The 56317-nt window shown below is 66.5% G+C and carries 59 protein-coding genes (1 of these 59 cut by a window edge); 33 read left to right on the top strand and 26 right to left on the bottom strand.

All coding sequences use genetic code 11. From position 1 onward, the window contains the following. Positions 1-355, bottom strand: partial view of a DinB family protein gene (locus tag ACIA76_RS40725; RefSeq protein WP_397160431.1) — the 5' portion only. Its footprint begins 167 nt before the window's first position; only the first 355 of its 522 coding nucleotides appear in the window; its start codon is at positions 353-355; the stop codon falls past the left edge of the window. Between the two features lie 354 nt (positions 356-709). On the opposite strand from ACIA76_RS40725, the gene ACIA76_RS40720 reads away from it, so the two are divergent. Next, positions 710-1408 carry a hypothetical protein gene (locus tag ACIA76_RS40720; RefSeq protein WP_397160429.1) on the top strand — a complete coding sequence of 233 codons (699 nt, stop codon included), beginning with the start codon at positions 710-712 and terminating at the stop codon, positions 1406-1408. Positions 1409-2071: 663 nt separating this feature from the next. Continuing rightward, positions 2072-2266, top strand: a complete 195-nt coding sequence (locus ACIA76_RS40715) for a LysM peptidoglycan-binding domain-containing protein (RefSeq protein WP_397160446.1) — start codon at positions 2072-2074, stop codon at positions 2264-2266. A 524-nt stretch (positions 2267-2790) separates the two neighbouring features. On the opposite strand, the gene ACIA76_RS40710 is transcribed toward ACIA76_RS40715, so the two are convergent. Beyond that, positions 2791-3174: a nuclear transport factor 2 family protein gene (locus ACIA76_RS40710; protein WP_397160427.1), complete on the bottom strand. Its 384-nt coding sequence runs from the start codon at positions 3172-3174 to the stop codon at positions 2791-2793. A gap of 125 nt (positions 3175-3299) precedes the next feature. Here ACIA76_RS40710 and ACIA76_RS40705 point away from each other — a divergent pair, with 125 nt between their 5' ends. After that, the gene (locus ACIA76_RS40705; RefSeq protein ID WP_397160425.1) at positions 3300-3917 is read left to right on the top strand and encodes a CGNR zinc finger domain-containing protein; all 618 of its coding nucleotides are present in this window, start codon (positions 3300-3302) and stop codon (positions 3915-3917) included. Between the two features lie 71 nt (positions 3918-3988). Here the strand turns inward: ACIA76_RS40705 and ACIA76_RS40700 are convergent, their stop codons facing one another. Continuing rightward, on the bottom strand, positions 3989-4468 hold the full coding sequence (locus ACIA76_RS40700) for an adenylyltransferase/cytidyltransferase family protein (RefSeq protein ID WP_397160423.1): 480 nt from the start codon (positions 4466-4468) through the stop codon (positions 3989-3991). A 230-nt stretch (positions 4469-4698) separates the two neighbouring features. Here ACIA76_RS40700 and ACIA76_RS40695 point away from each other — a divergent pair, with 230 nt between their 5' ends. After that, positions 4699-5304, top strand: a complete 606-nt coding sequence (locus ACIA76_RS40695; protein WP_397160421.1) for a TetR/AcrR family transcriptional regulator — start codon at positions 4699-4701, stop codon at positions 5302-5304. A 57-nt stretch (positions 5305-5361) separates the two neighbouring features. On the opposite strand, the gene ACIA76_RS40690 is transcribed toward ACIA76_RS40695, so the two are convergent. Continuing rightward, a complete protein-coding gene (locus tag ACIA76_RS40690) occupies positions 5362-5763 on the bottom strand; it encodes a hypothetical protein (RefSeq protein WP_397160419.1) in 402 nt (133 codons plus the stop codon). 116 nt (positions 5764-5879) lie between these two features. Beyond that, on the bottom strand, positions 5880-6494 hold the full coding sequence (locus ACIA76_RS40685) for a TetR/AcrR family transcriptional regulator (RefSeq protein ID WP_397160417.1): 615 nt from the start codon (positions 6492-6494) through the stop codon (positions 5880-5882). A gap of 87 nt (positions 6495-6581) precedes the next feature. Here ACIA76_RS40685 and ACIA76_RS40680 point away from each other — a divergent pair, with 87 nt between their 5' ends. Then, positions 6582-7517, top strand: a complete 936-nt coding sequence (locus ACIA76_RS40680; RefSeq protein ID WP_397160415.1) for a DUF1295 domain-containing protein — start codon at positions 6582-6584, stop codon at positions 7515-7517. A gap of 49 nt (positions 7518-7566) precedes the next feature. Further along, positions 7567-8382, top strand: coding sequence for a G1 family glutamic endopeptidase (locus tag ACIA76_RS40675; protein ID WP_397160413.1), 816 nt, complete (start codon positions 7567-7569; stop codon positions 8380-8382). Positions 8383-8479: 97 nt separating this feature from the next. On the opposite strand, the gene ACIA76_RS40670 is transcribed toward ACIA76_RS40675, so the two are convergent. From ACIA76_RS40670 to ACIA76_RS40660, 3 genes are all read right to left on the bottom strand, one after another. Continuing rightward, complete coding sequence (locus ACIA76_RS40670) at positions 8480-8632, bottom strand: hypothetical protein (protein ID WP_397160411.1); 153 nt, start codon at positions 8630-8632, stop codon at positions 8480-8482. Positions 8633-9068: 436 nt separating this feature from the next. Then, positions 9069-9665, bottom strand: a complete 597-nt coding sequence (locus tag ACIA76_RS40665; protein WP_397160409.1) for a sigma-70 family RNA polymerase sigma factor — start codon at positions 9663-9665, stop codon at positions 9069-9071. Positions 9666-9787: 122 nt separating this feature from the next. Further along, the gene (locus ACIA76_RS40660) at positions 9788-10486 is read right to left on the bottom strand and encodes a GAF and ANTAR domain-containing protein (protein ID WP_397160407.1); all 699 of its coding nucleotides are present in this window, start codon (positions 10484-10486) and stop codon (positions 9788-9790) included. Between the two features lie 233 nt (positions 10487-10719). On the opposite strand from ACIA76_RS40660, the gene ACIA76_RS40655 reads away from it, so the two are divergent. Further along, positions 10720-11451: an ANTAR domain-containing protein gene (locus ACIA76_RS40655; RefSeq protein WP_397160403.1), complete on the top strand. Its 732-nt coding sequence runs from the start codon at positions 10720-10722 to the stop codon at positions 11449-11451. Position 11452: 1 nt separating this feature from the next. On the opposite strand, the gene ACIA76_RS40650 is transcribed toward ACIA76_RS40655, so the two are convergent. Both ACIA76_RS40650 and ACIA76_RS40645 read right to left on the bottom strand, forming a co-directional pair. Continuing rightward, positions 11453-12163, bottom strand: a complete 711-nt coding sequence (locus ACIA76_RS40650) for an ANTAR domain-containing protein (protein WP_397160401.1) — start codon at positions 12161-12163, stop codon at positions 11453-11455. 143 nt (positions 12164-12306) lie between these two features. Continuing rightward, positions 12307-12735 (bottom strand): CBS domain-containing protein, encoded by a 429-nt coding sequence (locus tag ACIA76_RS40645; RefSeq protein ID WP_397160399.1) that lies wholly within the window; start codon positions 12733-12735, stop codon positions 12307-12309. Positions 12736-12912: 177 nt separating this feature from the next. Here ACIA76_RS40645 and ACIA76_RS40640 point away from each other — a divergent pair, with 177 nt between their 5' ends. The 5 genes from ACIA76_RS40640 to ACIA76_RS40620 all read left to right on the top strand — a co-directional run bounded on the left by ACIA76_RS40640 (position 12913) and on the right by ACIA76_RS40620 (position 15661). Then, entirely contained in the window at positions 12913-13323 is a 411-nt protein-coding gene (locus tag ACIA76_RS40640) for a hypothetical protein (protein WP_397160397.1), read from the top strand. 196 nt (positions 13324-13519) lie between these two features. Continuing rightward, entirely contained in the window at positions 13520-14518 is a 999-nt protein-coding gene (locus ACIA76_RS40635; protein WP_397160395.1) for a hypothetical protein, read from the top strand. Positions 14519-14790: 272 nt separating this feature from the next. Next, positions 14791-14997 carry a hypothetical protein gene (locus tag ACIA76_RS40630; RefSeq protein WP_397160393.1) on the top strand — a complete coding sequence of 69 codons (207 nt, stop codon included), beginning with the start codon at positions 14791-14793 and terminating at the stop codon, positions 14995-14997. Continuing rightward, entirely contained in the window at positions 14990-15310 is a 321-nt protein-coding gene (locus ACIA76_RS40625; RefSeq protein ID WP_397160391.1) for a hypothetical protein, read from the top strand. The genes ACIA76_RS40630 and ACIA76_RS40625 overlap by 8 nt, the downstream gene beginning before the upstream one ends. Positions 15311-15514: 204 nt before the next feature. Next, complete coding sequence (locus ACIA76_RS40620; RefSeq protein WP_397160389.1) at positions 15515-15661, top strand: hypothetical protein; 147 nt, start codon at positions 15515-15517, stop codon at positions 15659-15661. Between the two features lie 493 nt (positions 15662-16154). Here the strand turns inward: ACIA76_RS40620 and ACIA76_RS40615 are convergent, their stop codons facing one another. The 3 genes from ACIA76_RS40615 to ACIA76_RS40605 all read right to left on the bottom strand — a co-directional run bounded on the left by ACIA76_RS40615 (position 16155) and on the right by ACIA76_RS40605 (position 18085). After that, positions 16155-16670, bottom strand: a complete 516-nt coding sequence (locus ACIA76_RS40615) for a nuclear transport factor 2 family protein (protein ID WP_397160387.1) — start codon at positions 16668-16670, stop codon at positions 16155-16157. Between the two features lie 95 nt (positions 16671-16765). Beyond that, a complete protein-coding gene (locus tag ACIA76_RS40610; protein ID WP_397160385.1) occupies positions 16766-17377 on the bottom strand; it encodes a TetR/AcrR family transcriptional regulator in 612 nt (203 codons plus the stop codon). A gap of 261 nt (positions 17378-17638) precedes the next feature. After that, complete coding sequence (locus tag ACIA76_RS40605) at positions 17639-18085, bottom strand: hypothetical protein (RefSeq protein WP_397160383.1); 447 nt, start codon at positions 18083-18085, stop codon at positions 17639-17641. A gap of 293 nt (positions 18086-18378) precedes the next feature. Here ACIA76_RS40605 and ACIA76_RS40600 point away from each other — a divergent pair, with 293 nt between their 5' ends. Then, positions 18379-19353 (top strand): FtsK/SpoIIIE domain-containing protein, encoded by a 975-nt coding sequence (locus tag ACIA76_RS40600; protein ID WP_397160381.1) that lies wholly within the window; start codon positions 18379-18381, stop codon positions 19351-19353. 16 nt (positions 19354-19369) lie between these two features. Here ACIA76_RS40600 and ACIA76_RS40595 read toward each other — a convergent pair whose 3' ends face one another. The 5 genes from ACIA76_RS40595 to ACIA76_RS40575 all read right to left on the bottom strand — a co-directional run bounded on the left by ACIA76_RS40595 (position 19370) and on the right by ACIA76_RS40575 (position 21949). Then, positions 19370-19669, bottom strand: a complete 300-nt coding sequence (locus tag ACIA76_RS40595; protein WP_397160379.1) for a hypothetical protein — start codon at positions 19667-19669, stop codon at positions 19370-19372. Between the two features lie 36 nt (positions 19670-19705). Continuing rightward, positions 19706-20437 carry a tyrosine-protein phosphatase gene (locus ACIA76_RS40590; protein ID WP_397160377.1) on the bottom strand — a complete coding sequence of 244 codons (732 nt, stop codon included), beginning with the start codon at positions 20435-20437 and terminating at the stop codon, positions 19706-19708. Between the two features lie 93 nt (positions 20438-20530). Further along, complete coding sequence (locus ACIA76_RS40585; protein WP_397160375.1) at positions 20531-21091, bottom strand: hypothetical protein; 561 nt, start codon at positions 21089-21091, stop codon at positions 20531-20533. 33 nt (positions 21092-21124) lie between these two features. Continuing rightward, entirely contained in the window at positions 21125-21568 is a 444-nt protein-coding gene (locus ACIA76_RS40580) for an ASCH domain-containing protein (RefSeq protein WP_397160373.1), read from the bottom strand. A gap of 9 nt (positions 21569-21577) precedes the next feature. Next, a complete protein-coding gene (locus tag ACIA76_RS40575) occupies positions 21578-21949 on the bottom strand; it encodes a hypothetical protein (protein WP_397160371.1) in 372 nt (123 codons plus the stop codon). Between the two features lie 191 nt (positions 21950-22140). On the opposite strand from ACIA76_RS40575, the gene ACIA76_RS40570 reads away from it, so the two are divergent. After that, positions 22141-27603: a carboxyl transferase domain-containing protein gene (locus ACIA76_RS40570; RefSeq protein WP_397160369.1), complete on the top strand. Its 5463-nt coding sequence runs from the start codon at positions 22141-22143 to the stop codon at positions 27601-27603. A gap of 70 nt (positions 27604-27673) precedes the next feature. Here ACIA76_RS40570 and ACIA76_RS40565 read toward each other — a convergent pair whose 3' ends face one another. Beyond that, on the bottom strand, positions 27674-28051 hold the full coding sequence (locus ACIA76_RS40565) for a hypothetical protein (RefSeq protein WP_397160368.1): 378 nt from the start codon (positions 28049-28051) through the stop codon (positions 27674-27676). Positions 28052-28087: 36 nt separating this feature from the next. Here ACIA76_RS40565 and ACIA76_RS40560 point away from each other — a divergent pair, with 36 nt between their 5' ends. From ACIA76_RS40560 to nuoN, 14 genes are all read left to right on the top strand, one after another. Beyond that, positions 28088-28324: a hypothetical protein gene (locus ACIA76_RS40560; protein WP_397160366.1), complete on the top strand. Its 237-nt coding sequence runs from the start codon at positions 28088-28090 to the stop codon at positions 28322-28324. 242 nt (positions 28325-28566) lie between these two features. After that, on the top strand, positions 28567-28947 hold the full coding sequence (locus ACIA76_RS40555; protein WP_397160364.1) for an NADH-quinone oxidoreductase subunit A: 381 nt from the start codon (positions 28567-28569) through the stop codon (positions 28945-28947). Between the two features lie 25 nt (positions 28948-28972). After that, a complete protein-coding gene (locus tag ACIA76_RS40550; protein ID WP_397160362.1) occupies positions 28973-29527 on the top strand; it encodes a NuoB/complex I 20 kDa subunit family protein in 555 nt (184 codons plus the stop codon). Next, complete coding sequence (locus ACIA76_RS40545) at positions 29524-30234, top strand: NADH-quinone oxidoreductase subunit C (RefSeq protein ID WP_397160360.1); 711 nt, start codon at positions 29524-29526, stop codon at positions 30232-30234. The genes ACIA76_RS40550 and ACIA76_RS40545 overlap by 4 nt, the downstream gene beginning before the upstream one ends. A 137-nt stretch (positions 30235-30371) precedes the next feature. Next, positions 30372-31658, top strand: coding sequence for an NADH dehydrogenase (quinone) subunit D (gene nuoD, locus ACIA76_RS40540; RefSeq protein WP_397160358.1), 1287 nt, complete (start codon positions 30372-30374; stop codon positions 31656-31658). Beyond that, complete coding sequence (gene nuoE, locus ACIA76_RS40535) at positions 31655-32383, top strand: NADH-quinone oxidoreductase subunit NuoE (RefSeq protein ID WP_397160356.1); 729 nt, start codon at positions 31655-31657, stop codon at positions 32381-32383. The genes nuoD and nuoE overlap by 4 nt, the downstream gene beginning before the upstream one ends. After that, positions 32380-33699, top strand: coding sequence for an NADH-quinone oxidoreductase subunit NuoF (nuoF, locus tag ACIA76_RS40530; protein WP_397160354.1), 1320 nt, complete (start codon positions 32380-32382; stop codon positions 33697-33699). Before nuoE ends, nuoF begins: the two co-directional genes overlap by 4 nt. After that, a complete protein-coding gene (locus tag ACIA76_RS40525; RefSeq protein ID WP_397160352.1) occupies positions 33696-36128 on the top strand; it encodes an NADH-quinone oxidoreductase subunit G in 2433 nt (810 codons plus the stop codon). Before nuoF ends, ACIA76_RS40525 begins: the two co-directional genes overlap by 4 nt. After that, positions 36121-37908, top strand: a complete 1788-nt coding sequence (nuoH, locus tag ACIA76_RS40520) for an NADH-quinone oxidoreductase subunit NuoH (RefSeq protein WP_397160351.1) — start codon at positions 36121-36123, stop codon at positions 37906-37908. Before ACIA76_RS40525 ends, nuoH begins: the two co-directional genes overlap by 8 nt. Then, complete coding sequence (locus ACIA76_RS40515) at positions 37905-38717, top strand: NADH-quinone oxidoreductase subunit J (RefSeq protein WP_397160349.1); 813 nt, start codon at positions 37905-37907, stop codon at positions 38715-38717. The genes nuoH and ACIA76_RS40515 overlap by 4 nt, the downstream gene beginning before the upstream one ends. Positions 38718-38732: 15 nt before the next feature. Continuing rightward, the gene (nuoK, locus tag ACIA76_RS40510) at positions 38733-39032 is read left to right on the top strand and encodes an NADH-quinone oxidoreductase subunit NuoK (RefSeq protein ID WP_397160347.1); all 300 of its coding nucleotides are present in this window, start codon (positions 38733-38735) and stop codon (positions 39030-39032) included. 16 nt (positions 39033-39048) lie between these two features. Then, positions 39049-40926 (top strand): NADH-quinone oxidoreductase subunit L, encoded by a 1878-nt coding sequence (gene nuoL / locus ACIA76_RS40505; protein WP_397160444.1) that lies wholly within the window; start codon positions 39049-39051, stop codon positions 40924-40926. Next, positions 40923-42533 (top strand): NADH-quinone oxidoreductase subunit M, encoded by a 1611-nt coding sequence (locus ACIA76_RS40500; protein WP_397160345.1) that lies wholly within the window; start codon positions 40923-40925, stop codon positions 42531-42533. The genes nuoL and ACIA76_RS40500 overlap by 4 nt, the downstream gene beginning before the upstream one ends. Continuing rightward, on the top strand, positions 42533-44152 hold the full coding sequence (gene nuoN, locus ACIA76_RS40495; RefSeq protein ID WP_397160442.1) for an NADH-quinone oxidoreductase subunit NuoN: 1620 nt from the start codon (positions 42533-42535) through the stop codon (positions 44150-44152). The genes ACIA76_RS40500 and nuoN overlap by 1 nt, the downstream gene beginning before the upstream one ends. A gap of 54 nt (positions 44153-44206) precedes the next feature. On the opposite strand, the gene ACIA76_RS40490 is transcribed toward nuoN, so the two are convergent. The 3 genes from ACIA76_RS40490 to ACIA76_RS40480 all read right to left on the bottom strand — a co-directional run bounded on the left by ACIA76_RS40490 (position 44207) and on the right by ACIA76_RS40480 (position 46662). Continuing rightward, positions 44207-45025 carry an alpha/beta fold hydrolase gene (locus tag ACIA76_RS40490; protein ID WP_397160344.1) on the bottom strand — a complete coding sequence of 273 codons (819 nt, stop codon included), beginning with the start codon at positions 45023-45025 and terminating at the stop codon, positions 44207-44209. A gap of 74 nt (positions 45026-45099) precedes the next feature. Continuing rightward, positions 45100-46224: an epoxide hydrolase family protein gene (locus tag ACIA76_RS40485; RefSeq protein WP_397160342.1), complete on the bottom strand. Its 1125-nt coding sequence runs from the start codon at positions 46222-46224 to the stop codon at positions 45100-45102. A gap of 75 nt (positions 46225-46299) precedes the next feature. Beyond that, positions 46300-46662 (bottom strand): ArsR/SmtB family transcription factor, encoded by a 363-nt coding sequence (locus tag ACIA76_RS40480; protein ID WP_397160340.1) that lies wholly within the window; start codon positions 46660-46662, stop codon positions 46300-46302. Between the two features lie 96 nt (positions 46663-46758). Between ACIA76_RS40480 and ACIA76_RS40475 the strand changes: the two genes are divergently transcribed. From ACIA76_RS40475 to ACIA76_RS40465, 3 genes are all read left to right on the top strand, one after another. Next, on the top strand, positions 46759-47481 hold the full coding sequence (locus tag ACIA76_RS40475) for a hypothetical protein (protein ID WP_397160338.1): 723 nt from the start codon (positions 46759-46761) through the stop codon (positions 47479-47481). 360 nt (positions 47482-47841) lie between these two features. After that, complete coding sequence (locus ACIA76_RS40470; RefSeq protein ID WP_397160337.1) at positions 47842-49059, top strand: tyrosine-type recombinase/integrase; 1218 nt, start codon at positions 47842-47844, stop codon at positions 49057-49059. Continuing rightward, a complete protein-coding gene (locus tag ACIA76_RS40465) occupies positions 49056-49682 on the top strand; it encodes a hypothetical protein (protein WP_397160335.1) in 627 nt (208 codons plus the stop codon). The genes ACIA76_RS40470 and ACIA76_RS40465 overlap by 4 nt, the downstream gene beginning before the upstream one ends. Here the strand turns inward: ACIA76_RS40465 and ACIA76_RS40460 are convergent. From ACIA76_RS40460 to ACIA76_RS40450, 3 genes are all read right to left on the bottom strand, one after another. After that, positions 49620-50291: a hypothetical protein gene (locus ACIA76_RS40460; protein ID WP_397160333.1), complete on the bottom strand. Its 672-nt coding sequence runs from the start codon at positions 50289-50291 to the stop codon at positions 49620-49622. The two genes, ACIA76_RS40465 and ACIA76_RS40460, sit on opposite strands and share 63 nt — an antisense overlap. A 610-nt stretch (positions 50292-50901) precedes the next feature. Further along, the gene (locus tag ACIA76_RS40455) at positions 50902-52473 is read right to left on the bottom strand and encodes a hypothetical protein (protein ID WP_397160440.1); all 1572 of its coding nucleotides are present in this window, start codon (positions 52471-52473) and stop codon (positions 50902-50904) included. 624 nt (positions 52474-53097) lie between these two features. Further along, positions 53098-53349: a transposase gene (locus ACIA76_RS40450; protein ID WP_397160331.1), complete on the bottom strand. Its 252-nt coding sequence runs from the start codon at positions 53347-53349 to the stop codon at positions 53098-53100. A 118-nt stretch (positions 53350-53467) separates the two neighbouring features. On the opposite strand from ACIA76_RS40450, the gene ACIA76_RS40445 reads away from it, so the two are divergent. Next, positions 53468-54769, top strand: a complete 1302-nt coding sequence (locus tag ACIA76_RS40445) for an IS256 family transposase (RefSeq protein WP_397160438.1) — start codon at positions 53468-53470, stop codon at positions 54767-54769. 96 nt (positions 54770-54865) lie between these two features. On the opposite strand, the gene ACIA76_RS40440 is transcribed toward ACIA76_RS40445, so the two are convergent. Next, on the bottom strand, positions 54866-55765 hold the full coding sequence (locus tag ACIA76_RS40440; protein WP_397160329.1) for an ABC transporter ATP-binding protein: 900 nt from the start codon (positions 55763-55765) through the stop codon (positions 54866-54868). 181 nt (positions 55766-55946) lie between these two features. Here ACIA76_RS40440 and ACIA76_RS40435 point away from each other — a divergent pair. Continuing rightward, positions 55947-56317: hypothetical protein (locus ACIA76_RS40435; RefSeq protein ID WP_397160327.1), on the top strand; the 371-nt coding region annotated here is incomplete at its 3' end.

The raw sequence follows: 56317 nt of genomic DNA, 5'->3' as shown, positions 1-56317 counted from the left end.
TGCACGCTTGGATCTCACGGCGGAAGGCGGCGAAATCAGCTGCGGCGTTCGCGTCGGCCACGTCGTCGAAGTCGCTGTTCACGTTGTCGTCACTGCCGTAGACATACCCGAGGTGTTCGCCGCGGGCCCCGACGCGGAACCAGCTGCGCTCGGTCTCGGTCAGGTGCCGGACCAGACCGAGCAGCGACAGCGTCGACGGTGCGATCGACCGCTGCTTCAGCTGTTCGGCGTCGAGCCCGGCACATTTCCAGAGCAGTGTGTCGCGATGGCGATCGAGCCACGCCTGCAACATCGACCGCTCGTCGGCCACGAGCGGTGCCTGCGTCCGGACGATGTCGGGAGCGATCCAGGGCATGGGCCCGACCATAATCGGTGTTTGCTGGTTGTCGATTCGCTGGATCGGCGTGTTGCACATCGTTGGGTACCCGCCGCCCGCGCAGCGGCAGAGGCGGATGTCCGAAATGCCCTACCACGCTGCTGTCAGGTGGGTACGCATTGTCGAACGTCACGAACACTCCCGCCTGGCCGGACGGCGCGTGGACTCGCAGGGCTGAATCGTATTCGCAACGGCGGCAACGGTATTCAGGATACGATTGGTAGGCGGGTGGTGGGCATCCGTACGTCCTCCGCTCCCGACCGAGCATGCTCGGCACGTGGTCCCGGGTGGTCGGTGGCGAGGTAGGCACGAAGCGAAAGGGATGGTTCTCGCATGTTCGAAGATCAGCAACGCTTCATCCTCCGGAAGATCTCCAGGATCAACTACACCCACACGACCATGATCGACGGATACGAAGACGCCGAACCCGTCTACAAGCGGTTCCGCGACCTTCTCGGCCCTCTGTCCGACCATCTGAAGGAATTGCTGACCTACGAGTACGGGGGACGGACCTACAAGCAGGTCATGGGCACCCTGGACTTGGTCGGCGAGCGAGTGGGCAGCGACCGATTTCATCAGGACGACATCTATGCCGGGCTCGGGCTGGTCGCGAAACAGACGGCCGAGCGGGGGCCGTCGTCCGGGGCGACCGTCACCGGCGCGAGCTTCTCGGCCGCTTTTCTGGGCATCTCCCAGTACAAGCAGCAGATGAACATCGCCCTCGATGCGCAGCTACGAGTGCTCAAGGGTCTGAAGGATCGGGCAGCGCACACCGATAAGTCGAGGATGCAGGTGAACAACCTGCGCTTCGACCTGGAGACACTGCGGCAGTCCAAAGCTGCCCAATCCGCGGAATCGGTTGCGGCGGACAAGAAGCTGGAACAAGAGTTCACCGACGCCTCGACAGCAGCCTTGACCGAGATGACCGCCTTCATCGGGGACGATGGCGTGGAGGGCGTACTGCAGAAGATCGCCGAGGCACACCGCGAGTTCTCCGAGAAGTCCGCCCAGGCCCTGAAGTCCGTGGGGTGAACCCGAGCGGTGTTGCGGGCGATGGGTTTCCGCGCCAGCAGCACTCGCGCATCGGTAGAAGCAGATATTCCAGATGCGTTGGCGGCCAACCGGCCAGTGGTCGGCCGCCACGTGCTCAGATCGCGCCAGGCCATCGCGCCAGAGCCGGAACATCGTTCGGACGGTGTCGAACTCGGCGGGGTCAGGTTCGCACTCGAGTGCCGCCAAGTCCGATCCGATATCTGTCCACAACTGCGGGGTGAATATCTCGGCAAGAAGTTCAGCGCCTCGGCCCTGGGCCGGGCCATGGGGGACCGACAACCACTGTTTAGCCTCGCCACGATACAGAGGACCGTAATCTATAGCGGCAGAATATGTTTGGGCCGGTAACCTACATGAAGGAGTTGACGGTGGGTCTTCTTGCGTTCCTCGGGCAAGCCGGCGAGAAGTTGCTCGGCAAGAGCGACGAACAGGCCGCATCCGATCCGGCACGGGCCGATCAGACAGCCGCGGACGCGATCCGGAACTACATCGGCGCACAAGGCATCGACACCTCCTCGCTGACGGTTGCATTCGACGGCGTCTCGCGCACAGTCACCCTGTCGGGCAGCCTCTCCGACCCCGACACAGTAGCCAAGGCCATCGTGGCCGCGGGCAACGTCCAAGGCGTGGCAGCGGTCAACACTGACGGATTGCCGGAGGCCCCCGGATATCAGTTACCACGACGTCGTTTCCGGCGACAACCTGTCCAAGATCGCCCAAAAGTACTACGGCAACGCTTCGTTGTACGCCCTTGTATTCCAGGCGAATCGGCCCATGCTGTCGTCCCCGGACAAGATCTACCCGGGCCAGAAACTGGTGATTCCACCGCAGCGGTGAGTAAGCCCGGTGCCCCCGGACGGTGTGAGCGGTGCCGTCCGGAGGGCCACCCCGGGCGGTCCGCTGTCGGTGCCAGTCGATCCTGTCGATATCGACGGGCGTGGCCGCAGGCGTGCGTAGCGTTGTATTCGCTGTTGTGACAAGGCGATTGCATCATCAAAGGGGATAGTCATGACAGACGAATCGGCTTTGACATCGCAACAAGCACCGCTGGGCGGCGCGCTGCTGAATCGGCCGTTCCTGATCCCTTCCGAGGGTGTGGCACCTCGCTCGCCGAGCAATCACCGATCGTCGTAGAACACGACATCCTCGGGCAATGAGGCCAGGAATACCCGGACGACGCCCGGGTCTGGGTAGTCAGCTACGCCCTGTTGCTCGCCGCACGCGCGGAACGGGTGGTGCGGAGCGGATCAGATGGTTGGTCATCGGCATGAGCACGCGTTGGGAAGTGCTCTCGGCCAACCGGTTTGGATGGATGAACAATGCAGATGAACAATGCAAAGGGTCCGATCCAGCCTGTTCGCTCAGAACATTGTGTTGTCGTTCGTCGTGGCCTCGGGCACCGGCTGCACTACGTCCCAGTGCTCGACGAGTTTCCCGTCGCGGACCCGGACGATGTCCACCACGGCGGCGCCTCGGTCTTCGGACGAGGTCGTTATCAGGCTGTGCACGACGACCAGGTCGCCCTCGGCGATCAGGCGTTTGATGTCGTAGCGCAGTTCCGGCACCTGGGTGGTGAGCCCGGACACGAATTCGACGAACGCTGCGGGGCCGTCGGGAATCTGCGGGTTGTGCTGGACGTAGCCGGGCCCGAGGTACCGGTCGGCGGCCTCGGCGGGCTGTTTGTCGTTGAAGGCGAGGACGAAGAAGTCGTGCACGGTCTTCTTGTTCTGTTCGAGGTCGGTCATGGTGGTCCTTTCCGGGGTGTGGGTGCTTGGCGGTCTGGCCCGTAACGATCTAATCGACTTTACCTGTTATACGATGGCTGCGTTAGGTTCGCCACACGGTGGGCCCGATCGAGCAGGATGGAACAGTGACCGTGAGTACCGCGCATCAACCCGAGACCGAGGAGGATCGGCCTGCCTGGGCTCGACGACCAGCGCCGGGACGGCTCGCGCTGGTACAGCAGTTCCTCAACACCCACGCCTACCCGGGCCACGACGACGACTTCGCCTGCGCCGCAACGGCTCAGACGTGGTTGCGGCAGCACATACCCGCAGCACAGATCGCACCCGACGCCGATCCCGCCGACTATCGGCGCCTGCGTGACCGTCTGCGCGACTACGTGCGAGGCCCGTCCACACTCGCCGATTCCACGCGGTTGACGCGGACACTGGGACACCCCCCGCTGACGGTGGACATGTCCGCGACCGGAGACATCACACTGGTGTCGGCCGGTTCGGCCACCGAATGGCTGTCCGGCGAGATCGCGGCTGCCCTCGTCCTGGCTGTCGCCGACGGCTCGTGGCGGCGATTCAAAACCTGCGCCAACGACGAATGCCAAGCCATCTTCTGGGATCAGACCAAGAACGGGTCGGGCCGGTTCTGCACACCGGAGATCTGCGGGAATCGGTTCCGCCAGCGCCACTTCCGGGCCACCCACCCTCAGGCGAAGACGGCCGGTGACACACCGTCTTTCCGGGGAGCCTGACCAGACCGGCCAGGGTACGAAGTTGCGCTGGCAGTGGATCGGCGCGGGAACGCGACACCTGGTCCGCTGGATCAGGCACCGTCCGCGCACGAGAAGACTTGCACGACCTTCCGTATGGTTCGAGTGGTCGTTGTGCCTCCGTCGAACATCGGGACCACTCGCAGTTCGATTCCCAGCTCGGTGGAGATGGGTTGCCAGGATTGGTCGGGGGACAGAAACAGGTCCGGTCGCAGGCGGGCCATCACCTGTGCTGTCGGAGGCTCTCGACCGTCCGGTTGCGGTGCGATGAGCGAATAGTCGGCGTATCGGATCGCATCCACGACCTGAACCCGGATGTTCTCGTCATGGATGGGACGCTGGATTCCCTTGCGTTGCTTCACCCTTGCGTCGCTCGATACTGCGACCACCACGATGTCGGCGGCCTGTTTCGCGTAGCGGAACAGCGAGATATGGCCTGGGTGGAGCAGGTCGAACACGCCTCCCACCAGGGCGATAGTGGCGGCTCTGTGCCGTTCACGTAACGCGGGCAGCCCCGCGAACGTCACGATCATGCGGCCCGTTCACATGTCCGGATGACTGAACCCCCAGTGTCGAATGAGTGAACTCTGGTGCGGTCCAGCATATCTCGCGAGATGTTGCTGGTGTTGCTTCGTAGTCGGTCGCCACGCCTGTGCAGGTCTGGCGACTGCGTCCTGCCGGTTGGTGGTCACTCAGCCGCGTCCTCGAGCCGGATATCGCGTGGCGGAGTGACGACAGCATCTGCTGTCGCTATGCTCGGAGGATGGCACGCTGGGAAGGCAATGCACGCGGTCGGCTCGAACGAGCGGCGCTGGACCTGTTCACCGAGCAGGGCTACGACCGCACGACGGTCGCGCAGATCGCCCGGCGCGCCAACCTCACCGAACGGTCCTTCTACCGGTGGTTCGCCGACAAACGGGAGGTGCTGTTCGGCGGGGGCGAGGACTTCGAGCAACAGCTCGTCGCAGCGATCGACGCCGTTCCCGCGGATATCGGCGCGCTGCCCACGCTGCTGGCCGCGTTCACCGGCCTGCCGGAGGTGGTCCGTCCTCGCGAATTCCTGCGGGAGCGGTCGGCGGTCATCGCAGCCAATCCGCCGTTACAGGAACGCGAGCTGATCAAGCTGGTCTCGGTATCCGAGGCCCTCACCGCCGCCCTGGTGCGCCGGGGCTGCGACCGGCAGACCGCGCGCCTGGCCACCGATGTCGGCATGGCCGTACTCCGCTCGGCGACAGAACGGTGGATGGCCGACGAGCGAGCCGATATCACCCAGGTGTTGTCGGCCAGCGCGGCAGACCTGATCGCGATCACCGCGGACGACATCCTGAACGTGTCCGATCGCCGACCTTCGGCACTCGGCAATCCGTGACCGATCGTTCCGTGCCGGCGTCGACGTTTTCGGGCCGACCCTCTTGTCCGGTCACGCTCAGTTGTGCTGAGCCGCTTCCACTTTCAGCGTGACCGGGGTGGTTGCCGCGACCGGGGTGCCCGGGGCCGGGGACTGCTCGGTGATGGTCCAGGGTGTGGTGAGGGCCTTCGGGTCCTGGCGGACGTCGCTGCCGTCCGGGGCGGTCACCTCGGTGATGTCGTAGCACAGCGCCGCGCCGACCACCGTGGCGCCCAATGGCTTTCCCTGGAGGTCGGGCATCGGCTGCGGCCACTGCTGGGTCGTGCACTTGCCGCCCGCGGGCGCAGCGCCCGGTGCCGCGGCCGCCGAGGTGGTGGCGGACCCATTGGCGCTATGGGACTCCTGCCCACCGGAGCTACCGCATCCCGCGAGGGACGCAGCGGTGACGAGCAACGAGATGGCGATCGCGGTGCGGCGCATGCAGTTCCCCTATGTCCGATCGATGGATACGGCGGTTGCGGTCTGAACCCTAATAGGGCCGGGAATGCGCCAGCGGGCCGGGTTGCCGTGTGCGTATCGGTCAGCGCGATGCTCGACTACGCGATCAGTGCGTCGAGGCAGTTCATCAGATGCCCCCGAATCGCGGGCCAGTCGGACCATTCCGGCGCGCCTCCGGGGAGGCGAGCCGCGAGTGCCGTTCCGCGGATGGTTGCCACCGCCATATCCAGGAGACTGTCGAAGCCGTCCGCGGCGGCGTAGGTGGGCAGCAGTGCCGCCGCGCCGCGCCGTAGCGATTTCATGCCGATGGTCGTCAATTCGACTGCGTACCCGGCGATCTCGTCGTCGGTGCGGGCCACGTTGAACAGCTCGAAGACAGCGGGAGTGATGGGCAGGCAATGCACCTGCCAGAGACGATCCAGCAGCGATTCGGCGACAACGCGCTCGTCGGAATCCGGCACGTGCGTCGCACCGAATTCGATGAACTCGACGAACAGCTGATCCCCCAGCCGTGTCATCGCCGCCTTGACCAGCGCCAGCTTCGACGGGAAGTAATGCTGCTGCGCGCCCTGGCTCACGCCGGCCCGCTCGGCGACCACCCGCGTGGACAATCCGGCGTAGCCACTCTCGACCAGGACATCGACGGTGGCGTCCAGCAGCGCGCCGATCGTGTCGGCCCTGCGTTCGGCCTGGGTTCGCTTCGCGCCGCTCACCGGCCCAGGATAGCAAAGCAGGTCAGTCGACTTGTTAAGTCAGGTGACTTGTAATACGTTCGAAGACATCCGGCTCAGGAGGTCTTCGTGCACGACATATCGGCCCCGCAACCGACCCGCCAGTGGCTGCCCTCCGCAGCCGGTGTCGTGGTGTTCGCCGCGATGCTCGCGGACCAATCCGTGCGGCCCTTCGCGCTCGGCAACGCGGTCGCGCAGCTGGTCTTGTTCGGGCTCGTCGCCTGCGTTCCGGCCTGGCGCACGCGCCGGATGTCCTATGTCGACATCGCGTGGCCCTGGGGGCTGGTCGTGCTCGGCCTGGAAGTCCTGTTCCTCGGCAGGCTCTCCTCGTTCGTTGTCGCGATCGCCTGCTTCTACCTGGTCGTCGGCGCGCGGATGGGCCTCGCCGCGCTGCAGCTGTGGCGCACAGGCGATTTCGACGAGGAACTCCCCCGCTACCGTTATCAGCGACTGCGGTGGCAACACCGGTCCCTGGGCAGCGAACGCGCCGACCTCGTGGCCGAGATCCTGGTGCAGGGCTGGGCGAACTGCACGACGCTCGCGGTCCCGGCGGCACTCGCCATCGCCTCGGATCACCCGGCCATCTCGGTGATCACCGTTGCCGGACTGGCGCTTTGGGGCTGTTCGTGGATTCTCGAATCCACCGCGGACCTGCAGAAGCTCCGGTTCGCGGCGACCGCGCCGCGCGACGGTGTCAAACGCAGCTGCGAGGTGGGCCTGTGGCGGTACAGCCGCCATCCCAACTACTTCTTCCAATGGATGCAGTGGAACGCCGTCGTCCTCATGTGCCTGCCCGAGCTCATCGGGCATCTGGGCCGGACGAATCCGGTCAGCGCCGCGGGCCTCGTTCTCGGACTGCTCGGCGCCTCCGCGTCGATGTACTGGTGCCTGGTCTACTACACCGGCGCCGTCCCGGCCGAGTACTACAGCGTGCAGAAGCGTCCGGATTACCGCGACTATCAGACACGCACCAACAGGTTCCTGCCCGGACGGGTCCGCCGGTAATACCCGCCGGGCGGGTAGCGTGCTATCGCAACGGAAGGGAGCTCGTATCGTGCAACGCTTTGCCGCCCTGTGCCTGGCCGTCGCCGCCCTGTCGGTCGGCGGCACCGCATCGGCCGACGTTCCACCGCAGGTGACTCCCGGGGCCGATGTGTACAGCGGCTACGCCGCCGTCGCCCCCTCGTTCAGAGTCCTGACCGCGCACTGGAAGCAGACGGCGGTGACCTGCCCGCCGTCGGACCTGTCCGGGCTGGCGGGTGGCGTCACCAACACGGTCATGACCGGTGCGTCGATGCTGAGAATCCCCGGCCTGCTTGCCGTTCCGGAGGGACTGGCGGGGACGCTGTTCATTCCGCACGTCGCCATGTGGATCGGGATGGTCGGCATGAACGGCGCCACGGACCGCAACCTCATCCAGACCGGGACCTCGACGCTCTGCGCGGGCGGCGTGGCCCACAACATGGGCTTCTTCGAAACACCCTCCTTCAGTGACCAAGCCGGTGAGCCGATTCCCGATGCCGACGCGCCCGGCGTGCAATGGGAGACCCCGCCCACCGATCCGGGCGATGACATCACCGCCGCGATCACCTGGGACGGCGCGGCCACCTACCGATTGACCTTGGCCGACACCACAAAAGGCTGGCAATACGGCGCCACGCATCAGAGTCGGGTGGTTCCCACCGCGGCCCTGACCGTCTTCGAATCCATCCCCTACAACGTGCCCGGCTTCACCCCGGTCACCTTCACCGACATCACCGCCGACGGGAAACCCCTCGCCGCCTACCATCCCCAACCGCTGACGATCAGCTCGCCGCGAATCTCCCCAACCCCGCTGTCGGACAACTCGTTTACCGTTCCGGCACCCTGAGCGACGGCGCCCGACCGTCGCGAGCCTTCGACGCACTGTCGCTCTACATCAGCGCCTACACCCTGGAGATCTCCCTGGTCCACCAGCGCCGAGCGGATCAGGACGAGGAGTGGGTCACCAGCCGCGACGAGCTGATCGACCGACTCACCGCGCTGCCCGCCAGCACCTTCCCGCAGACCCGCCGATACGCCGCCGAACTGACCAGCGGCACGGGCCATGACCGATTCGACTTCACCGTCGGTCTGATCATCGACAACCTCGCCTAGCCGGACACGACGACAACTCCCACTCCCCCAACGCGATCGAGGCCTCCGCACGCCTGGATCAGGCTCGGCGGAAGCAACGCACCGAACCGAGCGGATGTAGGGAAAAGCGCCGAATAGGCCAATTCGCCGAATTCGTATTCGGCCGCAACATAATGCGGCGGCCGGGCCCGAAGGCCCGGCCGCGCAATACGTGGATGGCGGATGTTCGCCACGGATGACTGCTTGATCCAGGGTGAGGTCCGAGGGTCCGTGCACATCCCGAACCCCACCCGATCAGCGGTGTCTTGTACCGCGGGTGTCTGGATCGAACGATCCGCCCGAGGCAATTGTGCGCCAAACTATTCCGGTCGGGAGCGGTTTTCGCCGTTACGAACTGATGAAAATCGAATATCGGCATGTTTCGCGGAACGGGCATTCCGGTCACGAATCCAATTCGGACAGGGCACCTTCCAATCGGGCCAGGGCCGCGCGGATGCGCGACTTCACCGTCGACACCTGCACGCCCAGCTGCGCGGCCACCTGAGGGTAGGTGAGCCCGCGGTAGTAGGCCAGCATCACCGACTCGCGCTGCAGCGGCGTCAGCACGGTCAAACCGGTGCGCACACAGCGCAGATCGTGGCGGCGCAGGGTCTCCTCCACCACCGAGTCGATCGGCGGCCGGTAGTCGTTGACGCCCCATGCGTGATCGTGATCGGAGCTGGCCCGCTCGTGTCGCACCCGATCCACCGCCTGCCGATGCGCCAGCGTCCGCAGCCAGGTCGTCGCCGAACCGCGGCCCTCGTCGAATCCGGCGGCGCTGCGCCATACCTGGATGTACACGTCCTGACAGGTCTCCTCCGCATAGCCGGGATCGCGCACCACCGCCAGCACCCGGCGGAACACCAGGCCGTGGGTGCGGGTGTACAACTGCGCGAACGCCTCACGATCGCCGCGGCCCACGCGGCGCACGAGCTCCGCATCCGAACACGTGGGGGTGCACTGGTACCGGACGGCGCGGACGGGAACGAGTACGGCCACAACAGCCCCCAGACATGAGATGACGTCGGGAACCAGCCGTCGAGTTCAGGGACGCATGCCGGTACGAGATCCTGTCCGGGGGCAAGGGTTTCAGGACCCGATATGCGATTTTACCGGTTCGATCACAGTCGCAGTCCGAGTTCGACGATCGCCCGTGCCACTTCGTGCACCCCGACCCGCCGGCGACGGGCGTGCCCGCGGATCAGTTCGAAGGCCGCCTCCGGAGCGATGTGGTGCGCGCCCGCGACGAGGCCCTTGGCCTGTTCCACCACGATCCGCGAGGACAACGCGTGCTGCAGCTGATCGGTGAGCCGTTGCTGGCGTTGCAGTTTGTCGGCGGTGAGCAGATGACCCGCGGCCATGCCCGCCAGCGCCGCACCGACCGACAGGTCGGCGGCGGTCCACTGGCGCGGTCGCGAGGCGAACAGGCCCAGGGCGCCCACATGCGTATCGTCGAGCCGCATCGGGATCTGGGCCACCGCCGAAATGCCGTGGCGCACCGCGATGCTGGTGTACTCGGGCCATTCGTGGCAATGGGCGCGCAGGTCTGCCACCGCGACCGATTCACCCCGGCGTAGCGCCTCCACGCCGGGCCCGCGGTCGCAGTCGCGTTGGGCCGCTTCGACTTCGCGGAGGCCCTCGGGCGTGGCGCCCGCGACCTCACAGCGCCCGTCCTCGACGAGCGTGACCGCCGCGCCCGCCAACCCGAGCACCTCGGTGGCGGTGCCCATGAGTTGGCGCAGCACATCCGCTCTGGCATGGGCGTCGGGGAGCAGAACCAGCCGCGCCACCGCCGAGACCAGCTGTTCGTTGTCAGCCATCTGTCGAGCCACCCCCGTCCGAGCGGACGACCAGCGTCCGCAGCATCCATCGGGCACCGCATCGAGCCGAACCAATCGATGGTACGACCGACTGCCCTGTTCGTGAAACATTTGCGTTCCCTGGATGTTTCAGTTCGGTTGCGGTGTCAACGGCGCTCGACGGGAAACCCGCCGGGATGCCACCATGGAATGCCGTATCGCGTGACTCCCTTCGTCCAGCTCCGGGAGGCGCCATGGGGCCCGTGACCGACGACGAGCATCCCCTGCAGGGGGCGCTGGTCGACGCCATCGATCTGCTCGCACACGATTTCGACGTCGTCGATCTGTCCCAGCAGCTCGTCGACGCGTGTCCCGGGGTGACCGGTGGCGCCGACGCCGGCCTGTTCCTGGCCGACCATCGGCGCGACCTGCAGCTGTTGGCCTCCACCAGTGAGGAACCAGACCTGTTGGAACTGTTACAGGTCGAGGCCCTCGACGGTCCGGGCCGCCACACGTTCCGCACCGGCCTGCCGACCGCGGTGCCGGATCTGCGCAGCACCAATCATCGCTGGCCCGAATTCTGCCAGCGCGCATTGGATTTCGGCTATCGCTCGGCATTCGCGCTGCCGCTGCGCTGCCGGGGCGGCAGTGTCGGGGCCCTGACGATCCTCGCCGCCGCGCCGCGCGCCCTGGACACCGCGGATCTGCGCGCGGGTCAGGTGCTCGCCGATATGGCGGGGATCGGCATCACCGCCCAGATCGCGCTGCCGCATGTCGAGGCGATGACCGCACATCTGCCCGCGACGCTGCACGCCCGCATCGTGATCGAACAGGCCAAGGGCGTGCTCGCCGAACGCGGCGGCATCGATATGGCCGAGGCCTTCCGCTGCCTGCGCACCCACGCGCACAAGACCGGCAGGCGGCTGGCCGAATTGGCCGCGGCCGTCGTCGACGGGACCGAGGACACCGAACAGATCCTCGGCTGAATCACCCCGCCTCGAAGCGGATTCGCCGCGCCACGACCGCGGCGGCGACCTCGGCCAGCGACATGCCGTGGCCGAAGGCGTAGGCGCGCAGGCGGGCGTAGGCGTCGGGGACGGTGCTGTTGGATTGGGCGACAACCATTCCCGCGGCCTGGTGGATGGCGCGGCTGGCCAGGGGCTGTTCGAGCCAGAGCGCGTCATCGATGACGGGGGCCGCGGCATCGCCGAGCGGGGTGCGGGCCCGGATCAGTTGGGCGGTGATCAGGTCGGCGATATGCAGACCCGCCGAGAGAGTGGGGCCGTCGAGCCGGCCGGGGGCCTCGCGATACAGGTCCAAGGCGCCGAAGCGAATCGCACCGAGCCGCAGCGGCATCGCGATCATCGCGCCGGAGGCCCGGGTCCCGGCCAGGGCGTCGGCGAAACCGGGCCAGCGCCCGCCCAGACCCGCCAGATCGGTGACCGGCACCGGCAATCCGGTGGCCACCGCGTCCACGGCCGGGCCCTCCCCGACCGTCGCCTGCACGGCCTCCACTCCGGCGGCCACCTCGTCGCTGGTGAACCAGGGCTGTACGCCCGCATGATGTTCATCGATGACGATCGCGGCCCGCTGCACCGGCAGCACCCGCACACACGCATGGCATGCACCCGCGACACCACCCCCACCGGCCCGCAGGGCCGTCAGGAATCGCTCACTCAAATGCTCGAACCGTGTCACGCCGTGATCCCCACGAACTGCCGCATTCGTCGAGCGATCCGGGGCGGCGGCGCCGTCGTACGGAAACGATCTTCGAAACCCTTTGCGAGAGAACGTATCAGCGTTTTCCAGATTGCCACATTCTGTCGTGGCGCGCGACCGGCTCAGCCGTGCAGATACTGCACCAGATGTTCGCGTTCGGTCTGCAGTTCCGAGATGGCGCTTTTGACCACGTCACCGATGCTCACGATGCCGATCATGCGGCCGGCCTGCACGACCGGCAGATGCCGGATGCGATGGTCGGTCATGGTGGCGCGCAGGCTCTCCACCTGGTCCTCGGGCGAACAGGTATGCACCACCGTGGTCATGATCTCCGCGACCGGCCGGTCCAACAGGTCCGGTCCGCGGGTGTGCAGTCGACGCACGATGTCGCGTTCGGACACGATGCCATCGATGCCGATTCCGTCGGCCGACACCACGACCGCGCCGACGTTGTGTTCGGCCAGTGTCGCCAACAGGTCTCGCACGCTGGTGTCCGGCGCGATCGTGACCACGTCGCCGCCCTTCGTGCGCAGAATCTCCGAGATTCGCATGGCGCCGCCCTTTTGTCGTTGCCCTTGGTATCTCTCAGGATCCCGCGTTTTCGCGGTGTTGACCAGCAACGATTCCGGCGGGAACGATCAACCTCGCGGTGAAGTCAGGATCCGACGCGCACGAGGGAGTGCGCGAACCTGCCACGGGGGCACCGCTCGCGGACGTAGCATGCGGACGTGGCCGATGCGAACCGTCCCGCCGCGGTGCGGGTTCTCGTGTACAGCAGCGATTCCGACACCCGCAGCCAGGTGATACTGGCTTTGGGGAAGAACCCGCACCCCGATCTGCCCTCGTTCGACTACCTCGAGGTGGCCACCGCGCCGATCGTCATCGAGCAACTCGACGCGGGCGGTATCGATCTGGCGATCCTCGACGGCGAGGCCGCGCCCACCGGCGGTATGGGCCTGGCCAAACAGCTCAAGGACGAGGTCGCCGACTGCCCGCCCATCGTGGTCCTCACCGGACGCGCCGATGACGCGTGGCTGGCGAACTGGTCGCGGGCCGAGGCGTCGGCGGCGCATCCGATCGATCCGTTCCAATTGACCGAGGCTGTGGTCGGGGCATTGCGGGGGCGTAGCGCGGCGTGATCGCCGCTGCCGCGGATTGCGGTGGCCGGACACGATGTTCATCGGCCCGGCCGACCCGCTGAGGACCTGCGGGTCGTGCGTCTGCGACACCAGTCTCGGACCGGGGTCGCCAGCTCGAACATGTGCGCCGCCGCCCGGATCTCTCATATGAGAAGGTTCTCATTTTTCTCTCATTTTTCGTTATTACGGTCCAGGCATGCGAGACAGGTGTATTGCGGCTTGGCTCGGGCTGGTAATTGTGGCGACAATGGTTGTGGCAGGTTGTGGCGCGGATCGTGTCATACCCGCGCCGGCGAAGCCGGCAGGGCTGGAAAACTGGTTGTACACTTCGATCGGCGATTTCGATACAAACGTCAAACGCTTGATCGAGCGGCCAGATATTGCTGGTGTGCAGGTCGTAGTGCCGTGGAAGATGCTCGAGCCGAAGAAGGGTCAATATGATTTCTCGGCGATCGACGAGGTGCTGACCTATCTGACACCGCGATCCAAGAAGCTGTTCGTACAGATTCAGGACAGATTCTTCACGCTACCTGCCCGGCTTCCGCAGTACTTGCTCACCGATCCGGAATACGCCGGTGGTGCGGCGCCAGCCGAAGGTGACAATGGTTTGGGGGCGCAACCGCCCGGTGCCGTTGCCGCACAGTGGAATCCGAATGTAAGGGAACGGTTCCACCGCTTGTTGACCGCGCTGGGGCAGCGGTTCGACGGCAAGATCGCCGGGGTGAACCTGCCGGAGACATCGACACAGGTCGACACCGCCGAGGACAGAACCGGGTTCAGCTGTGACGCCAACTTCAACGCGACCCTCGACAACATGGAGTTCGGAAAGAAAGTGTTCACAAAGAGCGCGTTCGTCCAGTACATCAACTTCTGGCAGTGCGAATGGAAGAATGATCACAGATATATGGAGCGCGCATTCGAATTCGCGCAAGCGCACGGCGTGGGAGTCGGCGGGCCTGACGTGCTGCCGAACAGGCCGGCGCAGATGGACAACTCCTATCCATTCCTCAACCGCTACAAAGGTCAACTCCCCCTGGTGGCCATGGCGGTGCAGGAACCGGACTTCCAGTACACCAGCCCGGCAACCGGCAAGCCATATACCAAGCTCGAATTCACCGACTTCGCTGCCGATCACCTCGGTGCAAACATAATCTTCTGGGCCACCAGCGCACCCTGGCTCCAGCAAAACAACTGATGGCACCGGGAAATCTCGATGCTTATGAACAAACCCGCGCGGCTTGATCGCCGCTGCCACGGAGTGCGGTGGCAGCGGCAGGATCGTGTCGTCGAACAGGGCGCGGGCAGTATCGAAATCGTCGGGCGCCCAGGCGATGCGGTGCAGGTCCGGACCGGATTGGGTGAGCATTTCGGTGTAGAGGTTCTCGCCCGAGACCGGTGCGATCGGTTCGATCTCCGCCATGAGCTCAGACGCAAACGCGGGTGCTACCCCGGTGCTACCGTGGTGGGATGAAACTCTCGGTCAGCCTGCCGGACGATGCGGTTACCGCAGCGCTCAAACAAGAGCCCAACGTCTCCGGCTACATCTACCGCGCCGTCCGCCGCATGATGGTCGCCGAGGAACTGGCCGCTCTGCCGACACCCTCCAGTGATGAGCTCGCCTTCACCGAGGCCGCCGAAGCGGCAGCACTGGACGCCTGGGCCGCCGATGAGTGACGGCCTCACCGTTCAAGGCGAGATCTGGACGCTTCGCGGTGCACGCGACGTCGTGCACACCGTCATCGTGCTGGATTCGGTGCCACACCTGGTGCGCGGCGGGCTGGTGGCCGTGGCGTTGGTGATCCCGGCGCGGGAGGCTCCGAACGCGCGCGCTCTGCTCACTGTGCCGATCCCGGGCACGAAGGACGCAGTGGCGGTGTTCCGGCTGGGAACCTTCAGCGCGACACGGTTTCTCGAAAAGGTGGGGATGCTGGATCGCGATACGCTGGAAAACGTGCGGATGGCGCTGCGGGCGAGATTCGACCTGTAGCGCACCGGAATTCGCGAAAGCCCGCGCCCCTAGGGGAACGACCCTTCTGATACTACGGGAGGGTCCGGAGCCCGGGTCCGTCGTGCGACGGATTCGGTGGGGGCGCTTGGATTTCTACCGTGATCGGGATGGCTCGACCGCAGTGGTGGGCCGATCGCGATCTCGCGGATACCGGCGGCCGATCCCGGCGCACGGCATGGGGTCATGATGACCAATCCGGGCGGGTCCGGCGTTGCGGGACTGGAGTTCCCGGTGGAGCTCGGCACGGTCCCGCCGGAGTTGCGCAACGGCTACGACCTGATCGGTATGGACCCGCGCGGCAATGGTCGCTCGGCGCCGGTTTCGAGCTGAGTCCGCGGGCATGATTACGGCCTGCGCAACGAGCTGGGAGTTGATCGTTGGGTCGACGAACACGCCGCGGGCCGAGGAGAATGTTTTCCAGTCCATGAGGGCCGCACGGACCTCTCGATAGCGCGGAAGCGCATAGAGGTTGTCACGGGACAGATACACCACCGGGCCCAGCGCGCGGAGCTCTTCGTAAATCGGATAAGGGTCGATCCGCGCCTCGGGGGTGTAGAGGTCGACATCGCTGACCGGTATAGCGGACACAGTGACTCCGGGGAAGATTCGAACGATTGGTTGATGGCATCAAATTCGTTGGAGCGCTGTGGCTTCCAAACGTTGATGCAGGCTTGGTAAGCGTCGTAACGGATTTCGACTCAGGTCGCCGCGCCGGGCACGCTCGGCGGAGCACGCGGGTCCCTGCTCGGGCTCGGCGTGAGCTGGTCTGCTGCGGGACGGACGAGGGAGCGCACGCCGAGTGCGCGTGTGGTGTCGGGTCGGTCTAGCCGAAGTTGGTATCGGCGGGCAGGCCGGACTGGCGGACTACGTCGGCGAAGTTGTAGTAGTCGTCGTCGCTCACGATCTGGTTGCCGCGCAGCTGAAGAACGGCGACGGCGGGCACGGAGAACGGTTTGGGTGCTCCGGCCAGCTGTCCGCTGAATGTCCAGTTGATCGCCACCTTGTCGGCGCCTCCGAACGCGTCGTTGACCTTGATGGAGGCGCCCGGGATGAACTTCTTGGTGTTGCTTGCCCATTCGACCATCCCGTCATGGCCGTGGTAGGTGCGATCGAAGGCGTGGTCGGTGTAGCGCGAGTCGTCGGTGGTGAACAGGGCGGCCAGGCGCTGCGGGTCGCTGTTGTTCCAGGCGGCCTCCCAGTCGGTGGCGATGGCCGGATTCCCTTGTGCCTGAGGCTTGTCGGATTTATCGGAACCGCATGCGGTCAGCGCGGATACTCCGGCGAGGCCGACTGCGGCGACGGCGACAGCGGTGACGGCGGAGCGACGGATGGTGGTCATGATTTCTCCAAAAGACAGCGGTTGACTTGCGTGGTGGGTCGACTGATGAGCTCGGCAACGGTGAGGTCGGGCCGAGCGGGTAGATGTAGGTGGATTCAGAGAGACGACTCGGGACCGTGCTTTGCGTGGCCGGGGTTGGGGTGAGTCATCCCCTCGGTCAGGACCTTCGCCCAGCGTGGCTGCGAGCCGTCGTCGTCGGCGAGACCGGCGGCGACGATGTAGTGACAGAGCTGGCCGTAGGCCATGAACTGCTGCACCGCGGCGTCCGGGGCTCCGGTTCGTTCCTTGATGAGGGTGATCACCCGCTCCATCCCCCGTCGAGTGGCCGCGGCGATCTCGGGAACGTCGACGGCGCTCAAAGCGTGGACCTGCAACATCATCAGGTCGCGGTTGGAGATCAGATCGGCGTAGGCATCACCCATCGCCGACAGCACGACATCGGGCTTCTCGTCGGGCATTCGGTCCGCGACCTCGCCCAGGGTCGTGACGATCCGTTCGTGGCAGTGTTCCAGCGCTGCCACGAACAGACCGAGCTTGCCGTCGAAGAGCCGGAACACGTACGCCTGCGAGATACCTGCCGCCTCGGCCACATCCGTGACCGGCGTGGCCCAGTAGCCCTTGCGAGCGAACACGCTGACCGCCCGCGAGATGACGATCGAGCGACGGGCCTCCGCGGTGGATCGGAACGGACTCGGCTCGGTTGCCACGGCACCTCCTTCATGAGTGAGTGATCACTTACTATGTGACTACACACTCACAACTTTGTCAATGGGCTAGTGCTGCAGTCGAACTCGGTGGATCTGGTGGCAGCGATCGGGAGCCGACCGTCGCGGTCGTAGCCGGTGCTGCCGGATGCTCACTCAGTTCCGAACTGCTACATCGCCTGCCTACGCACCCGCCCGAGGTCATCCATTCCGGAATCGGCCGTAATTTCACCGTCGTTTCGGTCTGAGTGAGCCGATGTGGCGCTATCCCGGAATGACGAAGCTGCCGTGGCCGGGGAGGTGTGGTTGATCGGTGTCGGTGGTGACCTCGATACGACCCGGGGTCCTGCTCGTGTTGATCGGGACCCAGAGTGCGTTGTGGCTGCCGTCGTCGCCCAGCGGGATGGGCCGGGTCACGCCGCTGGTTCCGGCGTCGAGATTTCGCCAGCTCACCGTGGCGTTCAATCCGCACGAAGAGGATCCGACAGCCAGGGACGTGAGCTCTGCTCGAATCCACATCACCTGGTCACCGAAGAAATCCCGGGCCGGATCGTAGAAGGCCTTCACCTGGCCGAAGCAGGGCAGCTCCCCGCCGCCGAGGGTTGTGGCCGGGTCGAGGGTGGTGACCGGATCAGCCGATGCGGTCCCGGTCGTACCCAGGATCGCGCCGATCAGGACGGCGGAAGTGCACAGAGATCGACGCCAAGCCACGGATACCTCCTGAGCTCGAATTCCGATACCCGAGAGTACGGTATGGCCCTTCCTGGTCGGCGAAACGACACCGTGACCAGCTGCGGATTTCGCGGTCCAGGTCGCGGTGTGGGACACGCACCGGCTGGACGTCGGCCGGAATGTGCAGTGCTGCAGGGGGGATCGCCAGAGGCGGTGGCCTTGTCTGATATACGTGAGTGGATCCAGTTCGTAGGCAACGGATGTCGCGTCCGAACGGGAACCACAGCAGGCAACGAGTTGGGAGTGAAATGGCAGTCGGTGCAGGACATTGGATGTCGGACCCCGATCCCACCGTCGACTTCGCCTCCCTGCACGGAATCGGTGACATCAGCGGACTGGACGTAAGTCAGCGGCGGCGAATCGGCTCCGGGAATCGGTTGAGTGTTGCGATCGGTGTGACGGAGAACGGGTCTCGGTTGGTTCTGGACATGACGCCTCGGGCGTATGGCGGCATCGGACCACATGGTCTCCTGATCGGGTGCACGGGATCCGGCAAGTCCGAACTGTTGCTGTCCCTCGTGCTGGGGCTCGCCGTCGAGCACGGTCCGGAGCAGGTCAACTTCCTGCTTGCTGATGCCATGGGCGCCGCAACGTTCGATTCCGTCCGCAATCTGCCACAGGTTGCCGGTTACTTCCCGAACTTCAGCGGCGGTGACGACTGGCAGACTTCGGGTGGGCAGATGATGGAGGTCGTTGCCAACGAAGTCTCACGGCGGTTGGACCACATCCGATCCCTCGGTGGTTTCCGCAGCTTCTCCGAATACGCATGGGCGGCACGGAATGCCGGTGTGCCCACCGATCCGATGCCGGTGCTCGTCGTCGTCATCGACGAATTCGCCGAACTCATGCACACCCATAGACGGGAATTCTTGGATACGGCCACAATGGTCGGCCGCTTCGGCGAGGCCGCAGGGGTGCATATGCTGCTCGCCTCACAACGACTCGAAGAACGAGTTACGCACGCCATCGACAGCTACCTGACCTACCGGATCTGCCTGAATACCTTCTCCGCCAACGAATCCCGAGAAGTGCTCGGTGTACCCGATGCCTACCACCTGCCAAGTATCCCCGGGCGTGGACTCCTTCGCGCGCCTGATGGGTCGATCACCGGTTTCCGAGCCGCCTATTCGTCGTACCGCATCCGTACCCGGCACACCAGCGACCCCTACGACGATGGCAGCCTTCCCTTTTCCGAGGTGCTCGCCACCGCGCTCATATCCGGTACGCCCGCACGCCGCCTGGAGTGAGTGACGGGCCGATCGGTCACCGGGAGAACCCGAATATGGCTGCGGCATGGCCCTTTTGGATGAGGCACAGCAGGCTGGTCCTACAGTGGGGGTTGTGCGAGCGATCGAACTCGGCATCGGTCAGCGCTTCCTTCGCCTCCCGGCGGGCCGCGGTCTGTTCATCGGGCACCGGCGCGGGCGCGCAATCGGTCAACAGATGCCGGTTCATGGTCTTGGAGACGATCGCAGACAAGGAATCGCCGGTCAGCTCCACCGCCCGGCGGCCGAGCGAGATCGCACCAATATCGAGGCTCAGCGTCACCTTTGCGGTTGCCATACCTGAAGACCGTACCCGCCAACGGGTTTCGGTATGTCAGTCGTCGGTCAGCAGTCGGTCTTTCAGGCGCTCGATTGTGGTGGGGGTGATGCCGACCGTGGTGGTGAGGTAGTCGAGGGGGGAGCCGTAGGTGGTGGTGAGGTCCTCGAGGGTCAGGCGCATGATGTCCTCGTGGGCGCGGCCGTAGCCGGGCGAGCGGAGGGTTCGGCCGGGGTTCTGGGCGTGCCAGTTCGCGATGAAGTGGGGGGTGGCGCGTTCGGTGAGGGCGAAGTCGGTGAGGATCTGGTCGGTTGAGATGTCGAGGGCGGTCAGGAGCAGGGCGGCGATCAGGCCGGTACGGTCTTTGCCTGCGGCGCAATGGAAGACGGCGGGACCCTCGTCGGTGGCTATGAGCTCCAGGACCTCGCGGATCTCGACGATGCCATCCGCGGCGACTTCGGCGTAGTGGTCGGCGAGGTAGCGCCAAGGATCGATATCAGGGTCGACGTCGGCATGTTCGTAGGGGCGATGTTCGATGCTGTGGTTGGCGTAGGCGAATCGGTCCGATTGCGGGATTCGGCCCGCGGCCTCGATCTCCCAGGGGTACCGCAGATCGATCACGGTGCGGATTCCGAGTTGCAGGAACCGGTCCCAGTCCTCGCCGCGCAGCTTTCCGAGTGAATCGGATCGGTACAGCTGGCCCCAGCGCACCGTGCGGCCGTCGGCCGCCTGGTAGCCGCCGAGATCGCGGAAGTTGTGCAGTCGCTCGAATTCGATGTGCCGCTTCATATCTCACGCCAGGTTAGAGGGTCGATCGGCCGATGTCACCAACCCGAGGCGAACAGGTCCTGACACAGTGTCGCGAATGGCAGACCCTCCGTCTCAGAGGGCGTTCAGGCGTCGAGCCTTGCTGGGCATGGTGAGTTTCACCAGGATGCCTGCCCTGCCGCGAACCTGTGAGCGGGTGCGGTCGTCCAGGTCGAGCACGATGTTCAGCATCGGTCGTCCCAGGACCTCCGCTACCCTGCGGTCCATCCGGTGGATGGCGATTCGAGACCAGATCAGCTGTGCCGCAGCACGTCCGAGCACGAATAAGGCCAGCCACGCCGAGCCCCACAGCCATGGCGACAGCCCGAACCCGCCGGCGAAGAAGCTGAGCAGCAGATACGGTGCGAGCACCACGAGCGTCGCGGCGGTCAAGGGGTAGTACCTCCCGGTCCAGAGGATGTCCAGGAGCACCACGGCCTCGGCAAGTGCGCCCTCCTTCTCCTGTGCCGAGAGTTCGGTGAAGACGGGGCCGATCACGACAACCGGTTGTTTCTTCCGGAAGCGTGCCTGCACGCCGTCCACGCGCCACTTCGACACCATGCCCGACTCGACATGCGGTGGCCGCGCGTCGAATCTCGCCGCGAGTTCTTCGGCATGGGTACTGATCTGAGCCAAATCCACCGGCATGATCTACCAGACGGAAGTGAACTACCTGGGGGCGCGGAGGTCTTCGACGAGGCGGAAGCGTTCGAGTACCACTCGCGTCGTGTCGTCGACGGTGAAGGTGGGGTCGCCGAGTACATGATGCATTTCCGGGCTGTGCCAGAACGTTTCGTGGCTCGTTCGCCAATCCTGGATCGTGGCATCACCTTCGCCCTCGTCCTGTGCGTGGGCGAGGTCGACCTGTGCGAGCGGCACGATGCGCACGCTGGTCACCTCGATGACGGCGACCGGGTGGTGCTCCGAGTCGATCACCACCGAACGCGTGCCGGGCTCGGGCAGTGGTTCACCGTCGCGCTCGTATTCGATCACCAGGCCGGTGGTCGCGGTCTTGGCGCCGTCGAGGATCGCGGCCACCAGTTTGTCGCGCAGGGGGCCGGGGAACGCGAACTCGGCCGTCGGAAGTGACGCGAGATCGGCGGGTTCGATCATGGCTCGATGTTATGTGCTCGCCGATCCCCCGGTGTGCAGCCTTGCCGCGGTGAGGGTCTCGGCGGCGAAGCGGGCGATGGAATCGGCCTGGCGGGCACGGGCTTCCGGATGGGCGGTGCGCTGGTCGAGGGTGGCGCGGATGCGCTGCAACGAGATGGTGGCCTCGCCCGCGGCTCGGCGGAGCACGGTGAATCGCTCGTCGAGTTCGCGGTAGGCCAGGGCGATATCGTCGTAGCGGCGGTTGAGGTCGGCGATGTGGTCGAGCAGTTGCTCCACCTCGTGTGTGCTCAGTGTGAGGTCCGGATTGTCCGCTCCGGAGAGGATCGCCTCACCCGCGATCTCGGCACAGCGAGCGTGCAGCACATCGAGAATGTCGGGCACACGGTTCAGGATACGGGCCGTCGCCCCGGCCGGAAAATGGGCGAAACGACGTCGCGAAAACACACGATACGTGCCAGTAACCCCCGGCCGTTGTGTACCTACGCGACCGAAGGGTGCACACTACGCGGGACCGGGAGCCACAACACCCCACGCTCGACCGGGCCGTGCATTGGAGAGGAAGGAGCTGGCGAGTGTTCACCCGCATCGCCATCGTGAATCGGGGTGAGGCCGCCATGCGCCTCATCCACGCTGTCCGAGATTTGGCCGCGGAGACCGCGCAGTCGATCGAAACCGTCGCTCTGTACACCGATGTCGACCGGAACGCGACATTCGTCAGAGAGGCCGATATCGCCTACGACCTCGGTCCGGCATCGGCGCGCCCGTATCTGGACCTGAAGGTGCTCGAGCGCGCCCTCGTGGCGACCAAGGCCGATTCCGCCTGGGTCGGTTGGGGTTTCGTGGCCGAGGATCCGGCCTTCGCGGAGTTGTGCGAGCAGATCGGGGTCACCTTCATCGGGCCCAGCCCCGAGGCCATGCGCAAACTCGGCGACAAGATCGGCGCGAAGCTGATCGCCGAGGAGGTCGGCGTGCCGGTGGCGCCGTGGAGTCGCGGCGGTGTCGATACCGTGGACGCGGCCGTCGCGGCCGCCGCCGAGATCGGTTACCCGCTGATGCTCAAGGCGACCGCGGGCGGTGGTGGCCGCGGCATCCGCATGGTCACCAACGAGGCCGAACTGGTCGACGCCTACGAGCGCACCCGGCAGGAAGCCGCGCGGGCGTTCGGCAGCGGTGTCGTATTCCTGGAGCGGCTGGTGACCGGCGCCCGGCACGTCGAGGTCCAGGTGATCGCGGACGGTCAGGGCACCGCGTGGGCGCTGGGCGTGCGCGACTGTTCGGTGCAGCGGCGCAATCAGAAGGTCATCGAGGAGTCGGCGTCGCCGGTGCTGCGTCCCGAGCAGACCGCCGAACTCAAGGCCTCGGCCGAGCGGCTGGCGGTCGCGGTCGGTTACCGCGGCGCGGCCACGGTCGAATTCCTCTATCACCCCGGCGACCAACTGTTCGCCTTCCTCGAGGTGAATACCCGCCTGCAGGTCGAACATCCGATCACCGAGTACACCACCGGAGTCGATCTGGTGCGGGCGCAGCTGCACGTGGCGTCCGGCGGCAGGCTCGAGGGCGAACCGCCCGCCGAGCGTGGCCACGCCATCGAGGCGCGGCTCAACGCCGAGGATCCCGACCGCGATTTCGCGCCCGCCCCGGGCCGCATCGCGCGACTGGATCTGCCCGCGGGCCCGGGCATTCGCGTGGATACCGGTGTCAGCGAGGGCGATACGATCCCCGCCGACTTCGATTCGATGATCGCCAAGATCATCGCCTACGGCAGCACCCGTGACCAGGCGCTGGCCCGGCTGCGCCGGGCGATGACCGAGACCCGCGTGGTGATCGAGGGCGGCGCGACCAACAAGAGTTTCGTCCTCGATCTGCTGATCCAGCCCGAGGTGATCGACGCCAGCGCCGACACCGGCTGGATCGACCGGGTGCGCGGCGAGGGCCGTCTGATCTCGCATCGCCACTCCGCCGTCGCACTCGCCGCCGCGGCCATCGACGCCTATGAGGAGGAAGAGCGGGGCGAGCGTCATCGGCTGCTGTCCACCGCATCCGGTGGCCGTCCGCAGGTGCAGCACGAGAGCGGCCGCCCGCTGGATCTGAAGTTGCGCGGCGCGGGCTACCGCGTGCGCGTGGCGCGCATCGGCGCCCATCGGTTCCGGATCGGTATCGAGGCCGGTGGTGAAATCCGCACCGCCGATGTCGATCTCGAACGCTTCGATCGCCACGCCGGGCAGATCGTGGTCAACGGCATCCGGTATCGCCTGATCACCGGCACGCACGGGCCGATCCATCTGGTCGATGTCGACGGTGTGACGCATCGGATCAGCCGCGACGAGGGCGGTATCGTCCGCGCACCCGCTCCCGCACTGGTCGTCGCCACACCGCTGGAGGTCGGCGCCGAGGTCGAGGCCGGTGCGCCGGTGCTGGTGCTGGAGAGCATGAAGATGGAAACGGTGCTGCGCGCACCGTTCCGGGCCCGATTGAAGGAATGCTCGGTATCGGTCGGCACCCAGGTGGAGACCGGTGCGCCGATGTTGCGGCTCGAACCGCTCGCCGACGAGGACGAGGCCGAGGAGACCACGGCGACCACCTCGGTCGAGATGGACCTGCCCGAGGAGACCGCGCCGATCCAGCCGCATGAGCGGATGACCCGCGGCCTGCAGGATCTGCGCAGCCTGCTGCTGGGTTTCGATGTCGACCCGCACGACGATCGCCGCGTGGTCGACGGCTATCTCACCGCGCGCCGGGCGGCCCTCGCCGACAATCACCGGCCGCTGGCCGAGGAACTCGAACTCGTGCAGGTGTTCGCCGATCTCGCCGAGCTGAGCAACAACCGGTCGTGGGAGGACGACGGCGGCCAGAGCCATGTGCACAGCGCCCGCGAGTACTTCCACACCTATCTGCAGAGCCTCGATGTCGAGCGGGCCGGACTGCCGGAGGCGTATCAGGCCAAGCTGGCCAAGGCGCTCGGGCATTACGGTGTCACCGATCTGGAGCGCACCCCCGATCTCGAGGCCGCGGTCTTCCGGATCTTCCTGGCCCAGCAGCGTCCCTCCGACACCGTCACCGTCATCACCACGATGTTGCGGGAATGGCTGCGCGAGCCGGTGCCCGATCGTGCGCTGCGCGAGCCCGTCGGCCTGGCGCTGGAGCGTCTGGTGGCGGCCACGCAGGTGCGTTTCCCGATGATCGCGGATCTGACGCGCGGTCTGGTGTTCGCCTGGTTCGGTCAGCCGTTGCTGCGGCGCAACCGCGCCCGGGTGTACACCAACGTGCGAAAGCATCTGCGCCACTTGGATTCCCATCCGGATTCGGCCGATCGTGCCGAGCGCGTTTCCGATATGGTGCGTAGCACCGAACCGCTGGTGCGACTGCTCGGCCAGCGTCTGGTGCGCGGCAACCCGGACAACACGATCATGCTCGAGGTGCTGACCCGGCGGTACTACGGCAACAAGGGCCTCACCGGCGTTCGCACCCAGGAGGTCGGCGGCTGCACCTTCGTGATCGCCGAGCGGCGCGGGCTGACCCTGGTGTCGGCCGCGGTGAGTTTCGACGAACTCGATACCGTGCTGCGCGGGCTCACCGAGCTGGCGAGCGGCGCGATGTCCATCGAGGCCGATATCTACCTCGGCTGGGAGCGGCAGCCCGAGGACTTCGACGCGATGGCCGTGGCATTGCAGGATGTGCTCAGCGCGCAGCCGATGCCGAATCAGGTGCACCGGATCACCACCACCGTCGCGGGCAGCGGCGGCGCGGTGATGCACCACCACTTCACCTTCCGTCCATCGGCGACCGGCATGGCCGAGGAGCGACTGATCCGCGGCCTGCATCCGTATATCGCGGAGCGGATGCAGATGAAGCGGCTGCGCAAGTTCGACCTGACCCGGCTGCCGTCCTCGGACAACGACGAGGTGTACCTGTTCCGGTGCGTCGCCAAGGAGAATCCGTCCGACGAGCGACTGGTCGCCTTCGCGCAGGTGCGTGACCTGGCCGCGCTGCGCGAGCACGACGGCCGGCTGCTGGCCCTGCCGACGGCCGAGGCCACCATCGCCACCTGCCTCGACTCGATCCGCCGGGCCCAGTCGCGGCGGCCGTCGGCGAAGCGGTTCAACACCAACCGCATCGTGATGTACATCTGGCCGCCGATCGACCTGTCCCCCGCCGAATTCGAGACCGTCGTCGGGCGCGTGGAGCCGACGGCCGCGGGCGCGGGGCTCGAGGAGATCCTCATCATCGCGCGCCAGCGCGACCCGCAGAGCGGTGAGCTGGCCAAGGTCGCCGTGCATATCGCCTTCGACGCCGCCGGCGGCACCGCGGTAACCGTCAACGGGCGGACCGACGAGGCGGTCGAACCGCTCGACGAGTACCGGCAGAAGGTGCTGCGGGCCAGCAGCCGCAACACCGTGTACCCGTACGAATTGACCGGTCTGCTCGGCGATTTCGCCGAATACGATCTCGACGCCGATCATGCGCTGGTCCCGGTCGACCGGCCCAAGGGCCGCAACACCGCGGCCATCGTGGCGGGCGTGGTCAGCACGGTGACCGAACAGCATCCCCAGGGCGTCACCCGCGTCGTGCTGCTCGGCGATCCGACGAAATCCCTTGGCGCGCTGTCGGAGCCGGAGTGCCGCCGGGTGATCGCCGCCATGGATCTGGCCGAACGGATGCGGGTGCCGCTGGAGTGGTACGCGCTGTCCTCGGGCGCGCGGATCTCGATGACATCCGGTACCGAGAACATGGACTGGGTGGCCGCGGCGCTCAAGCGGATCGTCGAATTCACCCAGGGCGGCGGCGAAATCAACATCGTGGTCGCGGGCATCAACGTCGGCGCGCAGCCGTACTGGAATGCCGAGGCCACCATGCTGATGCATACCAAGGGCATCCTGGTGATGACACCGGATTCGGCGATGGTGCTCACCGGTAAGCAGGCGCTGGACTTCTCCGGCGGCGTCTCGGCCGAGGACAACTTCGGCATCGGCGGTTACGACCGGGTGATGGGCCCCAACGGCCAGGCGCAGTACTGGGCACCGCATCTGACCGCGGCGCGCGACATCCTGATGTCGCACTACGACCACACCTATGTGGCGCCGGGCGAGGCGGCGCCGCGGCGGTCGCGGACCGAGGATCCTCTCGATCGCGACGTCTCCGATTTCCCGCATGCCGTGGCCGACAGCGATTTCGCCACCGTCGGCGAGATCTTCTCCGCCGCCAAGAATCCCGATCGCAAGAAGCCGTTCGACATTCGCACCGTGATGCGGGCGCTGTCGGATCAGGACCATCCGGTGCTGGAACGCTGGGCCGGAATGGCCGACGCCGAAACCGCGGTCGTGCAGGACGCGCATCTCGGCGGCATCCCGATCTGCCTGCTGGGCATCGAATCACGCAGCGTGCCCCGGCGCGGCTTCCCGTCCACCGACGGCCCGGACATCTACACCGCGGGCACGCTGTTCCCGCGGTCGTCGAAGAAGGCGGCGCGGGCGATCAACGCCGCCAGCGGTAATCGGCCGCTGGTGGTCCTGGCGAACCTGTCGGGCTTCGACGGCTCGCCCGAGTCGATGCGTAAACTGCAGCTCGAGTACGGTGCCGAGATCGGCCGCGCGATCGTGAACTTCCAAGGGCCCATTGTGTTCTGCGTGATTTCGCGGTACCACGGCGGCGCGTTCGTGGTGTTCTCGAAGGCGCTCAATCCGAACATGCTCGTGCTCGCGCTGGAGGGTTCGGTCGCCTCGGTGCTCGGCGGCGCACCCGCGGCGGCGGCGGTGTTCTCCAGTGAGGTCAACACTCGGACCGCGGCCGATCAGCGGGTGCGGGATCTGGAGGCGCGCGCGGCCAATGCGGCCGGTGCCGCCCGCGCGGCCCTGATCGCCGAGCTCGAGGAGACCCGATCCTCGGTGCGCGCCGAGAAGCTCGGTGATGTCGCCGCGGAATTCGATCGCGTGCACAACATCCAGCGCGCGGTCGAGGTCGGTTCGGTCGACGCCATCATCCGCGCCGCCGAATTGCGTCCGCGCATCATCGAGGCGCTCGAGGCACGCCTGCCCTGATGAGATCCCCGGCCTGCCGATCGACGACGACGTCGATCGGCAGGCCGGTCTCGTCAGCGCGAATCCGTGACTACTTCGCCGGTACGGGATCGCGTCGACGAATTCGGCCGGATGCCAGCGCCAGAATCGTTGCCGCGGCCACCAATCCGACGCCCACCCACAGCGCCGATCGCACACCGTCCGCGTCCACGGCCCGCCCGCCCAGCAGCGCGCCCAGCGTGATCGCGCCGTTGAAGACCGCGACGAGGATGGCCGAGGCCGCTTCCCGCGCGCCGAATGCGGTGGCCAGGGTCCAGTTCTGGGTGCTCACCGAGACGCCGCCGTAGGAAATGCCCCAGAGCATGAGCAGGATCGCGGCCGCTGCCGCGGTAGTGCCGAGGGCCGCCAGCTGATCGGACTCGCGTGCACCGCACCGGATTACTGGCGCGAGGCGCAGGCGCCGCGGCATACGCCGGACGGGCGGGCGATTCCGGCGGGTCCGGCGGTGCGCACGACGCAGGAGGCGATCGCCGCGGTCGCGGCGGGGCGGGGCGCACTGTTGTTGTGCCGCACCACCGCCGAGTATCACCGCCGCCCCGACGTGCGGTTCGTGCCCGTGCGCGGCGTGCCCGACTCCCAGCTCGGACTGGTCTGGGCGCGCGATCACGAGAGCGCTCGCGTCCTGGAATTCGCCCGCGTGCTCGCCGCGGCGCCCGAGGCGATTACGCCGATTCGGTCATAAATCGCAGTACGGAATTCGATCAAAGACCGCCTTCATTCGGTGCGCATTCAGAAGGAACAGTTGTAGGCTGTGCCGTAGCTCACACGAGTGCGGGCGTTGATATGACGCCTTCCGTCAGGTCCTCCTTTCGTCCGCGCCGGTGTGCAGCGGGCCTTGGGCGAGACTGGCCCGGCAGACGACGACGTCAGCCCCGCCTCCGCAGCTGCCGTCCGCGGCCAGGTCTCGAGGAGGGGTTTGCAGTTGTGAATACCGAGGTGCCAACTCTTGTTCTCGGCGCGGTCGCTGCGGCGTTCGCGCTCGTATCGCTGTTCCTTGCGGCTTTCATCGGCCCGAAGCGCTACAACCGGGCCAAACTCGAGGCGTACGAGTGCGGTATCGAGCCGACCCCGCATTCGGTAGGGGGTGGCCCCGGAAATGCTGGCGGACAACGCTTTCCGGTGAAGTACTACCTCACCGCGATGCTGTTCATCATCTTCGACATCGAGATCGTGTTCCTGTACCCCTGGGCGATCCACTTCGATGCGCTGGGTGTGTTCGGGCTGGCCGCGATGGCGCTGTTCATCTTCAACGTCTCGGTGGCCTACGCGTACGAGTGGCGGCGTGGCGGATTGAGCTGGGACTGAGCCGAAACCAATAGGGGAAGTGACAATGGGTCTCGAGGAGAAGCTGCCCAGCGGATTCCTGCTGAGCACGGTCGAACAGTTCGCGGGATATCTGCGTAAGGGCTCGCTGTGGCCGGCCACCTTCGGGCTGGCCTGCTGCGCGATCGAGATGATGGCCACCGGTGCGGGGCGTTTCGACCTCGCGCGCTTCGGCATGGAGGCGTTCCGTGCCTCGCCGCGGCAGGCCGATCTGATGATCGTCGCGGGCCGGGTCAGCCAGAAGATGGCGCCGGTCCTGCGTCAGGTCTACGACCAGATGACCGAGCCGAAATGGGTGCTGGCGATGGGCGTCTGCGCCTCGTCGGGCGGCATGTTCAACAACTACGCCATCGTGCAGGGCGTGGATCACATTGTGCCCGTGGACATCTACCTGCCCGGCTGCCCGCCGCGGCCGGAGATGCTGCTGCACGCGATCCTGAAACTGCACGAGAAGATCCAGGAGATGCCGCTCGGCGTCGACCGCGAGGAGGCCGTACGGGCCGCCGAGGAGGCGGCGCTCGCGGTCACTCCCACCGTCCGGATGACAGGGCTGTTGCGATGACCGAACAGAACGAAAGCCAACTGGCCGAACAGGATCAGCGCGCGCAGCCCGGCGACGAGGTCATCGGGGTGCGCCACGGCATGTTCGGGGTCACCGGCTCCGGGGACACCTCCGGATACGGCGGCCTGGTCCGCACCGTCAGCCTGCCCGGTAGCACCCCGCCACCCTACGGCGGCTACTTCGACGAGCTGATCGATCGGCTGCGAGAAGTATTGTCCGACGATGGATTCGCCGAATCCATCGAGAAGATCGTGGTGTTCCGGGGCGAGCTGACCCTGCATGTGCGGCGCGTGCGGCTGCTCGCAGTGGCCCGGGCGCTGCGCGATGACGCGGCGCTGCGATTCGAGCTGTGCCTGGGCGTGAGCGGGATGCACTATCCCGACGACACCGGGCGCGAACTGCATGCCGTCACCCACCTGAATTCGATCACCCACGGCCGCCGGCTGCGGCTCGAGGTGTCGGTGCCCGATGCCGATCCGCATATGCCGTCGCTGTATTCGGTGTATCCGACGACGGATTGGCACGAGCGGGAGACCTACGACTTCTTCGGCATCCTGTTCGACGGACATCCCGCGCTGACCCGCATCCTCATGCCCGACGACTGGCGCGGGCATCCCCAGCGCAAGGACTATCCGCTCGGCGGAATCCCGGTCGAGTACAAGGGCGCGCGCATCCCGCCGCCCGACCAGCGGAGGGCGTACAGCTGATGAACGAAACAGAGATGACCCGCGCCTCCGGCGCGGGACCCAGTGGTGACGTGGGCGCAGGACCGAGTGGTGACGTGGGGGCTGGACCGAGTGGTGACGTGGGGGCGGGAGAGGTTGGGACGCAGTCCGGTTCGTCGGTGCCGAAGGCAGTGACCGTCTCCGGGCAGGACTGGGACGAGGTGCGCGAGGCCCTCGGCGGGGCCGCCGAGGAACGCATCGTCGTCAACATGGGTCCGCAGCACCCCTCCACGCATGGGGTGCTGCGGCTGATCCTGGAGATCGAGGGCGAGACCGTCACCGAGGCGCGGTGCGGAATCGGCTATCTGCACACCGGGATCGAGAAGAATCTCGAATTCCGCAACTGGGTGCAGGGGGTCACCTTCGTCACCCGGATGGACTATCTGTCGCCGTTCTACAACGAGACGGCGTACTGCCTGGGCGTGGAGAAGCTGCTCGACATCACCGACGATATCCCTGAGCGCGCCACCGTGGTCCGGGTCATGCTCATGGAGCTCAACCGGATCTCCTCGCATCTGGTGGCACTGGCCACCGGGGGCATGGAGCTGGGCGCGCTCACGCCGATGCTGTTCGGATTCCGCGAGCGCGAACTGGTCCTCGACATCTTCGAGCTGATCACCGGGCTGCGGATGAATCACGCGTTCATCCGGCCCGGCGGCCTCGCGCAGGATCTACCCGAGGACGGCGTGCCCCGGATCCGGGAGCTGTTGGCGCTCATGCCCTCTCGGCTGCACGATCTGGAGCTGCTGCTCAACGAGAATCCGATCTGGAAGGCCCGCACGCGCGGCGTCGGCTATCTGGACCTGGCGGGATGCATGGCCCTGGGCATCACCGGACCGGTCCTGCGTGCCACCGGCCTGCCGCACGATCTGCGGAAGTCCGAGCCCTACTGCGGTTACGAGACCTACGACTTCGACGTGATGACCGATACCGGCTGTGATGCCTACGGCCGCTATCTGATTCGCGTCAACGAGATGAAGGAGTCGCTCAAGATCGTCGAGCAGTGCCTGGACCGGCTGCGGCCCGGTCCGGTCATGGTCGACGACAAGAAGATCGCCTGGCCCGCCGATCTGGCGCTGGGCCCGGACGGATTGGGCAACTCCGCCAAACATATCGGCAAGATCATGGGCACCTCGATGGAGGCGCTGATCCACCACTTCAAGCTGGTCACCGAGGGGCTGAGAGTGCCTGCGGGACAGGTGTATTCGGCGGTGGAGTCGCCGCGCGGCGAACTGGGTGTGCATATGGTCTCCGACGGCGGCAGCCGCCCGTATCGGGTGCACTATCGCGACCCGTCGTTCACGAATCTGCAGGCGGTAGCGGTGACATGTGAGGGCGGCATGGTCGCCGACGTGATCGCCGCCGTTGCCAGCATCGACCCGGTGATGGGTGGTGTGGACCGATGACAGAGATCCTGTTGAAGCTGGGCACCCGGCCGATTCCGTATCCGCAGGAGGTGCGCGACCGGTTACAGCTCGAGGCGAAGGAGATCATCGAACGCTATCCGCAACCGCGGTCGGCGCTACTGCCGCTGCTGCATCTGGTGCAGGCCGTGGAGGGCTATGTATCCGGTACCGGCATCGGATTCTGCGCCGAGCAGCTGGGTTTGACCGATGCCGAGGTCACCGCGGTGGCCACCTTCTATTCGATGTACCGGCGCACCCCGACCGGGGACTATCACGTCGGCGTCTGCACCAATACGCTGTGCGCGGTCCTGGGCGGCGACGAGATCATGACCGATCTGACCGAACATCTGGGCATCGGGCACGGCGAGACCACCTCCGACGGCGCGGTCACCCTCGAGCACATCGAATGCAACGCCGCCTGCGATTACGCGCCGGTGCTGATGGTCAATTGGGAGTTCTTCGACAATCAGACCCCGCAATCGGCTCGGGCGCTGGTGGATTCGCTGCGCCGCGGCGACCAGGTCACCGGTACGCGCAGCGGTGCGCCGCTGTGCTCGTTCCGCGAGACCGCCCGCATCCTCGCCGGATTCCCGGACGAGCGCCCGAATGCCAACGAGGGCGATCCGGGCGAGGCGACGCTGGCGGGGCTGCGGATCGCTCGCAGTACATCCGTGCCCGAACAACCCGTGCACCATAAGAAGTCGACCGACGGAGGCGCGCAATGACCCTCGCACCCGTCCTGACCCGCTACTGGGACGAACCGCAGTCCTGGACGCTGGAGACCTATCGCCGCCACGACGGATACCGGGCGCTGCCCAAGGCGCTGCGCACCGATCCAGACGAGGTGATCGCCACCGTCAAGGACGCCGGGCTGCGCGGTCGCGGCGGTGCGGGATTCCCGACCGGGATGAAGTGGGGCTTCATCCCGCAGGGCGATGACAAGCCGCACTATCTGGTGGTCAATGCCGACGAATCGGAACCGGGCACCTGCAAGGACATTCCGCTCATGCTGGCCACCCCGCATGTGCTGATCGAGGGAATCATCATCGCGTCCTACGCGATTCGCGCTTCGCACGCGTTCATCTACGTGCGCGGCGAGGTGCTGGGCGTGCTGCGGCGGCTGCAGACCGCGGTCGCCGAGGCGTATGCGGCGGGCTATCTGGGCCACGACATCCTCGGCTCGGGCTACGACCTCGAGCTGATCGTGCATGCCGGGGCCGGGGCCTATATCTGCGGTGAGGAGACCGCGCTGCTGGATTCGCTCGAGGGCCGCCGCGGCCAGCCCCGGCTGCGGCCGCCGTTCCCCGCGGTCGCCGGGCTGTATGCCTGCCCGACCGTGGTCAACAACGTGGAATCCATTGCCAGCGTGCCCGCGATCCTCGACAACGGCATCGACTGGTTCCGCTCGCTGGGCACTGAGAAATCGCCGGGCTTCACGCTGTATTCGCTGTCCGGGCACGTGACCCGGCCGGGTCAGTACGAGGCGCCGCTGGGCATCACGCTGCGCGAGCTGCTCGGCTACGCAGGCGGGGTGCGCAAGGGACATACGCTGAAGTTCTGGACCCCGGGCGGCTCGTCCACGCCGCTGCTGACCGATGAACATCTCGACGTACCGCTGGACTACGAGGGCGTCGGCGCGGCCGGATCCATGTTGGGTACCAAAGCATTACAGATCTTCGACGACACCACCTGCGTGGTGCGCGCGGTGCTGCGCTGGACCGAGTTCTACGCCCACGAATCCTGCGGCAAATGCACGCCGTGCCGCGAGGGCACCTACTGGCTGGTCCAGTTGCTCGAGCGGCTGGAGAAGGGCGGCGGCACCGAGGCCGATCTGGACAAGCTGCTCGATATCGCCGACACCATCAACGGCAAATCGTTCTGCGCGCTCGGCGACGGCGCGGCCAGCCCGATCTTCTCCTCGCTGAAGTACTTCCGCGACGAATACGTGCGGCATCTGCGCCGCGGCGGCTGCCCGTTCGACGCCGCGCGATCCACGGCATGGGCCGACACCTCCGACTCCGTCCAAGGGGGCGTGCGATGACAGCGACGGTCTCCACCGATAACAACAGCGTGGTCCCCCAGGATCTGGTGAGCATCACCATCGATGGCACCACGGTCAGCGTGCCCGCGGGGACGCTGATCATCCGGGCCGCCGAGCTGATCGGGATCCAGGTCCCGCGCTTCTGCGATCATCCGCTGCTCGATCCGGTCGGCGCGTGCCGCCAATGCATGGTCGAGGTCGAAGGGCAGCGCAAACCGGTCGCCTCCTGCACGATGGCCGTCACCGACGGCATGGTCATCAGCACCCAGCTCAGCTCCCCCGCCGCCGCCAAGGCGCAGGAGGGCGTGATGGAGCTGCTGCTGATCAACCATCCGCTGGACTGCCCGGTCTGCGATAAGGGCGGCGAATGCCCGCTGCAGAACCAGGCGATGTCCACCGGCCGCGGCGAGTCCCGGTTCGAGGGCGTCAAACGCACCTACCCCAAACCGATTCCGCTGTCGCCCGCGGTGCTGCTGGACCGCGAACGCTGCGTGCTGTGCGCGCGCTGCACCCGCTTCTCCCAGCAGGTCGCCGGGGATCCGTTCATCGAACTGATGGAACGCGGTGCGCTGGAACAGGTCGGCATCGCCGACGGGGAGCCGCTGGAGTCCTACTTCTCCGGCAATACCGTGCAGATCTGCCCGGTCGGCGCGCTCACCGGCACCGCCTACCGGTTCCGGGCACGCCCGTTCGATCTGGTGTCCAGTCCGGCCGTCTGCGAGCATTGCGCCTCCGGATGCGCGCAGCGCACCGATCATCGCCGCGGAAAGGTGCTGCGGCGCTTGGCCGGTGACGATCCACAGGTCAACGAGGAATGGAACTGCGATAAGGGTCGCTGGGCCTTCGCCTATGCCACCGAGGCCGACCGGCTGACCACACCGCTGGTCCGCGGCTGGGACGGGGTGCTGGCACCCGCGTCCTGGTCAGAGGCGCTGGCCCGGGCGGCCGAGGGGCTGGCCGCCGCGCGCGGCAATGCCGGTGTCCTGGTCGGCGGCCGGGTCACCACCGAGGATGCCTACGCCTACGCCAAGTTCGCGCGTATCGCGTTGGGCACCAACGATATCGACTTCCGCTCCCGCCCCCATTCCGCGGAGGAGGCCGAATTCCTCGCCGCCCGGGTCGCCGGGCAGGTATCGACCGTCGACTACGCCGCCCTCGAATCCGCGCCGGTGGTGCTGCTGGCCGGATTCGAGCCGGAGGAGGAATCGCCGATCGTCTATCTGCGCCTGCGCAAGGCGGCGCGCAAGGGCGGACCCACGGTATACGCGTTGGCGCCCTTCGCCTCTCGGGGCCTCGAGCGGATGTCGGGCCGGTTGTTGTCGACGGCGCCGGGCGAGGAGGCGCGGATGCTCGACACGCTCACCGACGCACAGCCGGATCTGGCCGAGCGGCTGCGTGCGCCCGGTGCGGTGATCCTGGTCGGCGAGCGGCTGGCCATGACGCCCGGCGCGCTCTCGGCCGCGGCGCGGCTGGCCGATACCACCGGTGCCGCGTTGGCCTGGGTGCCGCGCCGGGCCGGTGAGCGTGGCGCACTCGAGGCGGGTGCGCTGCCCACGCTGCTGCCGGGCGGTCGTCCGGTGGCCGATCCGCGTGCGCGCCAACAGGTTCGGGCGATATGGAACGTCGGGGAATTGCCCGCCGCGGCCGGTCGCGATACCGCCGCGATCCTCGCGGCCGCCTCGGCGCTGGGCGCACTGGTGGTCGGCGGCGTGGATGTCGCCGATCTGCCCGATCCCGCCGCAGCGCTCGCCGCGGTGGACGCGGCCCGGTTCGTGGTGAGCCTGGAGTTGCGGCGCAGCGCGATCACCGAACGCGCCGATGTCGTCTTCCCGGTCGCCTCCGCGATGGAGAAGTCGGGCAGCTTTCTCACCTGGGAGGGGCGTTCGCGCCCGTTCGAGGCCGCGCTGGGCGATGCCACCGTGCGCCGCGAGGCCGCACCGCTGGCCGACCATCGCGTGCTGCACGCCGTCGCCGACGAGATGGGCATCCGGCTCGGACTGCCCGACAGTGCCGCGGCGGATGCGGAATTGGCCGAACTCGGCGTCTGGGACGGCCCGCCCGCCGCGACGCCGGACCATCCCGCCGCGGCCGCCCCGGCGCCCGGGCCCGGCACGGCCGTGCTGGCGGGCTGGCGGATGCTGCTGGATCGGGGCCGAGCCCAGGACGGCGAACCGAATCTGGCCGCCACCGCGCGCCCGGCGGTGGTGCGGATGTCGAGTCAGACCGCAGCCGAAATCGGCGCCACCACAGGCGATCCCGTGCGGGTCAGCACCGACCACGGCCATATCGTGCTGCCCCTGGCGGTCACCGTGATGCCCGAACGGGTCGTGTGGCTGCCGTTGAATTCCCCCGGCTCGGTGGTGTTCGAACACCTCGCGACCACCCCCGGCCACCTCGTGCGTATCCGTCGGGAGGACCACCGTGAGTGACTCGAGCCTGTTCGGCCACGACCCGTGGTGGCTGGTCGTACTGAAATCGATCCTGATCTTCGTCTATCTGCTGCTCATCCCGATGCTCGCGGTGCTCATCGAGCGCAAGGTCGTCGCCTGGATGCAGATGCGGATCGGACCCAACCGGACCGGGCCGCGCGGCTATCTGCAGTCCATCGCCGACGGGGTGAAGATGCTCCTCAAGGAGGACATCATCCCGGCGATGGTGGATCGGCCCATTTATATTCTCGCGCCGGTGATTTCGCTGATTCCGGCGGTCATGGCGTTCGCGGTGATCCCGTTCGGGCCCTCGGTGTCCTGGTTCGGCACCCACTCGCCGGTGCAGCTGACCGATATGCCGGTCGCGGTGCTCTACATCCTGGCCATGGCCTCGGTCGGGGTGTACGGCATCGTGCTGGCCGGATGGGCGTCGGGGTCGACCTATCCGCTGCTGGGCGGGCTGCGCTCGACCGCGCAGGTGATCTCCTACGAGATCGCGATGGCGGCCTGTTTCGCGGCGGTCTTCCTGCTGACCGGGACCATGTCGACCTCCGGCATCGTCGACAAGCAGTGGGGCACCTGGAATGTGTGGCTGCTGCTGCCGTCGTTCGTGATCTACGCGGTATCGATGGTCGGCGAGACCAACCGTGCGCCCTTCGATCTGCCCGAGGCCGAGGGTGAGCTGGTCGGCGGCTTCCACACCGAGTACTCCTCGCTGAAGTTCGCCATGTTCATGATGGCCGAATACATCAACATGGGTACGGTGTCGGCGCTGGCGACCACGCTGTTCTTCGGCGGCTGGCATGCGCCGTTCCCGCTGAACCTGTGGGCGGGCGCGAATTCGGGCTGGTGGCCGGTGCTGTGGTTCACCGCGAAGGTCTGGGTCTTCCTGTTCGTGTTCATCTGGCTGCGCGGCACGCTGCCGCGGTTGCGTTACGACCAGTTCATGAATCTCGGCTGGAAGCTGCTGATTCCGGTGTCGCTGCTGTGGGTCATGGTGGTGGCGTCGCTGAAGGTGTTGCAGGACAACGGGTATCACGTGCAGACCGCGGGTCTGGTGGGCGGCGGCATCGTGGTGTCGCTGCTGCTGGTCGGCGCGGCGCTGCGGGCCGGACATCGCGGCGACGATCGCAGCGCGGTCGAACCCGCCGGGACGACGACCTATGCGGGCTTCCCGGTGCCGCCGATGCCCGAACGTCCCGCCGCCCAGGGCCCCAAGCCGGGGCTGCTGTCGCCGCTGGCCGGATTCTGGGTCACCTTCTCCACGATGTTCAAGGAGAAGAACACCGAGCAGTATCCGGAAGAGAAGGTGCCGACCGCGCCGCGCTATCACGGCCGCCACCAACTGAATCGGCATCCCGACGGACTCGAGAAGTGCATCGGCTGCGAGCTGTGCGCGTGGGCGTGTCCGGCCGATGCCATCTACGTCGAGGGCGCGGACAACACCGAGGCCGAACGCTTCTCCCCCGGCGAACGCTACGGCCGCGTCTATCAGATCAACTATCTGCGCTGCATCGGCTGCGGCCTGTGCATCGAGGCGTGCCCGACCCGCGCGCTGACCATGACCAACGAATACGAGATGGCCGACAACAATCGCGCCGCCCTGATCTTCGAGAAGGAGGATCTGCTGGCCCCGCTGCGGTCGGGCATGTACCCGCCGCCGCATGCGATGGCTCCGGGCTCCACCGATGCGGACTACTACCTCGGGAAGGTGCCGGGTTCGGAGACCGAGGCCGGGTCGCAACCCGCCGTGGTGGGCGCGGAAGGCGGTGTGCGATGAATTCGGTTCTCGCGGAGACGGTTACCCGCACCTCGACCGGAGAGACCGTGCTGTTCTGGGTGCTCGCGGTGGTCGCCGTCGCGGGCGCACTCGGCTTGGTGTGCGCCCGCAAGGCCGTGCATTCGGCGCTGGCCCTCGCCGCGACGATGATCACGCTGTCGGTGTTCTACATCGCCCAGGACGCACTGTTCCTCGGCGTGGTGCAGATCGTGGTCTACACCGGCGCGGTGATGATGCTGTTCCTGTTCGTGCTCATGCTCGTCGGCGTCGACTCCAACGAATCGCTGCGCGAGACGCTGCGCGGGCATCGGGTCGCGGTCGTGGTCGTCGGCATCGGCTTCGGCATCCTGCTCATCGGGGCGATCGCGCGCGGCGTCCGCGATAACGACGTCGCCGCGACGGGGCCCGGATTCGGCGCGAATCCCATTGCGGCGCTGGCGGATCTGATCTTCGTGCGGTACGTGTGGGCCTTCGAGCTGACCGGGGCCCTGCTCATCACCGCCACCATCGGCGCGATGGTGCTCGCGCATCGGGAGCGGTTCGGGCCGCGCACCGATCAGAAGGAGATGTCGCGGCGTCGGGTGCGGGAGGGCCGCCAGGTCACCCCGCTGCCTACGCCCGGTGTGTACGCGCGGCACAACGCGGTCGACATCCCGGCCCGGCTGCCCGACGGCTCGTTCGCCGAACTGTCGGTCTCCACGATCCTGCGGCATCGCCGCAACCGCGCCAACACCGAGGCCGCGGAGATCGGGGTCGGCAACGGCCACAACGGCACTACCGCTGAACCCGACAATCCCACCCGAGGCTGAGAGAAAGGCTCTGCGGTGAATCCGGACAACTACCTGTATCTGTCCGCGCTGCTGTTCACCATCGGCGCGGCCGGTGTGCTGGTGCGGCGCAACGCGATCGTGGTGTTCATGTGCATCGAGCTCATGCTCAACGCGGTGAACCTGACCTTCGTCACCTTCGCGCGCGAACACCACAATCTCGACGGCCAGGTGTTCGCCTTCTTCACGATGGTGGTGGCCGCCGCCGAGGTCGTCGTCGGCCTCGCGATCATCATGACCATCTTCCGCGCCCGCCGCTCGACCTCGGTCGACGACGCCAACCTGTTGAAGTACTGACGTGGGTACCGCGGATATGCTCTGGATGCTGCCCGCCCTCCCGCTGGCCGGTGCGGCAATTCTGTTGCTGCTGGGCCGGATCAGCGATCGCTGGGGGCACTGGCTGGGTTGTCTGATGGCGCTGGGATCGTTCGGCGTCGCGGTGTGGGCGTTCACCGACATGCTCGGCAAGACCACGGCCGACCGGTCCTATCACTACACCTTCTTCAGCTGGGTGCCGGCGGCCGGGCTGAAGGTCGACTTCGCGCTCGGGCTCGATCAGCTGTCGATGTGCTTCGCACTGTTGATCACCGGCGTCGGCTCGCTGATCCACCTCTACTCGGTCGGCTATATGAACCACGATCCGGGGCGGCGGCGATTCTTCGCCTATCTCAACCTGTTCCTGGCGGCCATGCTGATCCTGGTCCTCGCCGGCAACTACCTGGTGCTGTATCTCGGGTGGGAGGGCGTGGGCCTGGCCTCATATCTGCTGATCGGGTTCTGGTACGAGAAGCCTTCGGCCGCAACGGCCGCCAAGAAGGCGTTCGTCGTGAACCGGGTCGGCGATATGGGGCTGGCGATCGCCCTGTTCGTCATGTTCGCCACCTTCGGATCCATCGACTTCGGGCAGGTGTTCGCCGGGGCGCCGCATGCGAGTCAGGGCACGCTCACGGTCATCGGGCTGCTGTTGCTGTTGGGCGCGTGCGGTAAATCGGCGCAGGTGCCGCTGCAGTCCTGGCTCGGGGACGCGATGGAGGGCCCGACCCCGGTGTCGGCGCTCATCCACGCGGCGACCATGGTCACCGCCGGGGTGTATCTCATCGCGCGCTCGAATCCGATCTTCGATCTCGCGCCCGGCGCGCGCGCCGGGGTGCTGATCGTGGGCGCGGTGACACTGCTGTTCGGTGCGATCATCGGCTGCGCCAAGGACGACATCAAGAAGGCGCTGGCCGCCTCGACCATGAGCCAGATCGGGTACATGGTGCTGGCGGCGGGTCTGGGCCCGGCCGGATACGCGGTGGCGATCATGCATCTGCTGACCCACGGCTTCTTCAAGGCCGGACTGTTCCTCGGAGCGGGCTCGGTCATGCACGCCATGAACGACGAGACCGATATGCGCCGCTACGGTGCGCTGCGCACCGTCATGCCGATCACCTTCGCGACCTTCGGGCTCGGCTATCTGGCGATCATCGGGGTGCCGCCGTTCGCGGGGTTCTTCTCCAAGGACGCCATCATCGAGGCGGCGTTCGGGCACGGCGGCGCAACGGGATTCACCCTCGGCGCGGCCGCACTGCTGGGCGCGGGCATCACCGCCTTCTACATGACCCGCGTGATGCTGCTGACGTTCTTCGGTGAGAAGCGCTGGCATGCCGACGCCCATCCCCATGAGGCACCGGTGTCCATGACCGGGCCGATGATCCTGCTGGCGTTCGGATCGGTGTTCTCGGGCGGGCTGTTCGTCTTCGGATCCTCGCTGAAGAACTGGCTCGCACCGGTGGTGGGGCAGGAATCCCATGCCGAGAGCGGCGCATCGACCGTGGTGATCTCGATCGTCGCACTGGTCGTGGTCGCGATCGGCGCGTGGATCGCGGTGCGCCAGTACCAGTTGCAGCAGGTGCCCGAGACCGCGCCCACCGCGGTGACCGCGCTGACCGTGGCCGCGCGCCGCGACCTGTACGGCGACGCGATCAACGAGGCGGTATTCATGCGCCCCGGCGCGTACCTGACCCGCGCGCTGGTCTTCCTCGACAACCGCGGCATCGACGGCCTCGTCAACTCGACGGCCGCCCTGATCGGCGGCCTGTCGGCCCGAATCCGGCGCGTCCAAACCGGATTCGTCCGCTCCTACGCCCTGTCCATGTTCACCGGCGCGGCCCTGGTGGTCGCTGCCCTGCTGGCAGTGAGGCTCCTGTGAACGAGTTTCCTTGGCTGACAACGCTGTGGGTGCTGCCGCTGGCCGGTGCCGTGCTGGTGATGGTGATGCCCGCGGCGCAGCGCACCCTGGCCCGCTCGCTCGGGCTGGCCGTCTCGGTGGCGACCCTGGCCATCGGGATCGTGGTGGCGGTGCGGTTCGAGCCGGGCGGTGCGCGGTATCAGTTCGTCGAATCCCATGAGTGGATACCGGCTTTCGGGGCCGGATACACCCTCGGGGTCGACGGGATCGCGCTGGTGCTGGTGGTGCTGACCGCGGCGTTGGTGCCGCTGCTGATCCTGGCGGGGTGGCGCGATGAGCGTGAGGCGGGGACCGGGCAGCGGGTCGCGCATATCTATGTGGCGCTGACGCTGGTGGTCGAGGCGATGGTGCTGATCTCGTTCACCTCGCTCGATATTCTGCTGTTCTACGTGTTCTTCGAGGTCATGCTGATCCCGATGTACTTCCTCATCGGAGGGTTCGGGCCGCGCGGTGACGATCTGGCCCATCGCCAGCAGCGGTCGCGGGCGGCGGTGAAGTTCCTGCTGTACAACCTGTTCGGCGGTCTGATCATGTTGGCCGCGGTGATCGGGTTGTATGTGCTCACCGCGCGCCAGCATCTGGGCGGCAACGGCGGCACATTCGACTTCCGGGCCGTGATGGAGGCCGCGAACTCCGGTCAATTGGGTGCGGGCCCGGCGGTGTTGAACGCGCTGTTCCTCGGATTCATGTTCGCGTTCGCGGTGAAGGCGCCGCTGTGGCCGCTGCACACCTGGCTGCCCGACGCCGCGGTCTCGGCGACCCCGGCCAGTGCGGTGCTGATGATGGCGGTGGTCGACAAGGTCGGCACGTTCGGGATGCTGCGCTACTGTCTGTTGCTGTTCCCGTCCGCGACAAGCAGTTACGCGCCGCTGATCAGCGTGCTCGCGGTGATCGGCATCGTGTACGGCGCGTTGCTGGCGATCGGCCAGACCGATGTCATGCGGTTGATCGCCTACACCTCGATCTCGCATTTCGGGTTCATCATTCTGGGCATCTTCGCCCTGACGAATCAGGGTGGGGCCGGGGCGACGCTGTACATGGTCAATCACGGCATCTCCACCGCGGCACTGTTCCTGATCGCCGGATTCCTGACCTCGCGCCGCGGCACGCGCGTGATCGCGGAATTCGGCGGGGTGCAGAAGGTGGCGCCGATATTGGCGGGCACCTTCCTCATCGCGGGCCTGGCCACACTGTCGCTGCCCGGACTCGCGCCGTTCATCAGCGAATTCCTGGTCCTGATCGGCACATTCACCCGGTATCCGGTCGCCGCGATCATCGCCACCAGCGCGCTGGTGCTGGCGGCGGTGTACGTGCTGTGGATGTATCAGCGGATGATGACCGGCCCGGTGAAGGCGGGCAACGAGCGGGTGACCGATCTGCGGCCGCGTGAACTGGTCGTGGTCGCGCCGCTGCTGGCGGCGCTGCTGTTCCTGGGCGCCTATCCGAAACCGGTGCTGGATCTGATCAATCCGGCGGTGGCCGGCACGCTGACCACCATCGGCAAACATGATCCCGGGCCCACGGTGCGGCCGGAGGCCGCCACTCCCAGTGGAGGTGCGCACAAGTGATTCAGGTTCTCGCGGCCGCGGCGACGGTTCCGGCTCCGTCGATCGAATACCGGCTGCTCTCACCGATGCTCATCGTCTTCGCCGCGGCGGTGATCGGCGTGCTGGTGGAGGCGTTCGCGCCCCGCGCGTGGCGGTATCCGCTGCAACTGGTCGTCGGATTCCTCGGCTGCGGTCTCGCACTCGCCGCGGTGATCATGCTGTCGGGCACCGAAGCGACCGCGATCGTGTACGCGGTGGCGGTGGACGGGGTGACGCTGTTCCTGCAGGGCACGATCCTGGTGACCGCGATCCTCGGGCTGGCGCTGATGGCCGAGCGCGGTATCGAACCGCGGCTGGCGCGCAAGGAGGGTCCGGGCACGTGGAGCCGGGCCGCGGCGACCGCGGCCGGGGTGATCGCGATCGACGCGTTCACCCCGCAGGCAGCCGCGATGCCCGGCTCTCCCGACGAGATCGCCGCCACCCGAGCCGGTTTCGCCACCACCGAGGTGTTCCCGCTGGCGCTGTTCGCGCTCGGGGGCCTGCTGCTCTTCCCGGCGTCCAACGATCTGCTGACGATGTTCGTGGCGCTCGAGGTGCTGTCGCTGCCGCTGTATCTGCTGTGCGGGCTGGCGCGGCGGCAGCGGCTGCTGTCGCAGGAGTCGGCGCTGAAGTACTTTCTGCTGGGCGCGTTCTCCTCGGCGTTCTTCCTCTACGGGATGGCGCTGCTGTACGGGTACGCCGGGACCGTGCGCTTCGCCGGGATAGCCGAGGCGCTGGGCCGCGACACCAATTCCAAGACCCTCGCGGTGCTCGGGTTGGCGATGCTGGCGGTGGGGCTGCTGTTCAAGATCGGTGCGGTGCCGTTCCAGTCCTGGGTGCCCGATGTGTATCAGGGCGCGCCGACGCCGGTGACCGCGTTCATGGCCGCCGGAACCAAGATCGCGGCAGTCGGTGCGCTGCTGCGCATTCTGCAGATGGCCGTGCCCGGGCTGCGTGATGATTGGCGGCCGATTATCGCCGCGGTCGCGATCGCGACCATGGCGGTGGGCGCGATCATGGCGGTCACCCAGACCGATGTGAAGCGGATGCTGGCGTATTCGTCGGTGGCGCACGCCGGTTTCATTCTCACGGCGCTGGCGGCCGGGAATATCGACGGGGTGTCGGCGGTGCTGTTCTATCTGGCCGCCTACGGTGTGGGCACGGTCGGCGCGTTCGCGGTGGTGACGCTGGTGCGTGATCGGTCCGGGCAGGAGGCGACGGCACTCGCGTCGTGGGCCGGGCTGGGCCGCCGATCTCCCTGGCTGGCCACGGTTTTCGCGCTGTTTCTGCTGTCGTTCGCGGGGATCCCGCTCACCAGCGGATTCATCAGCAAGTTCGCGGTGTTCACCGCCGCCAGTTCCAGCGGATTCGCCTCGCTGGTGATCGTCGGTGTGATCTCGAGTGCGGTGGCGGCGTTCTTCTACATTCGGGTGATCGTGCTGATGTTCTTCACCGATCCGCCCGCCGACGCGCCGCAGATCGTCGGGCCGCCGGTGACCAGCACGGTGATCGCGGTGACCGCCGCGGCCACCCTGGTGCTGGGTATCGTGCCGCAGCCGCTGCTGGATCTGGCGCAGCGGTCCGCGGTGTTCGTGCGCTGACTCGTCGAGACATGCTGTGCCCGGATGCATTCGATGCATCCGGGCACAGTGCTTTCAGGCGGTGACCGCGCGCAGGCGGTCGGCGAACGCCGCCGGGTTCTCCATGAATCCGCCGTGGCCGCCGGGGAACAGCACCGGCTCGACGCCCAGTTCCTTACCCAGGGCGCGCGAGGTGCGGTCGCAGAACAGTCCGGCCGAGGTGTCACCGATCCCGATGATCAGCCGATCCGAAACCTTGCCCAGCGCCTCGAGATCGGGCGTCCAGCCCGCGGTGCACTCCAGTTCGTGCAGATAGAAGTACCGCTCGTTGGCGAAATCGGTGGCACGGGCGTCGGCGATCATCTGCTCGATCATCTGCTCCGGCATACGCACCTCGGCGAGGTCGAAGAACTTGCGGATGGCGCCCTCCTGATCGCCCGCGGCGAAGGCGCCGCTGATCTCGGCGCGCACGGCCCGGGCGTGTTCGCGGTCGCCGAGCAGTTCGGCCAGCGGCGGCTCATGGGCCACGGCGACGCGGACCAGCTCCGGATCCGATTGCAGCAGCGCCAGAGTCGTGACCGCGCCGCCGGAGGACCCGAACACCACCGCCGGCCCCGCACCGACGTGGCGCAGCAGCCGGGCCAGATCGTCCGCGCGCAGCTCGGCGGTCGCATCGGAGTCCGGATCGTCGAGCACACTACCGAAGTGACCGCGCGGATCGAGGGTCAGCACCGTGTGATCGGCCGCGAGCGCCTCTGCGACGGGCGCGAACGGCGCGGAATGCATAGGCGAGCCGACCAGCGCCAGCAGCGGACCGCTCCCGCGCAGTTCGTAGTACAGGCGGCCGTCGGGAATGGCGAGGGTGTCGGCGCTGACGGGGACGGACGAGGTCATGGATTCTCCTGGAGATCGAGGTATCTCTCATTGGACTCCCCGGGGCCCCGAAACTCATCGGCCCGCCCGGCGAGTCAGCGCAGCGCGCCGAAGAAGCCGCGCAGATCCTCGATCAGCAGATCCGGCGCCTCCATCGACGCGAAATGCCCGCCGCGGTCGTATTCCGACCAGTGCACGACAGTGTGCTGTTTCTCGGCGACGCCGCGAATGACCGTGCTGCCCGGGAAGATCGCCACACCGGTCGGCACGCCGGAGTCGGTGACGGCCGCGCCCCATGCGCCGGACTCCTTGTACAGCAACATCGAGGGGCCGATGGTCGCGGTGAACCAGAGGATGCTGATCGCGGTCAGCAGCGCGTCGATGTCCATGGCGTCCTCGGGCAGCACCTTGGCCGGATTCATGTAGGTGTGCACGACATCGAGGACCCAGGCCAGCAACCCCGCCGGGGAATCGGTGACCGCGGGCGCGAGGGTCTGCGGCCGGGTGCCGTGGATGCCCGCATAGCCGGAGGTGCCGTTGCTGCTCCAATCCCGCAGGGCGGCAAGCTTGTCCCGGTCGGCGTCGGTGTAGCCGGTGCCGTCGTCGTCCCAGGCCGGGATGGTGATCGGATCGTTGAGATGCACACCCAGCACGTGGCCGCGATCGATGCGGCCCAGTTCCGGCGCGATGAACGATCCCGCGTCCCCGCCCTGCGCGCCGTAGCGGTCGTAACCCAGCCGCGCCATCAACCGGGCGATCAGTGCGGCGGAGCGCTCGGTCGCGGCCGCACCCGGTCGGGTTGTCGGACCGGAGAATCCGAAGCCGGGCAGCGTCGGGATCACCAGATGGAAGGCGTCGCGTTCGGTGCCGCCGTGGGCCAGCGGGCCGATCAACTCCCGGAAGTCCGCGAACGGCCAGCCGTGCACCAGCACCAGCGGCACCGCCCCGGCCACGGCCGAGCGGATATGGGCGAAATGCAGCCGCTGCCCGTCGATTTCGGACATGAACTGCGGAATGGCATTGAGCGCCTTTTCGTGACGCCGCCAGTCGTAGCCGGTGCGCCAATACTCGGCCAGCGCGCGCACATAGCCGGTCGGAATGCCGTAATCCCAGCCCACGCCGGGCAGTTCGGCGGGCCAGCGGGTGGCGCCGAGGCGGGCGCGCAGGTCGTCGATCTCGGAGTCGGGGATGTCGATGCGGAAGGGCTCGATGCTGGTCATATCCTCGACGGTAGGAACCATTCAGGCCGGATCGTGTCCTGAACCGATGGCATGGTGGAAGGCGGAGTGCCCTTGTCAGCCAGCCGTTTCGGGCCGGTCGGACAGGCCGAGCCGGAGGTGTTCGCTGTGGTAGATGGCCTCGTCGAGGAGTTGGGCGACGTGGGTGTCGTAGAGGCTGTAGATGATGCTGCGGCCGGCGCGGGTACCGACGACCAGGCCGAGGTTACGTAGCAGGCGTAGTTGATGCGAGACCGCGGACTGCTCCATGCCGACCGCTTCGGCGAGTTCGGTGACCGGCAACGGCCCGTGCCGCAGTTCGGTCAGGATCAGCAGTCGGCTCGGTGTGGCCAATGCCTGCAGGGTGGTCGCGACGTGGGCGGCGGCATCGGCGTCCAGGCGCGCCACCGGCCGGGTGCGGCCCTCGACTCCATGTCCCATACCCGGGCAGCCTACCGTGAGTACAACACATGAAGACGTCTTCATGTTTTCTGTTATGGTGGCCGGGTCCCCAGGTAACTCGCGTTGGAGGTCGCGATGAGTCTCACCGCCCCCGCCCTGCTGGCCGCTGCGGCCGGCGTCGGCTTCGGCCACGCTGTTCTTCCCGACCACTGGGTACCGCTGGCGGTGATCGCCCGCATGCAGCGCTATCCGCTGCGCCGGGTGCTTCGACTGTCCGGGCTGGCCGGTGTGGCGCACGTGGGGTTGTCGCTGATCCTGGGCGCGATCGTGATCGGCGTCGGGCTGCAATTCCGCTCCACCGTCGAACGTCACGAGTCCGCGATCGTCGGCGGGCTGCTGATCGCGACCGGAGTCCTGTTCGTCGTCCTGGAACTGCTGGGCCGCGGGCACAGCCACGCCGACCATGAACACGCACACGGACATCGCCATCACGGCCCCGCCCACGAGCACACCCCGGAATCACTCGAAATCGCCGCGGGCACTGCGCATCCGCACAGCCACCACCGCAATCACGCCACCCAGCTACTCGCCTTCGCCGTACCGTTCGGCGCCGCCGCCTCACCAGACTTGACCATCCTGCCGGTCTTCCTCGCGGCCAGCGCCGTGGGAGTAGCCGCCGCGCTCGGCACACTGGCGGTGTTCTCCCTGGTCACCCTCGGCACAATCGTCGGACTGACCACCCTCGGCACCCTCGCGGGCTACCAGCTACGCGGCGCCTGGATCGACAAGAGCGCCAACCTGATCACCGCCGCCGTACTACTGATCATCGGCATTCTGATCGCCGCGGACATCATCTGATCAGATACCACCAACGTCCCGCGCGGTGTGGGCGTTCGGACAAGCACAGCCATTGGCGGGCCGTCGATCTCGCGAACGTTGTCGGCAAACGATCGTTTTCGCCCCAGCGGGTCGCGCGCCGTGCGGCAACAGCGGGTGTTCCATGTCCTCGGAAGTCTCGGGACTGTGTTGTCGCCCTTAGGGTTTCAAATCCTCTATCCTCCGCTGTGAAGACGCAGGTCAGGGGCAAATTTCGGTTTGCCCCTGGTTTGCGGTCATGCGCGGTCACGGTTTTCGTGGCATTCGAGGACAGTCGGCAGTTTCACCACATCGGACACGACGTGTGACCTGTTGGAGCCGATATGTACCTCAGAGGTTTTCATGGCGAAGATCCGCGAACGCACGCGGAAGAACGGCAGCACCTACTACCAGATCATCTACTGGTACCAAGGTAGCCAGGGCTGCGAGAAGTTCGACACCTGGCCGGAGGCCGACCGGTGGCTGAAGGTCCTGGATCTGGTCAGCGCGCCCGAGTGGCTGCGCATGCTCTACTCCGTCGACACCCCCGCCGACATCACTACAGCGCCCACGGTGCATGAGATCTGCACCGAGATCATCGATGGGCTGACCGGGATCGAAAAGGGGACTCGTAACCGGTACAAGAAGATCCTGGTCAACGACATCGAGCCGTTCTTCGGCGCGGACTCCCCCGTCACGGTGTTCACCGATCTGATGATCCCGCGCTGGGTCAACCACCTGGCCGAGAACGTCGGCAACGCCGCCAAGACCATCGCCAACAAACACGGCGTGCTGTTCCAGCTGTGCAAGGCACTCGTGCGCCGCAAGCTGCTGACCGAGAACCCGTGCGCACACACGAAACTGCCGCGCGTGGTCCAGACCGAGATGGCTTTCCTCGAACCGGACGAGTTCGCAGCGCTGCTGGCGGCGCTGCCGGAGCGGTGGCGGCTGCTGGTGGAATTCCTCATCGCCTCGGGCGCCCGGTGGGGTGAGGTGACCGCGCTGCGGGTGCGCGACATCCACCGCAGCAAGCTCACCGCGCGGATTCACAAGGCGTGGAAGTACACCGGGAACAAGCCGGTGCTGGGTGCGCCGAAGACGAAGAAGTCGACCCGGACCATCAACCTGCCCGCGCATCTCGTCGCGCGACTACCCCTCGACGGCCGCGATCTCGACGAGTGGCTGTTCGCGCTCGACGACGGTTCGCCGGTGCGGATGTGGTACTTCTACAAGGACGTGTGGGTACCGACCCGCGACGCTCTGTCGCTGATGGCGGGGGATCCGTTGAACGGCAAGCGCCCTCGCATCCACGATCTACGGCACTCGTGCGCGGTATGGATGCTCACCGCCGGGGTGCCTATCCACGTGGTGCAGGCTCATTTAGGGCACGAGTCGATCAAGACCACGGTGGATGTGTATGGGCACCTGGATCGCAATGCTGCCGCGTCGGCGGCAGCGGTGATCGGCGCGAACCTCGCACCCCGCCAACCCGATCCCGCACCCACCTCGACACCCGGCAGTGGCGGTGCGGCGGAAGTGCTGTTCTTCCCCACCCCCGCAGCGGACGGGAAGGCGGCATGAACGCGATGGGCGACAACACACTTCGGTTTCCCGGCGCGCTGAATACCCTGCAGTATCAGGGCATCACCGAGCAGATGCCGCCACCATGGCGGGTGCTCACCGATTTCCTGGTCATCTCCGGAGCCCGGCTCGGCGAGGCCGCCGCGCTGGCCGACACCGCTCTGGACCCCGCGCGCGGGACGGTCCGAATCGAGCGGACCTGGCGGCCAGGCCCCGGTGGCTGGGTTCTCGCACCCGCCATGTGCCCGCGCACGATCGTGGTACCGCAGAACCTGTTCAACCGCTTGAACGTCGACAACGTTGGTGGAAAGTTGTTCCGCATCGAGGGCGCGTGCGGGCCGGGGCTGATGACCCGGTATGCGCGGCGGATCTGGCGGCCAGCCGTACTGGCGGTCGCCGATGAGCTGCTGGGCGGACGGCGGCCCCCGGTGGCCGTCCTGCGCACCACGTGCGGGCTGTGGCTGGCCGAAGCGGGCGTGCCCTGGCCGGTGATCGCCGCGCACCTCGGCTACCCTCCACCGGTTCTCAGAAGCCGAGTTGCGTCGGATACGACATTGGGGTCAGGGTCGCGCAGATGGGGTCAGCATCTCGATGGCCGGATCGGTGGTCAGGCGGTCGAATAACGTCGGGGAGCGTGTGCCGATCAGGGTCCAGTCGAAATCGATGCCAGTGTAAATGCACCACGACCGATCGTCGGGCCACCAGATGTTCGGGCCACGGCCGGTGAGTTCACGATCGACGGTTTCAGTTGTGCGCCGGAGCATCCGGTAGGGAGTGCGATGCGGTTGATCGTCGGCGAATGAGGCGGCCTGCTGCAGGAGCCGCTCCAGGCCAGCTGTGTCCGGCCAGATCAGTCCCCACTCTGGTTGCGGGGTGAGGATTGCGAGCAGCGCCTCCAGCACGTCATCGGGTAGCAGATCGAGCCATGGACGCTCGTCGTACAGCCCAGGGATCTCATAGTTCGGGTCGTCGCGGTCGTGGCCGAGAAAATCGGCGAACACCGTGTCCGCCTCAAGGGTGACGCCGGTGTGGGCGGCGACCTGTGCCCACGAGACCGCATCCCGCCCGTTGCGGGCGGGATGCAGGATCCGTCCAACGTGGGGGTAGAACACCGACAGCCACCAATCGTCACGCTCGATGGCTTCGCAGTTCGCGGTCAGCCATGCTGCTTGCTCACTCTCCGGGTGCGGTTCCCAGCTCAGTGCGACCTCGTCCTTGGCGTATACCCACATTCAGTTACCTTCTACCTTCCCGGGTTGACCAGCGCCCACGACGCCGACACCGTGTCCCGCACAGGCTGCTGCCCGGCAGATTCCGTGAACCACGCACACTGCACCACGACATGCCGTTCACGGTTTCCGGAAAAACTCACCACGATACGATCTCTGTCTCTCCAGTACCGGCATTCACCAGGATATGGGCGAGTGTCGGGCTGTTGGATGTACTGGCATTTGGGCCCGACGATGGACTCTTCGTCGGGGAGGCCTGATGCCGTTATCCGATCCGCCATCGTCACCACTGTCCGGCGGGGGATCGCGGAAGTCGCCAGGGTGAGTTGCTGGTCGCCTGTTTCTGCGAGCGCGGATGGCCATACCAGCTCCTCGGGTGGAGCGACCGAGGCACCAGGGTCGATACCGTCCCAGTCCACGGCCACGGCCGGGAGGGTGACCCTCCCGGCACGGGCTTCCGGGACGCCTCCACGGATCGTCTGATCCTCACGGGGCAAAAGCGGCCTCTGCACCGTGGAGTCCTGCTGAGAGGCGGCGCCTGCGTCGCCCTCTTCCGCTGTCGCGCCGCATGCAGAACACAGCGCGGCGACAAGGGTAGCGATCGCTGCGCGTCTCATCCCCATCGTTTGTCGTAGCATTCTATTTCTTTCAAGTTCTCATTAGCCGAGTCCGTGCTGTACTTCTTCCCGTTGAGGTCGGCCTCAAAAATGGCTTCGGTCCTATATTTGTAGAAGGTATTCCTATGGCAACTTACGACAAGTGTCACGCGGTTGAATGGTTTTGTTTTCCCGTAATGCTTACCGGCGAGTTCTTGCCATCCCCACCAACGGCTGCGGTATGTGTACATGACGACATCGATCTTGGGTTTTTCGGGTGCATTGTTGCAATAGGCTTCGATACGCGTATGGATCTGGTCCGGTGTCGTGTACGACGCGTGCGGGTTATGAACATCCAGGCCGCAGTTTTCGGCCATGTCGTATTCCGATCCCTGCCGATGCGTTGGTGTGTACCCGGCCGGAGCCGCCGCGCCACCGTTGGGCGTGGTGCGGGGCGGTGTCTGAGATGCCGTTGCCCTCGGCGTCGGAACAACCGACGGCACCGGCGCAGGAGCGCTGGGACGCATCGAGGGCGTGGCCGACGACGACGGACCCGACGACGGCTTCGAGGAGGACGTGGGAGGCAGGCTGGGCTGCACCGAGTCTCCGCCGGCCGAATCCGGTGAATCGGAGGGGGCTTCCCTTGTGACGTCCGACGGATCCCAGCTGGGCTTATCTCCGTTGGGATCCGGGTCGGATATCCTCGGCGGCGGGCCGACCCGCCCTCGGTTCTTCACGCCCCGGTCGCCGTTGGAGGGGTTGGCAGGGTCGCCGGGCAGCCAGTCGATGCGTCCGCCCTGGAAATTCTGTGCCTTGCCGCCGTTGTAGTCGTACTCGTCGCTGGTCGGGTACCCGAATCGGCCGTTCTCCCAGTTCTGGTTCGACCAGGCGTCGCGGATCGCGCCCCAGACACTGTGCGCGCCGGTGTTGCCCGACCAGTAGACGGACCCGCCCTCGAAGTGCTGTCCGGCACCGTTGTTGTTGCCCTTGAACTCATCCGAGGCGGGGTAGCCGAGTGGCCCGTTCTCCCACTTGAGCTCGGCCCACTTGTCGCGGATCAAACCCCAACTACTGTGCGCGTCGGTATTGCCCGACCAGTAGACGGATCCGCCTTCGAAGCGCTGTCCGGCACCGTTGTTGTTGCCCTTGAATTCGTCGGTCGCTGGGTAGCCGAGTGGCCCGTTCTCCCAGTCTTTGTCGGCCCACTTGTCGCGGATCCGGCCCCAACTGCTGTGCGCGTCGGTGTTACCGGACCAGTAGACGGATCCGCTCTCGAAGTGCTGTCCGGCGCCGTTGTTCTTCGCCTTGAACTCATCGGTGGCAGGGAACCCGAGTGGCCCGCTCTCCCAGTCTTTGTCGGCCCATTTATCGCGGATCCGGCCCCAACTACTGTGCGCTCCGGTATTGCTCGACCAGTAGATGGACCCGCCTTCGAAGTGGTTGAAGCGCCCCGGTTTACGGGCGGCCAACTCTCGGGTCGTCGGATACTTGAGAGTGCTGTTCTCCCAACCGAGATCGCGCCACTTGTCCCGGATCGCACCACCGACCTGATTGGCGTGGCCTTTGGACACGTTCGGGTGCCAGTAGATCGAGCTGCCCTTCTCGAAGGCCTGCCAACGCCCCCCCGCGCGCGGCGTCCGATTCCGCGTTCACGGGATTACCGAAGAGGTTGGACCCACCGGCTTGGTCGTACTCGACCTCGATCGCTCCGTAGACGTCGTACGAGCCGATCCGCCGTGCAGACGCATCAGCGGGATTCACCAATCCTATTGATAGCGCAGCAATTACAGACACAGCCAATATGCCGATCGGATGCCGATCTCGCCTGTTCATTATCGGCTCCGTGGGAGTAATCGTGGCGGCCCCAGCCGCGCGGGTATGTCGACGTTTATCGCGCATCCGTTGATGGAGGCTAGATGTCATGAACCTTCGTTTCTCATTGTGCGAACACTTTCCTCATCATTTCTGGTAGCTAGTAGCTGGCCTGGCCGCACACAGGGAATTGCCCGCGGTCAACGCCGCCTCGTCGATGCGGTCCCGACTGCTCGACAGGCGACACTGACAGGCAGGGCCCATATGCCAGTGTCAGCAGCTCCGCATCACACCAGGCCATTGGCTATTCGACTGGACCGGGAAGGGTGTTGAGATAGGCTCGCAATGGCCAGTTCTTTCTGGCTCAGGCACAAAGTTGTTGGTGGCGTTGCTGATCGGTGTCATATGTTGAGTAGCAGGCGGCGGCGCAAGAGATCGAAGTTGGCCCGGCCGTGCACGGCTCTTTTGAGCGCCGTCAATTTCGTCACGGTGCCCTCGACGGCGCCGCTGATCCAGGGGAGGGTGAGTCCGTTGCGGACGGCGTCGTAGTCCTTGAGCAGTCCGGCCGCGAATCCTTGGAGTTGGGCGACGTCGCTGGCCTGGGCTGCGGCGATCCAGGCATCCAGGTGCTGGCCGCGGCGGTGGCGGAGCAATGATCAGAACCTGTGGTTGACCGGGAAGGAGTGCCTTCCCGGATGATCTTCGAATCCAGGTTCTGATCAGTCCGGCGCGCCAACGCCGGGCGGGAAGGTACGTTCCTTGCTCAAGGTAATCGACGGCCGCGCGGAGTCCGATCAGGATGGTGTGGCGGCCGGGGTGTCGCGTTCACCGATCGACGAGATCGTGCGCGAAGGTGCCCGCCGGATGCTCGAAGCCGCCTTGCGGGCCGAGGTCGCTGCCTATGTCGAGCGGTTCGCCGACCAGGTCGACGAGGACGGCCGGAAGCTGGTGGTGCGCAACGGCTACCACAACGAACGCCAGGTTTTGACCGCCGCGGGCGCGGTGACGGTGAAAGCGCCACGGGTCAACGACAAGCGCGTTGATGTCGAATCTGGTGAGCGGCAGCGGTTTTCCTCGGCGATCCTGCCTGCCTGGGTGCGTAAGTCCCCGCAGGTCAGCGAGGTGCTGCCGCTGCTGTATCTGCACGGGCTGTCGACCGGGGACTTCGGACCGGCGCTGGAACACTTTCTCGGCTCCGGCGCCGGACTGTCACCGGCGTCGATCACCCGGTTGACCGGCCAGTGGCAGGACGAAGCCCGCGCGTTCGCGCAGCGAGACCTGTCGGGCACCGATTACGTGTATCTGTGGGTCGACGGTATCCACACCAAAGTGCGTCTCGAGCAGGAGAAACTGTGCCTGCTGGTGATGATCGGCGTGCGGGCCGACGGCCGTAAGGAGTTGATCGCGGTCGCCGACGGGTATCGGGAATCGACCGAGTCGTGGGCGGATCTGCTGCGGTCATGCCGCCGTCGCGGGATGACCGCCCCGGTGCTCGCGGTCGGCGACGGCGCGCTCGGGTTCTGGAAAGCACTACGCGATGTGTTCCCGGAAACGAAAGAGCAGCGCTGCTGGTTCCACAAATCTGCGAATGTACTTGCCGCGCTGCCGAAATCGGCGCATCCGGGCGCGGTCGCGGCGATGAAGGAGATCTACAACGCCGAAGACATCGACAAGGCACAACTCGCAGTGAAGGCATTCGAAATCGACTACGGCACAAAGTATCCGAAAGCGGCCGCGAAAATCACCGGCGACCTCGACGTGCTACTCGCGTTCTACAAATACCCGGCCGAGCACTGGATCCACCTGCGCACCACAAATCCCATCGAATCAACTTTCGCTTCCGTCCGGCTCCGCACCAAGGTCACCAAGGGGCCGGGCTCCCGTGCGGCCGGAATCGCCATGGCTTACAAGCTGATCGAGGCAGCACAGGGCCGCTGGCGCAAGGTCAACGCCCCCGAGCTGGTCGCGCTCGTCCGCGCCGGTGCCTTGTTCCACAAGGGCAAACTGCTCGAACGGCCCGTCGACATCACCCCGAAGGAGGCGGCCGAATCACGCGGCACAGCAATCGCCTGAAACATCTCATCCACCGGTCGTAGCAATGGGCAACCCGCCGAACCTCTTCGTGGGTGACTCTCTGTGGCTGGCTCGGCAGGTGAGCGGGCATGCGGGTTACTGGTGTTGCGGTTGTGGGGGTTTCGGTTGATATGGCTGGTGGTCGTAGTAGGGGGCTGCTTGGAGGTCGTAGAGTTCGGCGTAGGTGCCGTGTAGGTCGAGGAGTTGTTGGTGGGTGCCGGTTTCGGTGATGCGGCCACCGTTGAGGACGTAGATGCGGTCGGCGTGGCGGACGCTGGCCATGCGGTGGGTGACCAGGATGATGGTGTGGTCGGTGAACAACTCGCGGATGTGGTTGTAGAGGTCGGCCTCGGCGCGAGCGTCCAATGCGGTGGTGGGTTCGTCGAGAATGATCAACGGGGTGTCGCGGTAGAACGCGCGGGCCAGGGCGATTTTCTGCCACTGCCCGCCGGACAGGTCGATACCGCGGCTGCGTTCCTTACTCAGCAGGGTGTCGTACCCGTCATCGAGGGTGGCGAAGTGGTCGGCGATCCCGGCGTGGACGGCAGCTTGGGTGACACGGATGGGGTCGGGGTCCGGGTCGCCGAGTGCGATGTTGTCGGTGGCCGAGAGCGGGTAGTGGATGTGGTGTTGCAGCAGGATGGTGGCAGCGGCCCGCAGTGCGGGTAAGTCGTTGCCGGTCACCGCTTTTCCGTCGCGGCACAACTGCCCGGTGGTGGCCGGATAAAGCCCGGCGAGGATTTTGGTGAGGGTGGTTTTCCCGGAGCCGTTGTAGCCGACCAGGGCGATGATCTGTCCGGCGTGGATGTCCAGGTCGATATCGGTGAGGGCGGGGGTATCGGTGCCGGGGTAGGTGAATCCGATGCGGCGGGCGGTCAGTGAGCCCGAATGGTCGTGGTGGGGGCAGTGGTGGTGTGGCGCTGGGGTGTTGGGTGAAGGTGATGATGTCGGCGATGAACAGTCGTCCTTTGCCGACGGTGGACAGCAGGGTGCCAATGGCGGTGAATTGTCCTGACAGGAGCTGGATCGCGGCGAGCACGGTGGCGGCGGTCGCCAGGGGCAGGGTGCCGGTGTAGGCGAGGACACCCAGGACGAGAACCATTGCGAGAGTGATGGCTTGGCTGGAGCCGTGGGCGGCCAGGCTGCGGTAGGCGTTGACGCGGTTGAGGCGCGTCTGGTGGGCCAGCAGATCTGTACGGGTGTGCTGCCAGCGGTGCAGGAGTTCCGGTCCGGCGGCGAAGGCGCGGATCTCGGCGGCTTGGTCGCGGCCGGTGAGCATTTGTTCCAAATGGAGTGTGGTGCGCCGGTATTCGGCTTGGCTGGCCATGAGGTGGTGCCAGTCGCGGTTGATGCGCCGCGAGACTACCCAGACCGGCAGCACGGCCAGCAACAGGAACGGGGTGGTGAACCACGCCATCGCCGCCACCGCGGCCGCGATCGCGGCGGTGTAGAGGAGGGTGTGAGCGGCGGTGAGCAGGGCACGCAGCATCAGGCCGGGATGCAGCCCAGCCGCTTCCCGGGCCCGGGTGAGCAGGTTGTAGTAGGCGG

It is taken from the genome of Nocardia sp. NPDC051570 (assembly GCF_044454005.1).
In the GTDB taxonomy this organism is placed as follows: domain Bacteria; phylum Actinomycetota; class Actinomycetes; order Mycobacteriales; family Mycobacteriaceae; genus Nocardia.
The sequence above is the reverse complement of the archived record's forward strand: the minus strand, read 5'-3'. Positions and strand labels throughout refer to the sequence as shown.

Bases quoted from the DNA above. Each gene is read 5' to 3' on its own strand.
- ACIA76_RS40720 (WP_397160429.1), top strand. From the start codon at position 710: ATGTTCGAAGATCAGCAACGCTTCATCCTCCGGAAGATCTCCAGGATC.
- ACIA76_RS40710 (WP_397160427.1), bottom strand. From the start codon at position 3,174: ATGACCGACCTCGAACAGAACAAGAAGACCGTGCACGACTTCTTCGTC.
- ACIA76_RS40700 (WP_397160423.1), bottom strand. From the start codon at position 4,468: ATGATCGTGACGTTCGCGGGGCTGCCCGCGTTACGTGAACGGCACAGA.
- ACIA76_RS40695 (WP_397160421.1), top strand. From the start codon at position 4,699: ATGGCACGCTGGGAAGGCAATGCACGCGGTCGGCTCGAACGAGCGGCG.
- ACIA76_RS40690 (WP_397160419.1), bottom strand. From the start codon at position 5,763: ATGCGCCGCACCGCGATCGCCATCTCGTTGCTCGTCACCGCTGCGTCC.
- ACIA76_RS40670 (WP_397160411.1), bottom strand. From the start codon at position 8,632: ATGATCAGACCGACGGTGAAGTCGAATCGGTCATGGCCCGTGCCGCTG.
- ACIA76_RS40660 (WP_397160407.1), bottom strand. From the start codon at position 10,486: ATGGCTGACAACGAACAGCTGGTCTCGGCGGTGGCGCGGCTGGTTCTG.
- ACIA76_RS40655 (WP_397160403.1), top strand. From the start codon at position 10,720: ATGGGGCCCGTGACCGACGACGAGCATCCCCTGCAGGGGGCGCTGGTC.
- ACIA76_RS40645 (WP_397160399.1), bottom strand. From the start codon at position 12,735: ATGCGAATCTCGGAGATTCTGCGCACGAAGGGCGGCGACGTGGTCACG.
- ACIA76_RS40635 (WP_397160395.1), top strand. From the start codon at position 13,520: ATGCGAGACAGGTGTATTGCGGCTTGGCTCGGGCTGGTAATTGTGGCG.
- ACIA76_RS40630 (WP_397160393.1), top strand. From the start codon at position 14,791: ATGAAACTCTCGGTCAGCCTGCCGGACGATGCGGTTACCGCAGCGCTC.
- ACIA76_RS40625 (WP_397160391.1), top strand. From the start codon at position 14,990: ATGAGTGACGGCCTCACCGTTCAAGGCGAGATCTGGACGCTTCGCGGT.
- ACIA76_RS40620 (WP_397160389.1), top strand. From the start codon at position 15,515: ATGATGACCAATCCGGGCGGGTCCGGCGTTGCGGGACTGGAGTTCCCG.
- ACIA76_RS40615 (WP_397160387.1), bottom strand. From the start codon at position 16,670: ATGACCACCATCCGTCGCTCCGCCGTCACCGCTGTCGCCGTCGCCGCA.
- ACIA76_RS40600 (WP_397160381.1), top strand. From the start codon at position 18,379: ATGTCGGACCCCGATCCCACCGTCGACTTCGCCTCCCTGCACGGAATC.
- ACIA76_RS40595 (WP_397160379.1), bottom strand. From the start codon at position 19,669: ATGGCAACCGCAAAGGTGACGCTGAGCCTCGATATTGGTGCGATCTCG.
- ACIA76_RS40590 (WP_397160377.1), bottom strand. From the start codon at position 20,437: ATGAAGCGGCACATCGAATTCGAGCGACTGCACAACTTCCGCGATCTC.
- ACIA76_RS40580 (WP_397160373.1), bottom strand. From the start codon at position 21,568: ATGATCGAACCCGCCGATCTCGCGTCACTTCCGACGGCCGAGTTCGCG.
- ACIA76_RS40565 (WP_397160368.1), bottom strand. From the start codon at position 28,051: ATGCCGCGGCGCCTGCGCCTCGCGCCAGTAATCCGGTGCGGTGCACGC.
- ACIA76_RS40550 (WP_397160362.1), top strand. From the start codon at position 28,973: ATGGGTCTCGAGGAGAAGCTGCCCAGCGGATTCCTGCTGAGCACGGTC.
- ACIA76_RS40545 (WP_397160360.1), top strand. From the start codon at position 29,524: ATGACCGAACAGAACGAAAGCCAACTGGCCGAACAGGATCAGCGCGCG.
- nuoE (WP_397160356.1), top strand. From the start codon at position 31,655: ATGACAGAGATCCTGTTGAAGCTGGGCACCCGGCCGATTCCGTATCCG.
- nuoF (WP_397160354.1), top strand. From the start codon at position 32,380: ATGACCCTCGCACCCGTCCTGACCCGCTACTGGGACGAACCGCAGTCC.
- ACIA76_RS40525 (WP_397160352.1), top strand. From the start codon at position 33,696: ATGACAGCGACGGTCTCCACCGATAACAACAGCGTGGTCCCCCAGGAT.
- ACIA76_RS40515 (WP_397160349.1), top strand. From the start codon at position 37,905: ATGAATTCGGTTCTCGCGGAGACGGTTACCCGCACCTCGACCGGAGAG.
- nuoL (WP_397160444.1), top strand. From the start codon at position 39,049: ATGCTCTGGATGCTGCCCGCCCTCCCGCTGGCCGGTGCGGCAATTCTG.
- ACIA76_RS40490 (WP_397160344.1), bottom strand. From the start codon at position 45,025: ATGACCTCGTCCGTCCCCGTCAGCGCCGACACCCTCGCCATTCCCGAC.
- ACIA76_RS40485 (WP_397160342.1), bottom strand. From the start codon at position 46,224: ATGACCAGCATCGAGCCCTTCCGCATCGACATCCCCGACTCCGAGATC.
- ACIA76_RS40480 (WP_397160340.1), bottom strand. From the start codon at position 46,662: ATGGGACATGGAGTCGAGGGCCGCACCCGGCCGGTGGCGCGCCTGGAC.
- ACIA76_RS40475 (WP_397160338.1), top strand. From the start codon at position 46,759: ATGAGTCTCACCGCCCCCGCCCTGCTGGCCGCTGCGGCCGGCGTCGGC.
- ACIA76_RS40470 (WP_397160337.1), top strand. From the start codon at position 47,842: ATGGCGAAGATCCGCGAACGCACGCGGAAGAACGGCAGCACCTACTAC.
- ACIA76_RS40465 (WP_397160335.1), top strand. From the start codon at position 49,056: ATGAACGCGATGGGCGACAACACACTTCGGTTTCCCGGCGCGCTGAAT.
- ACIA76_RS40460 (WP_397160333.1), bottom strand. From the start codon at position 50,291: ATGTGGGTATACGCCAAGGACGAGGTCGCACTGAGCTGGGAACCGCAC.